This is a genomic window from uncultured Abiotrophia sp. (genome assembly GCF_963520105.1).
Lineage (GTDB): Bacteria > Bacillota > Bacilli > Lactobacillales > Aerococcaceae > Abiotrophia.
The window spans coordinates 1-56,119 of record NZ_CAUQPN010000007.1 but is presented as its reverse complement, the minus strand read 5'-3'; the positions used below and the strand labels follow the sequence as shown (position 1 = coordinate 56,119).

The 56,119-nt window shown below is 49.2% G+C and carries 51 protein-coding genes, 1 tRNA gene and 4 pseudogenes; 13 read left to right on the top strand and 43 right to left on the bottom strand.

Going from position 1 to position 56,119, the window contains the following annotated elements; genetic code table 11:
- Positions 1–15: 15 nt before the first annotated feature.
- Positions 16–216: pseudogene (locus tag RWO08_RS07450) on the top strand (XRE family transcriptional regulator); the annotation flags it as partial.
- A 180-nt stretch (positions 217–396) separates the two neighbouring features.
- On the opposite strand, the gene RWO08_RS07445 reads toward RWO08_RS07450, so the two are convergent.
- The gene (locus RWO08_RS07445; RefSeq protein WP_023391680.1) at positions 397–567 is read right to left on the bottom strand and encodes a hypothetical protein; all 171 of its coding nucleotides are present in this window, start codon (positions 565–567) and stop codon (positions 397–399) included.
- 363 nt (positions 568–930) lie between these two features.
- Between RWO08_RS07445 and RWO08_RS07440 the strand changes: the two genes are divergently transcribed.
- Positions 931–1,446 (top strand): DUF308 domain-containing protein, encoded by a 516-nt coding sequence (locus tag RWO08_RS07440; RefSeq protein ID WP_314211652.1) that lies wholly within the window; start codon positions 931–933, stop codon positions 1,444–1,446.
- 309 nt (positions 1,447–1,755) lie between these two features.
- Here the strand turns inward: RWO08_RS07440 and RWO08_RS07435 are convergent.
- Positions 1,756–1,954: pseudogene (locus RWO08_RS07435) on the bottom strand (IS3 family transposase); the annotation flags it as partial.
- A 1-nt stretch (position 1,955) separates the two neighbouring features.
- Between RWO08_RS07435 and RWO08_RS07430 the strand changes: the two are divergent.
- Positions 1,956–2,117: a hypothetical protein gene (locus tag RWO08_RS07430; RefSeq protein ID WP_180363273.1), complete on the top strand. Its 162-nt coding sequence runs from the start codon at positions 1,956–1,958 to the stop codon at positions 2,115–2,117.
- 442 nt (positions 2,118–2,559) lie between these two features.
- Here the strand turns inward: RWO08_RS07430 and RWO08_RS07425 are convergent, their stop codons facing one another.
- From RWO08_RS07425 to RWO08_RS07375, 11 genes are all read right to left on the bottom strand, one after another.
- Positions 2,560–3,435 (bottom strand): hypothetical protein, encoded by an 876-nt coding sequence (locus tag RWO08_RS07425; RefSeq protein ID WP_070755946.1) that lies wholly within the window; start codon positions 3,433–3,435, stop codon positions 2,560–2,562.
- A 21-nt stretch (positions 3,436–3,456) separates the two neighbouring features.
- A complete protein-coding gene (locus tag RWO08_RS07420; RefSeq protein WP_070755947.1) occupies positions 3,457–4,332 on the bottom strand; it encodes a hypothetical protein in 876 nt (291 codons plus the stop codon).
- A 13-nt stretch (positions 4,333–4,345) separates the two neighbouring features.
- Entirely contained in the window at positions 4,346–4,726 is a 381-nt protein-coding gene (locus tag RWO08_RS07415; protein WP_314211651.1) for a TIGR02328 family protein, read from the bottom strand.
- 135 nt (positions 4,727–4,861) lie between these two features.
- Positions 4,862–6,766 (bottom strand): heavy metal translocating P-type ATPase, encoded by a 1,905-nt coding sequence (locus tag RWO08_RS07410; RefSeq protein WP_070755951.1) that lies wholly within the window; start codon positions 6,764–6,766, stop codon positions 4,862–4,864.
- A 167-nt stretch (positions 6,767–6,933) separates the two neighbouring features.
- On the bottom strand, positions 6,934–7,362 hold the full coding sequence (locus RWO08_RS07405; protein ID WP_070755953.1) for a GNAT family N-acetyltransferase: 429 nt from the start codon (positions 7,360–7,362) through the stop codon (positions 6,934–6,936).
- Between the two features lie 14 nt (positions 7,363–7,376).
- Entirely contained in the window at positions 7,377–8,204 is an 828-nt protein-coding gene (locus RWO08_RS07400; RefSeq protein WP_314211650.1) for an exodeoxyribonuclease III, read from the bottom strand.
- Between the two features lie 71 nt (positions 8,205–8,275).
- A complete protein-coding gene (locus RWO08_RS07395) occupies positions 8,276–9,442 on the bottom strand; it encodes a nucleotide disphospho-sugar-binding domain-containing protein (RefSeq protein ID WP_314211649.1) in 1,167 nt (388 codons plus the stop codon).
- Between the two features lie 23 nt (positions 9,443–9,465).
- On the bottom strand, positions 9,466–10,506 hold the full coding sequence (locus RWO08_RS07390; RefSeq protein WP_314211648.1) for a DNA glycosylase AlkZ-like family protein: 1,041 nt from the start codon (positions 10,504–10,506) through the stop codon (positions 9,466–9,468).
- Between the two features lie 377 nt (positions 10,507–10,883).
- Positions 10,884–12,623 (bottom strand): ABC transporter ATP-binding protein, encoded by a 1,740-nt coding sequence (locus RWO08_RS07385; protein WP_314211647.1) that lies wholly within the window; start codon positions 12,621–12,623, stop codon positions 10,884–10,886.
- Positions 12,616–14,367 (bottom strand): ABC transporter transmembrane domain-containing protein, encoded by a 1,752-nt coding sequence (locus RWO08_RS07380; RefSeq protein ID WP_314211646.1) that lies wholly within the window; start codon positions 14,365–14,367, stop codon positions 12,616–12,618. Before RWO08_RS07380 ends, RWO08_RS07385 begins: the two co-directional genes overlap by 8 nt.
- Positions 14,368–14,477: 110 nt before the next feature.
- On the bottom strand, positions 14,478–14,969 hold the full coding sequence (locus RWO08_RS07375) for an N-acetyltransferase (RefSeq protein WP_314211645.1): 492 nt from the start codon (positions 14,967–14,969) through the stop codon (positions 14,478–14,480).
- A gap of 142 nt (positions 14,970–15,111) precedes the next feature.
- Between RWO08_RS07375 and pepT the strand changes: the two genes are divergently transcribed.
- A complete protein-coding gene (gene pepT / locus RWO08_RS07370) occupies positions 15,112–16,347 on the top strand; it encodes a peptidase T (RefSeq protein WP_314211644.1) in 1,236 nt (411 codons plus the stop codon).
- A gap of 51 nt (positions 16,348–16,398) precedes the next feature.
- On the opposite strand, the gene RWO08_RS07365 is transcribed toward pepT, so the two are convergent.
- The 11 genes from RWO08_RS07365 to RWO08_RS07315 are packed head-to-tail and all read right to left on the bottom strand — an operon-like array spanning position 16,399 to position 26,894.
- Positions 16,399–17,298, bottom strand: a complete 900-nt coding sequence (locus RWO08_RS07365) for a haloacid dehalogenase-like hydrolase (RefSeq protein ID WP_314050050.1) — start codon at positions 17,296–17,298, stop codon at positions 16,399–16,401.
- 1 nt (position 17,299) lies between these two features.
- Positions 17,300–18,043: a copper homeostasis protein CutC gene (locus RWO08_RS07360; RefSeq protein WP_314050052.1), complete on the bottom strand. Its 744-nt coding sequence runs from the start codon at positions 18,041–18,043 to the stop codon at positions 17,300–17,302.
- Positions 18,040–19,215 (bottom strand): M20/M25/M40 family metallo-hydrolase, encoded by a 1,176-nt coding sequence (locus RWO08_RS07355; RefSeq protein ID WP_314211643.1) that lies wholly within the window; start codon positions 19,213–19,215, stop codon positions 18,040–18,042. Before RWO08_RS07355 ends, RWO08_RS07360 begins: the two co-directional genes overlap by 4 nt.
- 2 nt (positions 19,216–19,217) lie before the next feature.
- Positions 19,218–20,180 carry a N(4)-(beta-N-acetylglucosaminyl)-L-asparaginase gene (locus RWO08_RS07350; RefSeq protein ID WP_314211642.1) on the bottom strand — a complete coding sequence of 321 codons (963 nt, stop codon included), beginning with the start codon at positions 20,178–20,180 and terminating at the stop codon, positions 19,218–19,220.
- Between the two features lie 28 nt (positions 20,181–20,208).
- Entirely contained in the window at positions 20,209–21,312 is a 1,104-nt protein-coding gene (locus RWO08_RS07345; protein ID WP_314211641.1) for a M42 family peptidase, read from the bottom strand.
- Positions 21,302–22,312: a hypothetical protein gene (locus tag RWO08_RS07340; RefSeq protein WP_314211640.1), complete on the bottom strand. Its 1,011-nt coding sequence runs from the start codon at positions 22,310–22,312 to the stop codon at positions 21,302–21,304. The genes RWO08_RS07345 and RWO08_RS07340 overlap by 11 nt, the downstream gene beginning before the upstream one ends.
- Before the next feature lie 10 nt (positions 22,313–22,322).
- The gene (locus tag RWO08_RS07335; protein ID WP_023391656.1) at positions 22,323–22,829 is read right to left on the bottom strand and encodes a GrdB-related putative oxidoreductase; all 507 of its coding nucleotides are present in this window, start codon (positions 22,827–22,829) and stop codon (positions 22,323–22,325) included.
- A 58-nt stretch (positions 22,830–22,887) separates the two neighbouring features.
- Positions 22,888–24,240: a PTS sugar transporter subunit IIC gene (locus tag RWO08_RS07330; RefSeq protein ID WP_291454292.1), complete on the bottom strand. Its 1,353-nt coding sequence runs from the start codon at positions 24,238–24,240 to the stop codon at positions 22,888–22,890.
- Positions 24,241–24,275: 35 nt separating this feature from the next.
- Positions 24,276–24,602, bottom strand: a complete 327-nt coding sequence (locus RWO08_RS07325; RefSeq protein WP_023391654.1) for a PTS sugar transporter subunit IIB — start codon at positions 24,600–24,602, stop codon at positions 24,276–24,278.
- 16 nt (positions 24,603–24,618) lie between these two features.
- Positions 24,619–24,939 carry a PTS lactose/cellobiose transporter subunit IIA gene (locus RWO08_RS07320; RefSeq protein ID WP_303765686.1) on the bottom strand — a complete coding sequence of 107 codons (321 nt, stop codon included), beginning with the start codon at positions 24,937–24,939 and terminating at the stop codon, positions 24,619–24,621.
- A 32-nt stretch (positions 24,940–24,971) separates the two neighbouring features.
- Positions 24,972–26,894, bottom strand: a complete 1,923-nt coding sequence (locus RWO08_RS07315) for a PTS sugar transporter subunit IIA (protein ID WP_314211639.1) — start codon at positions 26,892–26,894, stop codon at positions 24,972–24,974.
- A 208-nt stretch (positions 26,895–27,102) separates the two neighbouring features.
- On the opposite strand from RWO08_RS07315, the gene RWO08_RS07310 reads away from it, so the two are divergent.
- On the top strand, positions 27,103–28,008 hold the full coding sequence (locus RWO08_RS07310; RefSeq protein WP_314211638.1) for a CPBP family intramembrane glutamic endopeptidase: 906 nt from the start codon (positions 27,103–27,105) through the stop codon (positions 28,006–28,008).
- Between the two features lie 72 nt (positions 28,009–28,080).
- Here RWO08_RS07310 and RWO08_RS07305 read toward each other — a convergent pair whose 3' ends face one another.
- From RWO08_RS07305 to thrC, 5 genes are all read right to left on the bottom strand, one after another.
- Positions 28,081–28,737, bottom strand: coding sequence for a YoaK family protein (locus RWO08_RS07305; protein WP_314211637.1), 657 nt, complete (start codon positions 28,735–28,737; stop codon positions 28,081–28,083).
- A 72-nt stretch (positions 28,738–28,809) separates the two neighbouring features.
- Positions 28,810–30,327, bottom strand: coding sequence for an ATP-binding cassette domain-containing protein (locus RWO08_RS07300; RefSeq protein ID WP_314211636.1), 1,518 nt, complete (start codon positions 30,325–30,327; stop codon positions 28,810–28,812).
- Between the two features lie 364 nt (positions 30,328–30,691).
- A complete protein-coding gene (locus tag RWO08_RS07295; protein WP_291454379.1) occupies positions 30,692–30,883 on the bottom strand; it encodes a CsbD family protein in 192 nt (63 codons plus the stop codon).
- Positions 30,884–30,990: 107 nt separating this feature from the next.
- On the bottom strand, positions 30,991–31,413 hold the full coding sequence (locus RWO08_RS07290) for a GNAT family N-acetyltransferase (RefSeq protein WP_314211635.1): 423 nt from the start codon (positions 31,411–31,413) through the stop codon (positions 30,991–30,993).
- Between the two features lie 32 nt (positions 31,414–31,445).
- Positions 31,446–32,936: a threonine synthase gene (gene thrC / locus RWO08_RS07285; RefSeq protein ID WP_314211634.1), complete on the bottom strand. Its 1,491-nt coding sequence runs from the start codon at positions 32,934–32,936 to the stop codon at positions 31,446–31,448.
- A 120-nt stretch (positions 32,937–33,056) separates the two neighbouring features.
- Here thrC and RWO08_RS07280 point away from each other — a divergent pair, with 120 nt between their 5' ends.
- Complete coding sequence (locus RWO08_RS07280) at positions 33,057–33,758, top strand: AzlC family ABC transporter permease (protein WP_291431632.1); 702 nt, start codon at positions 33,057–33,059, stop codon at positions 33,756–33,758.
- Complete coding sequence (locus tag RWO08_RS07275; RefSeq protein ID WP_291431634.1) at positions 33,755–34,081, top strand: branched-chain amino acid transporter permease; 327 nt, start codon at positions 33,755–33,757, stop codon at positions 34,079–34,081. The genes RWO08_RS07280 and RWO08_RS07275 overlap by 4 nt, the downstream gene beginning before the upstream one ends.
- A gap of 47 nt (positions 34,082–34,128) precedes the next feature.
- On the opposite strand, the gene RWO08_RS07270 is transcribed toward RWO08_RS07275, so the two are convergent.
- The 6 genes from RWO08_RS07270 to RWO08_RS07245 form a co-directional block, all read right to left on the bottom strand.
- Positions 34,129–34,842, bottom strand: coding sequence for a hypothetical protein (locus RWO08_RS07270; protein ID WP_314211633.1), 714 nt, complete (start codon positions 34,840–34,842; stop codon positions 34,129–34,131).
- Positions 34,839–35,783, bottom strand: coding sequence for a polysaccharide deacetylase family protein (locus tag RWO08_RS07265; protein WP_314211632.1), 945 nt, complete (start codon positions 35,781–35,783; stop codon positions 34,839–34,841). The genes RWO08_RS07270 and RWO08_RS07265 overlap by 4 nt, the downstream gene beginning before the upstream one ends.
- 166 nt (positions 35,784–35,949) lie before the next feature.
- Complete coding sequence (locus RWO08_RS07260) at positions 35,950–38,898, bottom strand: SpaA isopeptide-forming pilin-related protein (protein WP_314211631.1); 2,949 nt, start codon at positions 38,896–38,898, stop codon at positions 35,950–35,952.
- A 294-nt stretch (positions 38,899–39,192) separates the two neighbouring features.
- Positions 39,193–39,266 (bottom strand) — tRNA-Arg (locus RWO08_RS07255).
- 111 nt (positions 39,267–39,377) lie between these two features.
- Positions 39,378–40,361 carry a phosphate acetyltransferase gene (pta, locus tag RWO08_RS07250; protein WP_314211630.1) on the bottom strand — a complete coding sequence of 328 codons (984 nt, stop codon included), beginning with the start codon at positions 40,359–40,361 and terminating at the stop codon, positions 39,378–39,380.
- A 157-nt stretch (positions 40,362–40,518) separates the two neighbouring features.
- On the bottom strand, positions 40,519–41,145 hold the full coding sequence (locus RWO08_RS07245) for a Pr6Pr family membrane protein (protein ID WP_291431642.1): 627 nt from the start codon (positions 41,143–41,145) through the stop codon (positions 40,519–40,521).
- 169 nt (positions 41,146–41,314) lie between these two features.
- Here RWO08_RS07245 and RWO08_RS07240 point away from each other — a divergent pair, with 169 nt between their 5' ends.
- Positions 41,315–42,115, top strand: a complete 801-nt coding sequence (locus tag RWO08_RS07240; protein WP_314211699.1) for a formate/nitrite transporter family protein — start codon at positions 41,315–41,317, stop codon at positions 42,113–42,115.
- Positions 42,116–42,210: 95 nt separating this feature from the next.
- Here the strand turns inward: RWO08_RS07240 and RWO08_RS07235 are convergent, their stop codons facing one another.
- The 4 genes from RWO08_RS07235 to tsaE all read right to left on the bottom strand — a co-directional run bounded on the left by RWO08_RS07235 (position 42,211) and on the right by tsaE (position 45,562).
- Positions 42,211–43,482: a nucleotide disphospho-sugar-binding domain-containing protein gene (locus RWO08_RS07235; protein WP_314211629.1), complete on the bottom strand. Its 1,272-nt coding sequence runs from the start codon at positions 43,480–43,482 to the stop codon at positions 42,211–42,213.
- A gap of 148 nt (positions 43,483–43,630) precedes the next feature.
- Entirely contained in the window at positions 43,631–44,533 is a 903-nt protein-coding gene (murB, locus tag RWO08_RS07230; protein WP_291431644.1) for a UDP-N-acetylmuramate dehydrogenase, read from the bottom strand.
- Between the two features lie 23 nt (positions 44,534–44,556).
- The gene (locus RWO08_RS07225; protein ID WP_314211628.1) at positions 44,557–45,087 is read right to left on the bottom strand and encodes a GNAT family N-acetyltransferase; all 531 of its coding nucleotides are present in this window, start codon (positions 45,085–45,087) and stop codon (positions 44,557–44,559) included.
- On the bottom strand, positions 45,077–45,562 hold the full coding sequence (tsaE, locus tag RWO08_RS07220) for a tRNA (adenosine(37)-N6)-threonylcarbamoyltransferase complex ATPase subunit type 1 TsaE (RefSeq protein ID WP_314211627.1): 486 nt from the start codon (positions 45,560–45,562) through the stop codon (positions 45,077–45,079). The genes RWO08_RS07225 and tsaE overlap by 11 nt, the downstream gene beginning before the upstream one ends.
- 167 nt (positions 45,563–45,729) lie before the next feature.
- Here tsaE and RWO08_RS07215 point away from each other — a divergent pair, with 167 nt between their 5' ends.
- Positions 45,730–46,308, top strand: a complete 579-nt coding sequence (locus RWO08_RS07215) for a DUF4430 domain-containing protein (RefSeq protein ID WP_070756025.1) — start codon at positions 45,730–45,732, stop codon at positions 46,306–46,308.
- Positions 46,309–46,632: 324 nt separating this feature from the next.
- Here the strand turns inward: RWO08_RS07215 and RWO08_RS07210 are convergent, their stop codons facing one another.
- Both RWO08_RS07210 and RWO08_RS07205 read right to left on the bottom strand, forming a co-directional pair.
- Complete coding sequence (locus RWO08_RS07210) at positions 46,633–47,964, bottom strand: RsmF rRNA methyltransferase first C-terminal domain-containing protein (protein ID WP_314211626.1); 1,332 nt, start codon at positions 47,962–47,964, stop codon at positions 46,633–46,635.
- A gap of 116 nt (positions 47,965–48,080) precedes the next feature.
- The gene (locus RWO08_RS07205) at positions 48,081–48,692 is read right to left on the bottom strand and encodes a hypothetical protein (RefSeq protein WP_314211625.1); all 612 of its coding nucleotides are present in this window, start codon (positions 48,690–48,692) and stop codon (positions 48,081–48,083) included.
- A gap of 744 nt (positions 48,693–49,436) precedes the next feature.
- Here RWO08_RS07205 and RWO08_RS07200 point away from each other — a divergent pair.
- The 3 genes and pseudogenes from RWO08_RS07200 to RWO08_RS07190 form a co-directional block, all read left to right on the top strand.
- Positions 49,437–51,209: an ABC transporter ATP-binding protein gene (locus RWO08_RS07200; RefSeq protein ID WP_314211624.1), complete on the top strand. Its 1,773-nt coding sequence runs from the start codon at positions 49,437–49,439 to the stop codon at positions 51,207–51,209.
- Positions 51,210–51,430: 221 nt separating this feature from the next.
- Positions 51,431–51,756: pseudogene (locus RWO08_RS07195) on the top strand (transposase); the annotation flags it as partial.
- A 49-nt stretch (positions 51,757–51,805) separates the two neighbouring features.
- Positions 51,806–52,051 (top strand): annotated as a pseudogene (locus RWO08_RS07190) (transposase); the annotation flags it as partial.
- Positions 52,052–52,325: 274 nt separating this feature from the next.
- Here RWO08_RS07190 and RWO08_RS07185 read toward each other — a convergent pair.
- A complete protein-coding gene (locus RWO08_RS07185; RefSeq protein ID WP_314211623.1) occupies positions 52,326–54,455 on the bottom strand; it encodes a heavy metal translocating P-type ATPase in 2,130 nt (709 codons plus the stop codon).
- Positions 54,448–54,816 (bottom strand): metalloregulator ArsR/SmtB family transcription factor, encoded by a 369-nt coding sequence (locus RWO08_RS07180; RefSeq protein WP_314211698.1) that lies wholly within the window; start codon positions 54,814–54,816, stop codon positions 54,448–54,450. Before RWO08_RS07180 ends, RWO08_RS07185 begins: the two co-directional genes overlap by 8 nt.
- A gap of 202 nt (positions 54,817–55,018) precedes the next feature.
- On the opposite strand from RWO08_RS07180, the gene RWO08_RS07175 reads away from it, so the two are divergent.
- Positions 55,019–55,318, top strand: coding sequence for a DUF5960 family protein (locus RWO08_RS07175; protein WP_314211622.1), 300 nt, complete (start codon positions 55,019–55,021; stop codon positions 55,316–55,318).
- The last annotated feature ends 801 nt before the right edge of the window (positions 55,319–56,119 follow it).

Here is a 56,119-nt window from a genome sequence, read left to right as displayed (position 1 = left end):
CATGGCGCTCCTCCAACTGATGGACAGCACTTAGAAGATTTACTCTATCTAACACGGGGCAACCAACTATACACAGAAGATGGAGAAGAGTTGTATATTGATCCAACTTCTCAGAACAGAACATTTCATACCCAATATGAACCCGATTTTATTGTAGCAAGAGAAAAATCTCCACTAGAACTCTTGATTGAAAATAAGGAATTGTTTGATAAATAGAAAAAGCGAGGATAACCTCGCTTCAGATTGGAGTTAAAATCTTTAGAAGACACTTTTATAAGGACTTTGTCCTCACTCTGAAAGCCTTTATTTAAAGGCTTTTTTACTTTTCCAAAGTAAATTTGTTGCGAGTTTATCGCATTTTTAACGAATCCTTTCTGATAATACACTATCTTCGTATCATTTCATTTCTTGCTTAATTCTCATCAACTCTTCCTTTGCCTCTTCTAAATGCACACTCGTCAAGTACGGAATAGCAGCGTCGAGCTGTTCTTCTGAAAAATCCCACCATTTAAGTTTTTCCAAAAAAGCAATCGTCTCTTCGTCAAAGCGGTACTTGATAACACGCACTGGATTTCCGACTGCGATAGCATAAGGTGGAATATTTTTTGCAACAGCTGCTTTACTACCGATTCTTGCAAATCATGATGATGAAAGAGTATGGAACAGCTGATAGTCCCCAAAAAATTGCTTTTATGAACATCACTTTGGGAAGTGTCATTTTCGGCGTACTTGTCATCCTTGGTACCTATATGATTTCAAAAGCGTGAAAAGCAAAGCGAAATATATAAAGTGTGAAAAGGAGCGAAAACACCTTTTCTTTTTGCGATCCAGACTGAAACTTCCAAGTTGTCTATTTATTTTATTGACATTTTTTATAAAAAGAGGTACAATAACTTTAATATCAAACTATACTATATCGGAGGTATTGAAATGAAATTTTCTAATCGTTTACTGCTATTCCTTGCAGGAGTTGTTTTTGCCCTTTTAGGACTTTTCCTATTTACAAACCCAGTAGCTAATCTTGTTGCTTACAGCTGGTGGATTTCATTTGGTTTACTGGTTTCTTCTATAGCAGCTATTTTAGGCTATTTCTCTGCACCAAAAGAGCTTCGCTCACCTGTTTATCTTTTCCAAGGATTTGTTAGTCTTCTCTTAGCTCTTTACCTCGTTGCTTATGGCTTTGTGACCCTGCCGGTCGTCATTCCGACCATTGTAGGAATTTGGTTAATTGTAGAAGCCATTATTGCTTTCTTTAAAGGCAATCGTCTAAGATTGATTTTCCCTATTATTGGTAGCAATATCACGTGGGTAGCCTTGCTTGAATTTTTACTAGGTCTAGTGATTCTGTTCAATCCAGTGGCTACAGGTGTCTTTGTCGTTTATGTCATTGCCTTTTCATTTTTAGTTACTGGCTTCACCTACATTATTGAGGCCTTTCGTAAATAGTCTAGTTGCTATTTCTATCGCATTCAAAAAAGCTGGGAAATCATATTCTCAGCTTTTTCGTCTCTTTAATTATCACTTTTTCGCATTCCATTCTGCGTAGAATTGCTCCAAGTATTCTTCCAAAAAGTGATGGCATAGTGCTCTAGCATTCGATAAGCTGCAATAATAACCGGTCGAGAACGGGGCATCGACTCAATCATACCGAAAATAAAAGAGCGAATGTTATCTGCAAAAAGAAAGCTTGGATTTTTTGCGATTTCAACAAAAAAAGCACTGTTTGTACTGACCCCAAAAAGTTAGACAAATAATTTAAGTGAAGGATTTAGTTCTGTATTGCACAGGACTAAGCCCTTTTTAGTTTTACCTTAATTCGTTTGTTGTTGTAGTACTCATTGTAGTCAACAATAGCTTGTTCCAATTGGTTAAGTGATTTAAATGTTTTCTCATAACCATAAAACATCTCAGACTTAAGAATACCAAAGAAGGATTCCATCATACCGTTGTCTGGTATGATGATGAAAGAGTACGGAACAGCCGATAGTCCTCAAAAAATTGCTTTTATGAACATCACTTTGGGAAGTATCATTTTCGGCGTACTCGTCATTCTTGGCACCTATATGATTGCAAAAGAAAGAAAAGCAAAGCGAAATATAACGTGTGAAAAGGAGTGAAAACTCCTTTTCTTTTTGCGAACCAGACTGAAACTTCCAAATTGTCTATTTATTTTATTGACACTACGAGCAACAGCGTAATGCGTGACATGCTTCTTCTATATCAGAATTGGACTCTTTCAGGCTGCTGTTCTAGCAAATAATCCTCTTAGCCTTAATCATAGAAATTCATTTTTGTTCATTTTTACATGACCCAGACTAGAAAATATTCAACATCTGACTGGGATTTATTTTAATGGGTTTTAACCTTTCTTGGTTAGATAAAAAAGAAGAACCATACAGTATAGAATCTGTATGGTTCTTTGCCCTACTTTTGGCCCATTTTGAAATAATTATATTTAATAACGCTCCAAGCATCTTCTAGAAATCACTTATATTTCCACATTTTTGATTATTTTCAATATGAAAAATTCTTACAGATTCATGCAGGGGGCTAGATGGCTTAAGGTCTTGGACTTTGAACCGGTTCGTTGTATTGGTCAAAGGTGATTTTACCTTGAATACGGTAGGTGCCTGCTAAATAGTTCAAGTGACGCGTTTTGCCCTCTTCAACAGTAAAGACCATGTCCACTTCAAGGCTCTGAAGTCGGAAGTCCTTATCTACTTGGTAATTAAACTTAGGCTTGCTGGCAAAGAAAGCTTCGAAAGCATCCTCGTTAAAGATGTAGCGAATGAGTTCCGTGCTAATCTCTTTGGAGTCGGTTGGGTGGTCCGATTGATAAGCCCCATAAACCGCAGCTGCACTTAATAGATTCCACGCAGCTTCGTGGTCGCGGTAAACCTTCTTACCATCTACATCCTCTCTCAGACGCAACTCGTAGCCATTCTCTAGCTCCTTAACCTCGTAAATCTCTGAATATAAGGCGATTTCTTCAGGCGTATAGAATTGATCCAAGCTACGTAAATGCTTAAGCGAGTCTTGAAATTCTTGAACTTCAGTCTTGATATCTAGACTTCTGACCTCTTCTTCATGGTTCTCCTTGCCATGAAGCTGCCCGTCTTTGACAGAGGCAATTAAGTGGTAGTCGCCCAAGAAACTGCCCAAATCAAAGGAGCCGAATCCGGACGCTTGGTCCAAATCTACATTTGCTTCAAAATGGCCGCCTATGAGGATACCTTCCTCCTGGCTTGGGAGCGTATTGCTTATCTTCCACTCACCCTTAGTATGCACCGTCTGGGTGTTGACCATCTTCTTCATGGTCCCATTCAGTAATTGGTCCAGGGACGGAGCTTGCGCACTAACGCTTGCTGGCGCCACCCCACCAGCCAAAAGGCCACCGGCCATGGCTAGCAGGCTTAATTTTTTAAACCATTTCATCTACTTTCCTCCTCAAATGCCCTAAGGCTTTTCTACTGACACAGCTTGGTCATATTGGTCCAAGTCCGCTTCCAATTTGACATGGAAGATTCCTGTTAAGCCAGAGAATAGATCCATCCCCTGGTCAATACTAAACTGAAAATCAATCGTAACATGGGTTACACGGAAATCCTTGTCCGTCTGCACCAGAATCTTTGGCTTACGGGCCATGAAAGCACCAAAGGCCTCTTCATTTAAGACATAGTCAATAAAGCTCGCAAAATCGCCATAGATGGTAGGGTTACTAATCTCCAGCAGCAATTGGTGCAAGGCCTCTTGCTTGACCTGGTCCCATAACTCCTGATAGTCACGATAGAGCTGCTTACCATCAATGGTTTCTGATAATTGCAAGAGGTAACCCTGATCTTCTTGGACACTCTGGATATACTTAGCTAGCTCCCCGCTGTCTTGAGGCGACAGCCAAGTTTCCACCTGACGCATAGACTCCAAGTCTGACTTCCAACTTGGCACTTGAGACTTGAGGTCAATTGGATCCAACTCCTTACCGTCTGCCTTACCATATAAGTAGCCATCTAGTAAAGCTAACTTGACTTTGCTTGCCCCGGGAAACTTAGCCAAGCCAAACTCAGCCTTGCCCGCCATTTTATCTAAGTCAAGGCTAGCATCTAACTCGCCATCTAGCACGGTCTGTGTATTTTTCTCTTCAAGATCACTGTGAGTCATGGAAAATTTGACCTTAGTGTGGACGCTTTTGCTTTGGAGGCTAGTCTTAATGACCCGGTTTACCAGCTCATCAGTGGTCAGGTCTTGAGCCTGCACACTCGGTGCACCGACCCCCAATAACATAGTTGCAGTCAGGCTTAAAAGCCCTAGTTTCTTCCATTCTTTAATCATCATTTAAATCTCCCTTCTAGTTTTCCGGTTCTAATTCAATGCCCTTAGCTCGCAAATTAGCTAAGCACTCAGCCAGATAAGTCGCGTCATGCTCCACATAAATAGGAGAGCCCAGTGGCTGAGCTTGGATTTGACCGGCTTCATAAGCTGGCATAACTTTGCCACGATAGCCTGGCTCCCACCACTGGTCGTCCGGCCGGTAGCCCCGGCGGACCATTTCCTCCATAATCAGGCGGTGGTAGGCATAGAGCTTGTAGGGCGAGTGTTCAAAGACATAGTTCACCACACTGTGGGGTTTGCCCCAACCCTTGCCCCGTAAGGCCGCACACTCCCGATGCTGACCTAGCAGCTGCTGTCTTGGCAACTTGTCAATCAAGGCTTGATGCCATAATCTCATGTAAGGCCCTCCTTCTTGCTTTCTCTTACTATAGCACATTCTGAGCCTAAGGAAAAGCTTACAAAAAATGACTGGCCCCACACACAGTGTGAGCCAGTCATCTGAAAAGCACCTCCAAGTGGCGCAGCCTCTTACCTATTGGGCTACTTGTGCCGCTTGGACTGACTTAAGGTCTGATGGGTTATGCCGAAAACCCAAGAGACGTAAGCCGTTGAGAATAACTAAAATCGTAGAACCTTCATGGCCCACCACACCCAGCGGTAGACTCACTACTTGGAAGACATTGGCTGCAATCAGGCAGACAATGACGGCCAAGGCGAAGATAATATTTTGCATAATAATGGTCTTCATGCGACGAGAGAGCCGAATGGCCTGAGGCACCCGAGTCAAATCGTCCATAATGACGCAGTCCGCTGTTTCCATGGCAATGTCAGTCCCTGAGCCAATGGCAAAGCTGACATCAGCCTGAGCCAAGGCAGGCGCATCATTGATGCCGTCCCCCACCATGGCCACACAATAGCCTTGGGCCTTGTAGTCAGCCACCAAACGGGCCTTGTCATCCGGCAAGCAGTTGGCTTGCACTTGGTCAATACCTAAATCATTAGCAATGGTTTGGGCCGCTGCCTGGTGGTCCCCCGTCATCATGACCACTTGGACTCCTAATTCATGTAGCAATTCCACTGTGGCCTTACTCTCTGCCTTCACTCGGTCAAAGAGCGCATACCAAGCCACTAATGCTTGGTCACGAGACACCAAGACCAAGGTCTTGCCGGCTGCTTCTTGCTTGGCTAGGACTTGTTCTAAGTCAGCAGGTACTTGCCCCACTACTTCTAAGACGAAATCAGCCTTACCAATCCGCCAGTCATGCCCTTGATAGGCACAGGTAAAACCTCGGCCGGTCACGTCCTCAAGCTGACCCAAATTCACCGCTTGATAGTCGCCCACATAGTTCAAGATGGCTTGAGCCACAGGATGGGTAGAGGTCGCTTCAGCCGTTGCCACCAAGGCATTCAAGCCAGTCGCCTCTTCCGCAAACCAGGCTTCTTCCACCTGGGGTTGGCCCTGGGTCAAGGTTCCGGTCTTATCCATGACCACTAGGTTGATGTCACCTATTTGGTCCATAATTTGACCGCCTTTGACCATGACGCCCATACGAGCAGCTCGGCTAATAGCCGCTAAAACGGCTGGAGTGGAGCTAGCCACCAAGGCGCAAGGAGAAGCCACGGTCAAGAGAATCATGCCACGGTAGAAGCTATCCAACCAGGACCAGCCCAGCAAGAAGTGGACCGCCACGATAAAGGTCGGAACCAGGAAAAGGACCGCCTTAACATAAGTATCTTCTAAGTTTTCAATCAGGCTAGACACCCGGCTCTTTTGGCCTTGGGCTTGTTTGACCAGGGCTACGATTTTAGCGAAGAGGGTATCTTCTTGGGCTACGGTGACTACCATGTCCAATTCTGCGCCCACATTGAGGGTCCCGCCTAATACTAGGTCGCCCGCTGCCTTGTCCGCTGGGATTGGCTCCCCTGTCACCATGGCTTCATCTAAACTAGCCCAGTCGCTGATTAACTTACCATCGATTGGCACTGCCTGGCCTTTTTTGACCCGCAGACGGTCGCCAATCATGAGCTCGCCGGTTTCTACTTCTTCCAACTGACCGTCGGACAGAATGCGCCAAGCCTTGTCTGGCCGTAGGGCCATGAGGGCTGTAATGGCATCCTGGCTCTTCTTCATAGCTAATTCTTCCAAAGTCCCTGACAGGGCAAAGATAAAAATCAGCAAGGCCCCTTCCAGCCAGTAACCAATAATGCCCGCACCCAAGGCAGCCAAGACCATGAGGACATCGACATTAAGGTGACGTTCCTCCACTAACTCCTTCCAGCCTTCCAGGGCTGGCTCATAGCCTCCAATCAAGAAAGCTAGAATAAAACTTGCCTGTCCCCAGACAGGTTGACTTTCTAAAAAGACTAGTCCCAATAGGATAAAGCCCAGACAGAGCACGGTCTCAATAATTCGTTTATTGTATTTTAAGCATTTCATGATCTCACCTCTTATTTATAATCAATTTACTTTACATCCTTATTATAGCTTCTCTAATTTAGATTGTCAATAATATTTATCGTCAAGATTGTATTATTTAATGATATTAATTATAGATAGAGGTGATAGCAAAAAAGGCCGGGAATCCCTTCCCGACCTCAGCTTGCTTATTTAAGTCGATAAATCATATAGTAGACTCCGACCCCTGGCATTGGGACATCTTCCAAGAAGCCATAGACCTCAAAGCCGTGTTTGAGATAGAAGTCCTTGGCCTGATAGGTCCGCGTGGTTAAGAGAATGCTGGTCACCCCGACTTGACGGGCATAATCCTTGGCATAGTCTATAAACTGGCTGCCCAAACGCTGCCCCTGATAGTCCGGGTCGATAGCTAGGTTCTCGATTTCCATGGCCTGATAACGAAGCTTGCCATTCATAGCTGCCACCAAGCGCTCCCCGTCTTTCATCTGCCAGATGAAGGACTGGTCCAAGCCTTCAGGCTTAGGCTGATTGAAGTAGGTCTCATAGCCATGAGTGAAGACTCTCTCATAGAAATCTTCCGGCATGAGCTCTGTGCTTTCCACAGGATAGTGTGTCATCGAACTGCCTCCTCTTATAAATTAATTTCTAACAGTATCGGCGTATGGTCTTGGCGCGCCCCTGAATCCAACATCTCGGACTTGGTCACCTTGTCTGCAAGTCGATCAGATACCAACCAGTAGTCAATGCGCCAACCCGTATTGTTAATCTTGCTGGTCCGGCTGCGTTGGGCCCACCAGGTATATTGATGCGGCACGTCCCCATGTAGGTGGCGGAAACTATCGGTAAAGCCCCGGCTGAGCAAATGGGTAAAGCCAGCCCGTTCTTCATCAGTAAAGCCTGCAGATTGGCGGTTAGCTCCTGGGTTGGCTAGGTCGATTTCCTGATGGGCAACGTTGAAGTCCCCAGTCGCCAAGACTGGCTTCTTAGCATCCAGACTAACCAGGTAGTCGGCGTATTTAGCATCCCAGACCTGACGTTCAGCCAGACGTTTGAGGCCATCCCCCGCATTAGGCGTGTAAACCTGGGTCACATAGCAGTCGTCAAATTCTAGGGTAATAATCCGGCCTTCTAAGTCCATGGTCGACGGCGCCCCGATTTCAGGGAAGGTCACCTTAGGCTTCAAGCTATCCCGATAGAGGAAGAGAGTCCCAGCATATCCCTTGCGGGCTGGCTCCTGAGAGGACCGCCAAGTGTGGGCATAACCCTGGAAGTATTCTGCCAAGATTTCTTCATGCTTCTTGGTTGGACCTGTTGGCGATAATTTGGTTTCTTGAATGGCAATAATGTCTGCCCCTGCTTGTGCTAGCTGGTCTAGGACGGCCTTGGAGAGTTGGGCCCGAGCCGAGTCGCTAGTTAGGGCCGCATTGAGTGAATCGATGTTCCATGAGATCAGTTTCATTCTATCTTCCTTCGTTGTGTAAATTCTTTGTACTTCTATATTATAGCAGATTGACTGGCAGAAAACAGGGTCTAGGCTTGCCGCTCAGACATCAAAGCTTCAATTTTGGCAACAATGGCTTGGTTGCCACCCGCTTGGACTGATAACTCAGCAAAGTATCTGGCTTGGTCAGCGTAGTGTGGATTGCTGAGCACTTCCTCCACCGCTTCTTGTAAATGAGACGAGTCAATAGATCGAATGGCGAGTTCCTGCCCTAGGCCACAAGCCTGCACCTGTTTGGCCACAGTAGGTTGGTCATTACCAATCGGCAGTACTATCATGGGAACTCCAAAATAAATGGCCTCATTAACGCTATTCATGCCGCCATGTGTAATGAATAAGTCAGCCTTCTGCAGGACTTCTTGTTGTGGAACCCGCTCATAGATATGAATATTATCAGGCAAAGAACCATATTGAGCGAGATTCTGCCCCTGACCAATCGATAGGATGAGGGTGACATTTTGATTGGCAAAGGTCTCGATGCAGAGTTTGAAGAAGCGTCTGCCCGCCTGGCTAGTGTTAAGCAAGGTCCCAAGTGACACATAAATTAGCTTGCCCTTAATATCAGGCAAGGTGAAATCATCCTGTTTGCTTACTTGAGGAATCGACGCGCCAACAAAGTCAAACAGTTCCGGCGCGAATTGATCGGAATAGAGCTGAAATTCCCTTGGCGTATAAACGAAATTATACTTGGGCTGATTATGACAGAGCTCGGCTACAATATCCCCTCGGCTAATCATTTGCTTCTTTTGCAATCTACGACCGATCAAACGGCAAAGCCAAGGAAACTGGAAAGCTTTGGTCATGTACCAACCACCTGAATGGGCAAAATCACTAAGTACCGCTTCATTCAAAGCAAAGGTAGAAAAGAGACGGAAGGCAGGAATCCCTAGTTGGTCAGCAGCTTGCTTACCTTGCAGAAAAAGCATTTCATAAATCAACGCATCATAGTCAACCCCCACTCTGATTAGAGTTTGATAGCCCTGATTCCAGGCTTGAACCTCAGAACCCAACCATTTTCCTTTTGTTGTCACCGGGTCATAGGGGATAAAATCTGCGCCTGTCGCTAGAATTTTATGGCGCCATTCTTCTGCATGTATATACCCAACCCCATGGCCAGCCTTGACCAATTGCCGAGCAAGCTCTAGCGTTGGATTAGTATGCCCCGAAAAAGGCAGATTAACCATTAAAAGTTTCATCACCATTCACCTCTCAATCAGTATTAGGATTCCACCACAAAGTCAATGGCCTTGACCTTCTTGCCCCACCAGCGGGCAAAGGCCTTGAAGCGGGCGCGGATGGTGGCCTGGTGAGCCTTTGCCAAAGGCTGGGGACTAGTTACTTGGAAGCTGATTTGATCGCCTTGTTGGCGCAAGTTCCACTCGCCCTTGACCTGGCCCCGAATCAGAATCAGAGCCGGAATCTGGCCGGCTTTGCGCCAGATGGTGTGATGCTGGTCCTTCTCTACCAAGATATCCTTGGATTTGTAGGAAACTAAGAGGGCATCGAATTTGCCCAGGACCAAGACAGTCGGCAACTTGGCCGCATCCTGCCAGCTTTCATAGTAGAAGGTCTGCTTGCCATAGCGACAACTTGGCCAGTCAGATAGGTCCACCTGACTGAAGAAGGCCTGGGGCACCCCGAAGAAATGGGCCGCATCCGCCAGAGTCGCCGGACCATAGAAAGAGAAATAGGTCGCCAGCAGCTGACGCTTGACTTGTTGCAGATCCTGGCCTTCTGGCGCTGCCTGCCAATGAACTTGTCGGTCGCCCTGACTCAGGGTCTGATAGAGCTGGCCCTGACGCGAAGCCGCCAAGAAGAGCCCACCCCAGCGGAAGAGTTGACGCCACTCTTCCTGACCGTAGCAATCCTTAAGGGCCTCACGCGTCAGAGGACCATCAGCCAAATAGCCGGCCAGGCGCTCTAATTGGGCCGCCACCTCTACCCCTTGCTCAGCCAAATGATGCCAAGGCCAAGAGACTGTCTCCGAAAGAAGCAGTGACAAGGCCTCCCAAGTCGGACGATCATAGAAGTGGTAGGTCCCCCGCTGGCCCCAAGCCAGAATACCTTGTTCTGTTAAGTCCGCATAGCTATCCGCCTTGGGATCAGCCAGACGGTTGAAGTAATTATAGATGCCATGGGTCACATACTGGGACTGAATCCCCAGACTCTTGGCCAAGACCTCTGTCCCAGTCAACTTAGACTCAAGCAAGGCCTGATGATAGAGCCTTTGCGCCAAAATCTCCTGTGCTGTAATGGTCATACGGTCGCCCCCTTTCGCTTACTTTCTCATTATAACAAAGCCTGTCTTGGACTTCAAAAGGGCAGGCCCTATTCTTTAATTTTAATAGGTGCTTGCTAGCTGATTATTCTGCTAGAGAGCCTCAAGCCCGTGACTAAGACGCGACACGGTCAAAATCGGGTCCGTGTGGTGCCTCAGGATGCCAAGCGTATGAGAAGCTCTGGGAGCGCCAGCGACCTAGAGCTTCCATAGCTAGGCAAGGCGGAAGACTCCCGCAGGGAGGCTGCAGCCGGTCCCACCTCACGGACCTGACTTTTGACCAAAGTGTTGCGCCTTAGTCACCCTTTTGCCACAAAAATGAGGCTAGGACACCCGTCCCAGCCTCAAGCTCGTCTTATTTAGTTCATCATACCCGCCTGGAGCTGATACATGCGGTAGTAGAGCCCACCTTGAGCTAGTAGCTCCTGGTGGTTGCCCGACTCGATAATCTGCCCTTGGTCCAGGACATAGATGCAGTCCGCATCCTGAATGGTCGACAGACGATGGGCGATGGCCAAGGTCGTCCGCCCCTTTCGCATCTTGGCTAGCGAGGCTTGAATGACTTCCTCGGTCTCCGAGTCAATATTGGCCGTGGCCTCATCCAGAATCAAAATCTTAGGCTGGGTGGCCATGGTCCGGGCGAAGGCCAGCAACTGGCGCTGGCCACTTGACAAGGTCGCCCCCCGCTCCGTCACCGGACTGTCATAGCCGGCTGGCAGACTCTCAATAAAATCAGCCGCATCGACAAAGCGCGCCGCCTCTCGCATGGCTTCATCTGTCAAGCCCTCTTGATACATGCGGATATTGGAGGCAATGGTCCCATGGAAGAGGAAAGGATCCTGCAGGACCAAGCCCACCGCTGACCGCAAGGCCTCAGCCGAATAGGACTTAATGTCCTGGCCATCAATCAGAATCTGGCCGCGATCAAATTCATAGAAGCGCAAGAAGAGATTCATAATCGAAGACTTACCAGATCCGGTCGCCCCTACAAAGGCCACCGTCTGGCCGGCTTCCACCTTGAAGCTGATATGCTTAAGGACATCCCGCTTGCCATCATAGGAGAAGCTGACATCCTTGAACTCAATGCTGCCCGCCCCGATTTCTGTGACCTGACCGCTTTGGGCTGGTTCATAGTCCTCCTGGTCAATCAAGGCAAAGACCCGGTCGGCCGCAATCATGGAAGTCTGCAGAATGGAGAAGTTCTGGGTGACTTCAATCAACGGGTTGAAGAGCTGGTTGGAGTATTGAATGAAGGCATACATAAGCCCCGCGGTCACACCAGCCACCTGCCAGGTGACGCCGAAATAGGCCAGGATAACAGCATAGGCCAAGAGCTTAAGCAAGGACATGGCCGGCCGCAGGAAGAGGCTGTTGACATTGAGGGATTTATTGGAATAGGTCACGTGGTCTGCATTAATGGCCTCAAACTCCGCCAAAAGACGGCCTTCCTGGCCAAAGGCTTGGACAATCCGCATGCCCTCAATGCTTTCTGACAGCTTAACGTTCAGGTCGCTGAGCTTAGCCCGGGTCATGGCAATCAAATCGCGCGACTTGCTGTTGTAGAGGGCAATGGAGCCAAACATAATGGGAATAAAGACTAGCATGAGCAGGGTCAGGGGCACATTGAGACTGAGCATGGTCCCAATAGTCACCGCCACAATGACCAAGGAACTGAGGAAACTAGAGAAGATGGCGCTGAACATATCGGCCACCGCCTGAGTATCATTGGTCAGGCGGGACACGATGGCCCCGGCTGGCGTCTGGTCGAAGTAACGCATGGACAGGCTTTGTAGCTTATCGAAGGACTCTTGGCGCAAGTCGCGGACCACGCTTTGGGCCACGCGGGCGAAGGTGTAGTTACCTAAGAAGGTAAAGGCCACCCGCACCAGGAAGAGACTGTAGTAGGCCAGGAGAATTAAGCCTCCTTGGGCCACCAAGCCACCTCCAATAAAGTGGTCGATATAATACCGGGCCAGAAGTGGAATGGCGGTCGTCACGGCCGATGTCAGAAAGATGAAGACCAGAGCCATCAGGGCAGTCCCCTTGTAACGCCACATATAGGCCATGAGGCGTCTAAATGTTTTAGCACGATTAGGCATCTAAGTCCCCTCCTTCCAAACTCTGAGCCAGTTGCTGACTACGGTAGGTGGTCGCATACCAGCCATTTTGCGCTAGCAATTCTTGGTGATTGCCCCGCTCCTTAATGCGGCCCTCTTCCATAACCAGAATCAGGTCGGCATGGACGACGGCTGACAGACGGTGGGCCGTAATAATGGTGGTCTTGCCTTGACGTTCCGACTTAAGATTTTCTAAAATCAAATGCTCAGTCTTGGCATCCACGGCTGATAGCGAATCGTCCAGAATCAGAATGTCTGGATCCAAAATCAGGGCCCGGCTCATGGCCAGACGTTGCTTCTGACCACCGGACAAGGAGACGCCCCGCTCCCCAATCAAAGTATCCAGCCCTTCAGGCATGGCCTGAATATCCTGGTAGACACCACAGAGTTGGGTGGCTCTGACAACCGCCGCATCATCCAGGTCAGCTTGACCGAAGCGGACATTGTCCCGAATACTCATGGCAAAGAGCAGCTGATCTTGAGGTACATAGCCCATCAAGCTCCGCAAGTCGCTGAGGCGGTAGTCTCGGATGTCGTGGCCGTCTAGCCGAATGCTGCCCACATTGACATCCTGCTCCCGCAAGAGTAGGCGCAAGAGACTGGTCTTACCAGACCCCGTGGTCCCGACAATGCCCAGGGTTTGACCGGCCTCCAAGCTAAAGTGGACATCCTCTAAGGTGGTCAAATCTTGATAGGCGAAGGACTCAATGTCATAGTTCAGGCGACCATTTTGAATGCTAGGCAGAGGATGTTCTGTCTCACGGACTGGGCTTTCCTCATGTAGCAGTTTATCAATCCGATCCAGGGAGACCGAGCCCCTTTGCATAATGTTGAAGAGCCAACCGATGGCTTGCAGTGGCCAGACCAGCATATCCAGATAGGTCATGAAGGTAACCATTTCCCCGACGGTGAACTGGCCCTGACTAATCAGATAGCCCCCGTAGAGCAGGCTAATCAGATAGGAGGCCCCCACGAAAATCAAGACCATGGGTTGGAAGAGCTCATTGTACTTGGCAGCTCGCAGGTTCTTAGCCCAGACCATCTGGTTGGTGGCATGAAACTTAGCCGTCTCCTGGGCCCCATAACCAAAGGACTTGGTCACCTTAATGCCGGAGACCGATTCCTGAACCGAGTTGTTAAGCTCAGAGAAGGCCTCCTGGGCTTGCTTAAAGCCTTCATGGTTGATGCGTCCCAGGCGACTAGTGCCCCAGGCCAGCACTGGCAGAGGCAAAATCGCCACTAGGGTCAGGCGCCAATCCAGAATCCAGAACATGGTTGCCAGGGTAACCAGGGCGGTAATCGAGGCATCCACGGCCGACATGACCCCGCCCCCTGCCGTCATGACCAGGGTTTGGACGTCGTTGGTGGCATGGGCCATCAGGTCCCCGGTCCGATAACGAGTATAGAAGGACGGCGCCATGCGGGTAAAGTGTTTAAACAAGCGAGTCCGTAGAATCCGGCCCAGGCTATTGGCTGTCCCTAAAATAAAGAGTCGCCAGACATAGCGGAGGGCATACATAATGAGGGCGGCCCCCACTAGCCAGGTCAGATTGATGGCCAGGTCGCTAGGGGTCAGATTGCCACCAGCAATGGCATCAATAACCTGCCCGATAATGCGCGGCGGAATCAGGTTGAAGACGCTGACCAAGGATAAGGCCAGAATCCCAATGATATAGCGGCGGGCTTCTAATTTGAAGAACCAGCCTAATTTGCGAATGAGTGACATGACACATTCTCCTTTCATAACCTTGCTATTATACAACAAAAAAGAAGCCGGGACCAATGAACTGTCCCGAGCAAAAAAGAGCCGGCACCCCAGTGCCAGCCCTCACACATTTATTCACTTAGATAGTCATAGGCCTGCCGGGGCGAGCCGTCTTGGAGATAGATAGTGCCTCGCTCCTGGAAACCGTAGGCCAGGATGGCCTGCTGCATGGGCAGGTTTTGAGCGTGGGTGTCAATCCGGATGTGGGGGCAGACGGACTTAGCGAAGTCGAAAGTTGCCCGCGCCACGCCCCTGGCCTTGCCATTGGCTGCCAGGCGGTGAATGGTCACATAGGGACTTTGGCTGCGCCAGTCTAGGCCGTCAATCTGGCCATAGGTCGGATCTTGGCCCCCAATCAGGGCGAAGGTGCCCACTAGCTGGCCAGTTTCATCCTCTAGGACATAGGAATGGCCTTGCGCTATATCGGCTTCTAGGAGACTTAGGGGCGGATAGCCGTCTGGCCACTGATTGGGATTGCCCTTGGCCCGCATAAAGGCCCGGGCTTGGTCGTATAAGGCCATCAAAGCCGGCAAGTCCCCATTCTCTGTCTGTCTAATCCGCATACGGCTTCCTCCTCTGCTCTACCGCCTTACTGTGCCCCCAGTCTACCACAAATCCCCGTCCTTGCCAACAAGGTCTAACTTGGGTCTGGCCCGTCATAGTGCTATACTAGACTTAACTGATTAAGAGAAAGAAGGCTCCGCCATGGAATCCATGCTCCAACGCTTTATCCGCTATGCTAAAATCAACACCCGCTCCGACCTGCACTCGGATGCCGTGCCGACTACACCCGGTCAACTGGACTTCCTCCGCATGTTGGAGGGCGAACTCAAGGACCTAGGTCTCAGCCAAGTGCGCTTCAATCCAGTGGACGCCTTTGTCACCGCCCTATTGCCAAGCAACCTACCGGCCCATCATAAGGCGCCAGCCATTGGCTTTATCGCCCATGTGGATACGGCCGACTTCAATGCTGAAAATATCCAGCCCCAGGTCCATGCAGACTATGACGGCCAGGATATTGTCTTGAACCCTGACCTGGACATTGTCATGCGGGTGTCTGAATTTCCTAACTTGAAGCACTATGTGGGACAGACCCTGATTACTACGGATGGCACCACCCTGCTGGGGGCCGACGACAAGGCAGGTCTGGTCAGCATTCTGGAGGCAGTCATCCACCTCCTAGCCCATCCTGACCTGCCTCACGGCGATATTTGGCTAGCCTTCGGACCTGACGAAGAAATCGGCAAGGGCGCCCACCGTTTCCAAGCCCAAGACTTCCCGGCAGACTTTGCCTATACACTGGATAGCGGCCAAGTGGGCAAGTTGGAATATGAGACCTTCAACGCCGCCCGGGTCATGCTGACTATCGACGGGACCAGCGTCCATCCCGGGACCGCCAAGGGGCTCATGGTCAATGCCCTGGCCGAAGCCGCTAAACTCTTCGCCCGCCTGCCCCAAGACCAGGTGCCAGAATTGACCGAGGGCCACGAGGGCTACTATATGCTGTCCAGTCAAAGCGGCGACATTGGCCAAGTTCAAGCCACCTACATTATTCGTGACCATGACAAGGAGCGTTTCCAGTCCCGCAAGGACTTCTTCCGTCAGATTGTGGCCCAACAGAATGCAGGCTACGACCGGCCCCGCATCCAATGTCAAATTTACGACGAATACTACAATATGTACGATATCCTCAAGCAAGACATGACGCCAGTTGAGGTGGCCATTGCCGCCTACAAGGCCTGTGGCATTGAGCCTATTATCCAGCCTTTCCGGGGCGGGACTGATGGCTGCATCATCACCTATAAGGGCATCCCGACGCCCAACCTCTTCACGGGCGCTGAGAACCTTCATGGTCAGTATGAATTTGTCAGCTTAGAAAGCATGGAAAAGGCCAGCCAAGTGGTCCTTACCATTATCCAATCAGTGGTCAGCCCACACTAAAACAAGCCAGGTAGCTCAACTACCTGGCTTTCTTTGTTTACTTTTGCTTCCTTAACGAATGGCGGAGCCGGCCACACGGCTCACCGTATGCCGCATTCCTCTGATAGCTACCGATAAGGCGAAGATATTTTCCACATTGGCTAGGCCACCAAAGCCTGCATCCCCAATATGTTGAATATCCACGCCAGCCACCTTATTGCGAATGGCAATGTCTTCCACCACCCGCGGGGTGCTAGATTCCTGGCTGGTCCCGATAGCGGATAGAACTAGGACATCGTGAGCGTGGGCGTACTTGACAATCGCCACCAGCTCATTATCGGTAAAGCCCGGCACTGTCCCCACGGCCGGCACCAGCAGAATATCGGTCCCGGCCTCGATGAAGTCCTTGGCCGTCTCAATGCTGGCCACTGGCTCCTTGGACCCAGCCCCATGCATCTTGCCGGCAATGACCAGACCAGAGAAATGTTGCTTGGCCACCTTGACATAGTGGGCAATCTCCTTATTAGTTACCCCCGTTCCAGGGTTACCCGTCAGGCAAATGAAGTCTAAGCCTAGGCGGTCGGCCGCTTCTAGGGTCTCAACTGAGCAGGTCCGACCTTTAGGCAGAACATTACGTGCCTCCACCATAATGGCGTCGGCATCGACTGGCTCTAGGTTGGCCCCAATAGGGCGACCTGATAGGGCTTTGAGGCGACGAATGGGATCCTCTGTCCCTTGATCCAAGCCACAAATGACAGGATTAAGGACATCTAGCCCATTCAAGAGCATGAGGTCTGCCCCGAAGGCCTTAGCGATTTCCGCATTGGTCAAGTTGCTGATATAGGCAGGCACAGGTGCCACCATTTCACAACAAACGGTCCGGCCTTCAGCGGCCCAGATGGCTTGCTTGAGTTCTTCTGCACTGTAGCCAGCGTAGTCGCTGGGCAGGCATTCTAATACACGTCTTACCATATTACTCCTTCTTTCCTAGTGCTTGGCCTAGCGCACGGGCTAGGTCCGGGTCTGCCCCTTCATAAGCTCCACGAGAATCGTAGGCAAATGAAACAGGCCCTTGCTGGGTCGTAGGGTCTTGGTGCCAGGTCTTGAAACTGCCGTGGACTTGTTGAATGCCCGTATAGGCCACCAAGTCCGCCGCATTAGCCAAATTGAGACCCGCCCCCATGACAAATTCAATGTCTGCGCCATATTGGGCTTGATAATGAGCCAGTCGGTCTCGCCCTTCCTCAATGCTCTTAGCTCCCCCACTGGTCAAAATCCGCTGGCAACCTAGCTTAATCAAGCCTTCAATGGCTTGGTCAGGCTGGGCCACCACATCAATGGCCCGGTGGAAGACCGACTGAGCGCCATAGGTTTGACAGAGCTCAATCAGGGCCTGGTTGGCATCCCAATTAAGCTGACCCGTCTCAGTTAGACAGCCAAAGGCCAGGCCACGGGCACCTGCTCTTAACAAGGCTTGGCCTTCTGCCAACATTTGCCTGATTTCCAGCTTATCATAGGCGAAGCCACCGCCACGTGGGCGGACCATGCAGATGATTGGCAGGGTCACGCCATTGGCCTTGGCTAATTCCAGACAGGCCACCGTTGGCGTCAGCCCTCCTAGGGCCAGGCCACTGTTGAGCTCAATCCGGTCCAGGCCTGCTTCTTGGGCAATCAGACAATCTCTGACACTGCCGGCACACAACTCGATGAGGGTCATGGACTTGCCTCCTCCACTTCTTGTTCTAGCTGCCACAAGGCCAATAAGGCCTGGCTATAAATTTTTAGATTGGTCTCTAAATCCTTAATGCCCAGCCACTCATGTGGCAAATGGGCGATGTCCCGTTGGCCCGGGAAGGAAGGCCCATAAGCCACGATATTAGGCACAAACTTAGCATAGGTGCCCCCAGTGGTCGTAACTGGCTCAAGGGCTTGGCCGGTCACCCGATTGTAGACTTGCTGCAAGGCCTCAATATAAGGCGACTGCTTGTCCTTGAGGACAGGCGCCCAATGGCTGAGGACTTCTAGCTGGGCCCCCTCAGGTAGATGCGTCCTGATTTGGGCCAGAATGTCTTCCTGGCTGCAGGCTGCTGGATAGGCCATGGACCAAGCCACCCAAGGCCGTCCCTGAGTCAGGCCCAGTTGATAGCCCCTCAGCATCATGCGGCCAAAGTCCTGGTCCTCATAGGCAATGCCCAGCTCCCGACCATCCTTGGTGCCGGTCAGCAGATAGGCATTGACAAAGTCAAAGAGGCTGGCCAATTGATCCGAATCCACACTAAGGGCTACCCGCAAACGCCCTCGCTCGCCATAGACGACCGGCCATTTGCAGTCTGGCGTCCAACCGAAGAGGGGCGCTGCTTCCTGAGCCAGATAATGCTGGATGCAGCCAAAACCAGTCTCCTCATTGGTCCCAAAGACCACCCGAATGGGATGGCGGAAGTGATAACCAAGGCATTTGAGGGCATAGACGGCATAGAGATTGGCCAGAATCGGCCCCTTATTATCTAGAACGCCACGCCCTTGGTAGCGACCTTGTGCTTGATTCTTAGTTAGGGTCCAGGGATCCTGCCGCCAGCCTTGACCGGCCGGCACCACATCCACATGCCCGAAAATACCATAATAGCCAGCACCTGAGGTCGCCTGGTTAGGGTCAGGCGACCACTGGGCATAGCCAACCTTATGGTCTAGATTAACCGTCTCAAAGCCCATGGCTTTGGCCCGGTCTAGCACCCAGTCCAGGGCAGCCTTAGGTCCAGGCCCATAGGGAGCGTCTGGCTCAGCTGGTCCCTGCACACTGGGAATGGCTACCAGTTGGGCTAGGTCCTGCCAGTATTGGGGTAGCAAGTCTTCCAGCAAGTCATTGAGTGCTTGGATTTGCTTGAGGGTCATGCCTACTTCACCTCCAGGGGCCGCATGCGTTGACGCACATAGTCGTCTAGCCATTCCTGACTCGCCCGCTCCAATTCCATCTGGCCAGAAGCCAGCGGATGAAGACGGTAGACGGTCAAAGGCGTGGTCTTGCTGGCCACCACGAAGGAGAAGTTATCAATATTGGTTGCGGCTCCCCACTGGCCCTTGGCGTTCATGGCCACTACCGACAAATCGCCGGCTTGGCTGCGTTGAGCTCTCAGACGTCTGTCCAGGTCATGAACAGCCTTTTCGCAGGCCTCTTGAGGATGGTAGCCCGCAGCCATCAGCTGAACGATGGCGTAGGACAGGACCCCTTTCATCAAATCTTCCCCTAGGCCAGTAGCGGTGGCTCCTCCAATCTGGGAGTCCACATAGAGACCCGAGCCAATAATTGGCGAGTCGCCTACCCTGCCGGGATGCTTCATGAAGAGGCCACTGGTCGAAGTTCCTGCCACCATGTGATTATGTCCGTCCAGGGCCACCATGCCCACCGTGTCATGGCCGTCGTAGGCAGCTAGGCCTTGTTCTTGAGCTAGCTCCACCTGGCGATTGTGATAGTGAATTTGAGCCCGGTCTGTCAGCATTTCTTTGGCTTCAAAGCCATGGTCTAGGGCATATTGGCGGGCACCTTGGGCGACCAAGACATTATTGACCGGCTCCTGGCTAAGGCGGCGCGCCACACCAATGGGATTAGCAATATCCTGAATCCCGCAAACGGCCCCAAAGTCCAGGCGACTGCCGTCCATATAGGCGGCATCTAATTCTACCTGGCCTTGGCGGTTAGGCAGACCGCCATAACCGACGGATTTATAATAAGGAAAGTCTTCGACGGCCTTGATGGCTTGCTCAATGGCGTCACCCGCAGAGCCACCGCCTGCCAAGCTAGGCAGGGTGGCCTGGACTCCTTCTAGGGCCATCCGCCAGGTCGCAATGATTCCCCACATGGCTGTCACCTTCTTTCTGTCATTGATTCTATACTTGATAATGATAATTTTGATCCAGCAGCTGCTGGTAGATAGCCGGCGTCAAGTCCCGCGCCACGGCCACCATGAGGCGGTAAGCCGCTAGGACATCAGCCCGATGCAAGATACCCCGGTGGGTATGCATATAGCGCATGGGAATGGACAGGGTCGTCGCTAAAATCCCGGTTTGGGATTTATGGATATTGCCCGCATCTGTCCCCCCGTCTAGGAAGCAGCCCAGTTGGTAAGGAATGGCCTCCCGCTGGCAGATGCCTTCCAAGTAACGCAAGAGGCCCCGGTGGGTTACAGTCATATTATCGGCCACCGTTAGGGAGACCCCTTTGCCTAGCTTAATGGGATTGTGGTCAGCTGGTGTATCGCCTGCTAGGCAGGTATCCACGGCCAGGGCAATGTGGGGCTTGACGGCTTGGGCCACGGTCCGCGCCCCCCGCAAGCCCACTTCTTCTTGAACGGTCGCCCCCAGGGTCACCTTGTTGGGACAAGAACCCTGGGCCAGGGCCTGCATGGTCCAGACTCCCAGGGCCACACTGACCCGATTATCGAAGGCCTTGGCAGCCAGATAGTCAGGGTTGGCTAGAGCCTGGAAAGTGGTCACCGGGCAAACCCAGTCCCCCACCTCAATACCCAGAGCTCGAACCTGGTCGCCATTGTCCACCCCTAGATCCAGATAGACCCGGTCCATGGGCACCACTTGCTGGCGCTGGTCAGGGCTGAGACTATGAACCTGCGGTCCAGCCAGAATCCCCGTGTAGACGCGACCGTCTTGAGTGAAGACCTGGACCTCTTGTTGCAAGAGGGTATGGGACCAAGAACGCCCCACTTCTTGAATGAAGACATAGCCGGCCTCATCAATGGCCCGCACCACCCAACCGATTTCATCCATGTGGGTGGAAAAGAGCAAAGACAAGGGTGACTGGGACTGACCTGCTAGGCTGTAGAGGCCAGAGCCCAAGGGATCGGCACCCTGCTGGCACATGGCCAGTTGCCGGTCCAAGTAGGCCCGAATGCCTACCTCATGGCCCGACACTCCGGGTAAGCAGCATAAATCTGACAGGACTTGCCAGTCTACCTTGACTTGAGCCTCAGTGGTCATAAGGGCCACCTCCCCGACTGCCAAAGCCAAAGTCTCGGACTTGGGCTGGGGTCAGTTGGCTCAAGAAGGCCACCAGGGTGTCTCGAACGGGCTCGAAACTAGCTGGATCTAGACACTGATAAAGGCCTGGCGACTGGAGGAGTGGCAGGGCAATAACCAAGGTCGGTGCCCCCACCCCTGTCTTATGGATAAAGGCCCCATCGGTCCCGGCCTCTTGAACCTGGCCCTTGACTTGGTAACCCAGCTCCTGGGCCACTTTGCGAATGGCTTCCAACAAGGCCGTGTTAGGTAAGAGGGTCTTATCAAAATAACGCAAATAGAGACACTTAGGGTCATAGTCAGAAGCAGGTACTGGGCTAGCATCTAACACCAGGGCCAAGTCTGGTTGAATAAGATTGGTGGCGGTAATGGCCCCCCGAGTCCCCACTAGAGACTGGCTAATGCCACCCACAGCCAACTCATAGGTAATCTTATCTTGAAGTTTGCGACTCATATCCAGTATCAGCTCGAGGCTGGCGCGATTGGCCAAGTTACGACCTAGCCAGGCGCCCCCAGCTATTTGCCGGCGGGAAAAGTCTAAGACAAAGCTGTCCCCTACCTGGATGCCCAAGTCAGCCACTTGCTGGGCTGAGGCCGCACCTAGCGCTAAATAGGGCTGTCCCTCTACCAGGACCCCATAGCCCAGATGAGGCACATGGTCCCGGGTCAAGAGGCGGACCACTTGGTTGACATAGTCGGTCTTCTGATAGCGGCCTAGGGCCACGAAGTCCAAGAGCCCATCCGGACGAATGGCTTGAATCAGACCGCCATTTTCATCCAGGTTAGTGGTCAGCATGACCCGAAAAGGCGCCTGCTCCCTTGGCTTGAGGCCCAAGACAGAGCCCAGTTGATCCCGATAGAGACTGAGCCCTTGGTCGGTCAGGGCTTGGGCCAGGGCTTGATGCAGGTCGAATTCATCCCCCGACAAGGCGGGTAAATCATAGAAGGCTGTCCAATCCATAAGGCACCTCCTAGTGGAAGAAGTGAGGCCAATCGGCCTCTGCTGGGCCACTGAGAATTTCAGCAATATGGTGCAGGGCATCCGTCAGCCCTACCCCGCCCTTCTTAGGCATCTGGATTATTTTAACTTGGTCCTTGTAGCGGTCGACCACGGCCTCATTTTCGGCGGAGCAGGCCACATAGGTGCGGACCGGCGTCTGGTCTTGAATATAGGCTGCGACCTCGGCCGCCATCTGGGCGTAGGTGTCGTAGTTGAAGCAAGGGCCACACAAGAGGACATCAGGTTGCGCCTTTTTCATGAGATTGGCAATCTTGTGTAGGACTTCTTCCTTATTAGCCTGAAAATAATCAGGCCCACAGTAGACGGTCGCCAGGACCTTGAGGTCGTGGGCCGCGAAAACGTCCTTAAACATGAGATAAGAGCCAATCCCGCCCTTTTCCAATCCCAGTGGCGTGTTGGGGCGTTCCTTGCCCCCATAACCGGCCTGAATTTGGTCGAATAATAGGATTACTTTCATCCTTATTCCCTCCTCAGCAAAAAGAGTTCAGCAGGATAGGGCTGAACTCTTCAGTTGTCTATAAATCATCGAAGGACAAGTCGTCCAAGGAAATATCATCTAAGTCATCTTTAAGGTCTTGAACTGGTTTCTCTTCTTCAGCCAAGAATTGACGGTCCATTACCTTGAAGAATGGATAGTAGATCAGGCAGTCGATGACAATTAAGATAATTTGCCAGAAGCCGGCAATCAGGTGCCCAGTGGCCAACCAACCAGAGAAGAAGAATGGGGTTGTCCATGGGATGCTGACCCCGGTAGTTCGTGGCAGAATACCGATGACTGTTGCGATAATGGATAAAATGGTGTTAACCAGTGGTGTTGCAAGGAATGGCACCAACATAATTGGGTTGAGTACGACTGGTAGCCCGAAGATAATCATTTCGTTAATCCCGAAAATCCCAGGTACAATGGCCAAACGACCCAAGGTCTTCATACGTTTGGACTTGGCAATCCCCACCATGAGGAAGACCAAAGCCAAGGTAGAACCCCCACCCCCGAAGTTGGTGAAGAAGTTACTGAAACCGTTGGTGAAGATGTTAGGCAATGGCAAGCCATTCTTGAAGGCTTCCAAGTTTTCAGTGGTCAGAGCCAGACCAATTGGCGCGAAGACCGTATTGGTAACGGCTGGCCCATTAATCCCGAAGAACCAGAAGAAGGTGGATAGGAACTGGGTCAGTGGTTCTAGGAAGACGCTACGTCCAATCCCCAAGAGAGGTGCTTGCAGGTTGGTATAGATAAAGGTGTGCGCATAGTGATAATCTGTTAGCGAGAAGCCCAGGTAAACCAAGAAGAAGGTTAACATGGCAAAGAGCGAAGGAATCAAAGCCGCGAAGGATTGAGAAACTGCCGGTGGTACCCCGTCAGGCATCTTGATGACCCAACCCTTACGTTCAATGGCCACGAAGATACGGACCGAGACAATGGCCGTAATCATGGCCACGAACATGCCGGCGGACCCCATATTAGTGTTAGCCAAACCATTGAAGACTTTGCCGGCTTCATTGGTGAAGGCTGGGTGGGATTTAGGTGTTAGAATCAAGAAGCAGACAACGGAAATGGCTGCCCCTGCAATAGGGTCAGATTCTAGCTGACGGGCATAGGCATACCCAATCCCGATAGCCCCTAAGAGGGCGATGACACTAAAGGTGGAATCAATCACGGCGTCCATGTGGTTTTCCCAGCCTTGGCCGAAGAATTGAGCCATAAAGTCGGTATAACCTTCAATTGGGAAGTTACCGGCCAAAATGAAGAAGGAAGCGACAATAATGAGTGGCGTGGTCACCAAGAAACCATCACGAATGGCAATTAATACCTTATTATTGCTGAGTTTCTCGGCTGTCCCGCCCATGACTTTTTCAAGATTTGCAAACATGTGACTTACCTCTTTTCTTATAATGAGATCTGTACTTAGCCTTGCTTGTTCTGCTTGAGTAATTGAATGGCGCGCTTGAGAATGCGTTCGCCATTGACGTTACCATAATCGTCTAGGTTCATAACTTCAACGGGAATGCCTTGGGGCTCGTATTTGTCCCGGGTGGCATTGAATTTGTATTTGACTTGAGGCCCTAACAAGATGACATCAGGATGATACTGTTCCACAATGATATCTAGCTTAGAATCTGAGAAGGCCTTGACTTCAATGGGCAGGTTGTGGTCGTCTGCCACGGCCTGCATACGGCTGGCAACCAGGCTGGTCGACATGCCGGCACTACAGAATAAATAAACACGTTTCATGGTATTTCCTCCTAATCTAGGTGGTGAGCTGGTCCAAACGTTGATAGAGGGCCAGAACTTCTTCGGCAGTCACCTTGAGCAGTTCAGCACTCATGAGTTGATCTTCGGCATGAACTAACAAGAGCGAGAAAGGTGGATGGTCCCCTGCTGCATCCGCCTGCAAGAGGTCGAAATGCTGATCATGACCGGCAATCCGTTGGCTCTCCCCTTGTTCAATGGCCGCCTGGGCTTGGGCGAAGTCGCCTGCCCGAGCTAGTGCCATGGCTTCCATGAAGGAAGAGCGGGCCGATCCCAAGGAAGAAATCATCTTGAAAAATACCAACTCTAAGTCATCCATACCATTACCTCCTTTCCTATAAAATAAACTTGCTAACGAGATGGATGGGGAAATTCGCCCACAATAGCGGCCAAGAAGTCGTCGCGACTGCTGGCGGCTAAGAGGGACTTGAGCTGACGCGGATGGGCTAGGCACTGGCCTAGCCATTTGAAGAAGACTTGGGTGAAGGCCCAGTCGCTGTCCTTAAGCGCCAATAGAATGACGAGTTTAACTGGGTAGCGCCCCCACTCAATGGGACTGGCGAGATTGGCAATGGCCAGGACAGACTGGTGACTGTGAGCTTGTAGGGGATGGGGAATGGCCAAGGCATAGTCAAAGTCCGTCGACGACAGGGCTTCGCGCTCCAAGACCGAAGGCAGAAAGTCCGGCGTAACATAGCCGGCTTTGGCCAAATCCTGGGCCATGAGGGTCAGGACTTGCTCGGGACTGCTAGCCTGCAAGTCTTGATAGAAGAAGCGTGACTCCAGAAAGTCCCCCAACTGTAGGGCCAGCTGGATGGCTGTCTGACGCTGTTCTACTTGGTTGAGCAGACTAACCAAGGCCAGCTCATCTTCCTCATTGAAGAAGGTAGAGACCTGCAAGGTCGGGAGGCCCAAACTCTGAGCCAGAGGCATAAAACTAATGACTAAGTCGACAGGCTGATGCAGGAGCTGGGCTTCACTGACATAATCATATTGGGCTAGAATTTCCAGCCGGTGGCCGAAGCTAGCCTTGAGCCGGTCGATTGAGGATTGCATAAGGGGATAGTGCTGGGGCGCCAACAAAATGGCTCGCGCCTTCCATGGTCGCTCTAGGCGAGAATAGGAGCTGCCAATATGGACGGCAATCAGCCCGATTTCAGCTTCGGATAAGATGACGCCTAGACGGGCACCCAACCAGGTGGTAACCGTTACCGCCAGGTCGAAGACCAGGGGATACTGGCGTTTCATATCTTGTAGGAAGAGATTGGGCAGCTCCACCTGATAATGGAGCCGTTCAATCAAGCCTTGTAGGTGGAGATGGAAGCGATCCTTAAAGTCGGCATCACTAAGAAAATCCAAGCCCACCAAGTCTTGTAGGTGCTGGCCCAAATCTTCAACCAAGCGGGTCAAATCCAGGGGCCGACCCTGATAGATGACCTGTGAGGCCAGCTCATGCATGGCCTGATAAGCTTCCAGCAGTCGGCCAATACTGTAGGCTTCAGAAGCTGGGATCCGACACTTATATTGCTTACCCACCCCCTGCAAGAACTTGCGAGCTAAGGCTTCTTCCTTAGGCACCAGAGGCGGTAGGTTCTGACGATGATAGAGAAATTGACCGGCCAGCATACGCTGAACCGCAATCCCGACGTGCAGGAGTAAGATAGGTAAACTGGCAGGCCGAAGCTGATAGTCTGCCTGCTTGAGTAGGCCTTGGAAATAGTGGGCCACCCAGACCATGTCAAACTCTTCGTATATGGCTAAGACCTTATCCAGATTCAAGAAATCACCCTGAAGTTCTGAGGTCAGGAGCTCCCGATAGAACCGGCGCTTCTGGAATTCAGGGCCCTTAAGCTGCCAGCCCTTGGCATCATGTTCTAGGTCTAAGTCCGGGTAGGCCCCCACCAACTGACCGACTTGATGCAAGTCCATGGTTAGGGTTTGGGGGCTGACATAGAGGTCTTGGCTCAGCTCCTTGAGGGTCTGAGGCTGACTGTCAGCCAATAGGAGTTTGAGTATATAGTGTAGCCTTTCTTCCTGACTCTGTGGCAGGCCCAGAGGGCTGGGCTGATTGGAGTCTTCCAGGGCTTGGGCCACTAGCCGATAACCCTTGTGGTGATGGGCCTGGATGGCGCCGGGATAGTCTTGCTTCAACTTGTTCATATCAGAGCGAATGGTCCGGTCGGAGACGCCCAACAAAGCCGCTAGGTCCCGTCCCTTGAGCCAGCCTTGTGACTGGGCCAAAATGACCATGAGCTGTTCCTGTCGTGTCTGCATAAGCGCCCTCCTCCTAGGCTGTGACATCGCTTTCTCTCAATTCTATTATAACATTTTATGTGCCATCTAATCGCTAAAGTTATTTCCTAAGCTTAGGAAATGGCCGAAAAATCAAGAAAAGTATGGAACTGATTCCGAGATTGGCTGATTTTTTACATTTGCCTTGACCTGCCAAGAGCCTTATACTAGAAGAAAAGGAGGTGGCTCAATGCCATTTATCAAAGCTAAATCAAGCCAAGCATCCGGTTGGGGCTGGATGCTTTCCATGCTGGCCTTTCCCCTCTTGTTTCACCACCTTCAGGACTGGCAGACCAAGGCCACCCTATGGGGCATCACACACCCCCGCTTCCAAATCCTCAATTGGACCCACCCCGACTTGGTGGCCCCACTCGTAAACGTCTTGGCCCTCTTTTCGACCTTGATCCCCCTCTTGGGCTTCGCCCTCTACGGTTGGACCCTGGGCCGACGGTCCTGGCAATCCATGGGCTTCAAGCGTCCCTTGATTGGCCCCTATCTACTAGGCTTTATCCTGGGTGGCCTGCAACTGCTGGCCTGCCTCATCATCCCCGCCCTGCTGGGTCACTTATCGCTAGAGCGCATTAGCCAGACGCCCGCCTTAGTTACCCTACTCTACCTAGCCGGCTTCCTGGTTCAGGGCCTGAGCGAAGAAGTTATCTGCCGGGGCTATCTCATGAATGGCCTGGCCCTACGCTTCCCAACCTGGTTAGCAGTCCTGGCCAACTCCCTGATTTTTGCCGCCATGCATTTGGGTAATCCCAATGTCTCGACCCTGGCCCTGGTCAACCTGACCCTGGCCGGCCTGACCTTTTCCCTCCTCTTCGCCTATACGGAAAATATCTGGTTTGTGGGGGCGGCCCATTCAGCTTGGAACTTCGTGCAAGGACCTGTTCTGGGTATCCAAGTATCAGGTCTCAGCCTGCCTTACCCTATCTGGCACACCCGCCTACAAGGCCCTAAGCTCTGGACAGGTGGCGACTTTGGACTAGAAGGTGGTCTCTACTGCCTGATCATCGAAGTCCTTGCCATTCTGATTCTAGTCTATCTACTTAAGGCTAAAGCACAGAAAAAAGTTCAACTAGAAGCAAAAAGCTGAGACTTAGTCTCAGCTTCTTTTTTACCAAATAAAAAATCCCCTTATAGCCTATAGGATATAAGGGGATTTTGCTTAGGATGCTTGATGACAGTGGCGGAGGATAAAGTAATAGGTCCCCGTCACCAGATAGGCCAGGGCCAAGACCAAAATCATGCTGATAGCAGAATGATTAAGCCAGATATAGGTCAGGAGCCCTCCTACTAGGAAACAGGCAATGCTTGCCATGTAGAAGATAATCTTGTGGCCATCTTCCTTATAGCCCCGCAAGTAACGTCCTAGCGCAAAGCCCGTATCAGTCAAGTAACCCGTAAAATGCGAACTGCGGACAATCATGCCGCGATAGTAGATAAACATACCATTTTGGGTCCCCATACCGAAGGCCAAGAGATAGAGCCAGCTAGCCTGCCAGTTGAGGGCATAGCTTAAGCCCAATAAGAGGCCAAAGCTAATCAACAAAATGCCGTAACGGTTGGCCAGGCGAAAGGATTTATCAGAGAATAAGAGGCCGCTTAAAATGCTCCCAGCCATAAAGGCCAGCAAGGTCAAGGCCAGACGGATGGTCGCTTCCCCATCCCCCCGTGCTAAGGCCAGTACAAGTTGGGTCAGATTGCCCGTCATATGGGTCGATGGCGTAGCCACTAGCCACAGCGTGGTCACATTGACCGCCCCCGCCAGGCTACTCAGTAAGCCAATCCAAATGGCTAGCAGGATTCCTTTAGGCTCTTTCATTGCTTTACTCCTCTCAAGTTCAGTGCCTATTCATTTTATCACAAAGACCTAGCCCTCAACAAGGCAAGCCCGCTATTGCTTCTCAGCCGGTTCCAAAGCCAGACTCCGGTCACAGACTTGATCCAGGAAGAGTTGGTCATGGGAAACCGCTAGAATGGCCCCAGGGAAGTCGCGGAAAATTTGCCTTACTTCAGCTTGAGACAAGGGCGAGAAATTGCGGCTAGGCTCATCCAGTAACAAGACATTGACCTCCATCAGATTCAACTTAAGCAGGAGCAACTTGGCCTGCTGGCCCCCAGACAGTTGGCTAATGGGATGACGCATCTCATCAGGGTCGAAGCGTAGGCTACCCAGATAGGTCATGAGCTTAGTCTTCTCCTCCTGGCTACCCGATTCCTGGAGAAAGTCCAAGGGCGTCTGATCCTGAGGCAGGACCTGGCGATAATCTTGGGGCATATAGCCCAGACGAATGCCCGGCCGGTCGGTCAGCCAGTCACGGACTTGCTTCAACAAGGTGGATTTTCCCACCCCATTGGGGCCCACCAGTCCAATTTTCTCCTGGCCTCGCCACTCCAAGGTCAGGGGTTGGGTCAGAGCGCGCCCCTCTAGGCGGACCACATAGTCCGGCTGGTTGATTAACCATTTACTGGCGGGCAAGGGATGGGGGCAAGGCAGTTTGACCAAGATGGCATCCTCTTGAATGGGAATCTCCAGCATGTCCTCAGCCTGACGCTCCAAACGACGGCCTACTGACTTAACGTTGCGCATTTTCTTAGCCAAGAGACGTCCCAGGCTAGAATCATGGGCCTGACGCAATTGATGCTGGACCTTGTCATGCATTTGCCGATGTCGGGCCTCCTGCTTGGCCTGCTCCTCCTGTTGCTTGCGGGCCAGCTGGCCCTGGCGTTGGAACTGGGCCTCCCGTTGGCTGCGATAGGTCTCATAGTCCAGATTGACCAGATGAACCCGGCTGGCCTTGTGGTTATGAATGATCTCAATATGCAGAATGCGATTGGCCACTTGAGCCAGGAAGGCCTCATCATGGGAAATAAAGAGGACCGCTGCCGGTAAACTAGCCAGGGTCCGACTGAGCCAGTCCAGTGTGGCCAAGTCCAAGTCATTGGAAGGCTCATCCAAGAGCAGACAATCCGGCTCCAAGGCCAGGGTCCGGGCCAACTGCAACTTGAGCTTCTCACCCCCTGACAGCGTCCCCATTAGCTGTTGGCTAGTGAGCCGATCGGGGTCAAAACCTAATTGGCTGACTAGCTGATATAAGTAACCATAGTCTATTTGCTCGGCTAAGACCGGATCAAAGCAATAAGCCTCGATGGTCAAACCTTCATCTTGGGCTGGGAAAGTCTGGCCAATCCAGACCGTCCGACCAAAGGAATTAGAACAGGTGCCCGTCACCTCGACATAAGGCAGGGGCGCATCCGGCTGCCAGAGCCAGTTCAAGAGCGAGGACTTGCCGCAGCCTTCTTCGCCAATCAGGGCTAGCTTGTCGCCTGGCTTCAAGTCAAAGGACAGGGAAGGAATTAAGACCTTGAGGTCTTGTTGATGGGTCATGGTAAAATTTTCAACGTGTAACATCTGCTACCTCCTATATAAAGAGGGACCGATGCCCTATCTAGCGTCGGTCCCTGTTTGGAAGCAAATGGATGAAGCCAAAGAAAGAGTCAGCGCCCTAATATAAGGGGCGCCTGCCCTAGCTGCTTGTACCTCTTCACTAAAATTGACCGCACTAAATAAAGCCATCTTGATCCTTTATTTAGTAATTGACAATTTTAGTTAACTTTCATCGGCACAAGTACCTCCTTGGTGAATTACCTTTAGTATACGCTTACTTGGTGGGGAATGCAAGAGATTTATTAAGCTGGCCTCTCTTCCTCCAAGCACAAAAAAAAGCACCCCTAGAACGAGGGGTACTGGTGATGCTAAGCTTGTTTTACTTGGATTATTTGCCCAAGGAATTTTTGATGCCTTCCACTGCACCTTTGGCAGCTTCAGCCACGTCATGAGCCACTTCTTTGGCTTTACTAACGACGCCTTCTACGACGCCTTCAGTTTCAAGGCCTTTGTCGCCAGTTGCTTTACCTGCCACTTCCTTGACTTTGCCAGCAGCTTGGTCGAGTTTATCTTCCAACATCTCAGTCCCCTCCTTTCTACTATGATAACTTTAGTCTACCACTTTAAGGTCCCCAGTACGAATTATTTGCCTAGCCATAGCAAATAAAAAGAGACTAGGACAGCGTCCTAATCTCCTTGATTGGCTAAAAATCCAGTTAGCTCCGCCTGGGCAAAGCCCACTAGGCCGCGACGGTCATACCATTCCCGGACAGACTGGTTCCAAGGTGTGGTGTCAGTCACTAGGAAGACCTGACGATAGGCCTGGCTGGCTTCCTGAATTTGATTCAGCAATTGTCGGCCTATGCCCTGCTTCTGATAGACTGGCAGAACTAAGATGTCTTGGATCAAGGCCACATAGTGGCCATCTCCCACTGTACGCACCAGCCCCACTAGTTGGTCCTGGTCCCAGGCGCTAATGACATCTTGAGAAGCCGCCAGCATCTGCCCTAGATTAGATACCTGGTCTAGATAGGCAGTCCAACCGACTGCCTGATAGAGCGTCCGCAACTGAGCATCAGAAATCTCCTTATCATGACGATAATTGATCATCTTGAGCACCCTCTTTCTTAGGAATTTGACAATTAGAGCCCCAACTTAGCCAAGATGCTGGCCTTCATGCCGGCCACATCTACCACTTCATTATGACGGATTTGGGCTGCTTTGACTTCGAGAACGGCCGCAGGTTGTGGCACGCCAGAGATAGCTTCCAATTGGTCCACCAGGGTCAGGTCATCCACCTCAGGGTCTAAGTCCTGGAAGGACTGCATGACAGAGCGTGGGAACTTGTATGGGCTGGCGGTCGAAGCGATTAAGGTTGGCGTGGTGTCGCCTGTCTCCTGACGGTAGTCGCTGTAAACCGAAGTAGCTACTGCCGTATGAGGGTCTAAGACATAGCCGGTCGCTTCATAGACGGCCTTAATGCTAGCTTCGATTTGGGCCTCATCGGCGTAACCCCCATAGAAATCAGCATAAGTTGCCTGCATTTGAGGCGTCACTTGGTAGTGACCTTGTTCCACTAATTGCTTCATATAAGTAGCCGTTTGGGCCGCATCATTACCAGTCGCATGGTAAATCAAACGCTCTAGGTTGCTAGAGATGAGGATATCCATGGATGGCGAATTAGTCACATAGAAAGGACGTTGGCGGTCGTATACGCCGGTCTTGAAAAAGTCAGTTAAGACATTGTTCTTGTTAGAGGCACAGATGAAGGTCTTGATTGGCAAGCCCATCTGACGAGCATAGTAGGCCGCCAAAATGTTACCGAAGTTACCGGTTGGCACATCCACATTGATGGCGTCGCCTAAAGCAATGACACCTTGGCTCACCAGTTGCAAGTAGGCAAAGACATAGTAAGCTACTTGGGGAATGAGACGCCCAATGTTAATAGAGTTGGCACTTGAGAATTGGTAGCCAGCCGCCGCAATCTGCTCATTGAGAGCTTGGTCCCCGAAGAGGGCCTTGACCTGGCTTTGGGCATCATCGAAGTTGCTGGTAATGCCGACTACATAGGTGTTGTCACCCTTCTGAGTCAGCATTTGCAGTTCTTGGATATGGCTGACGCCGCCCTTAGGATAGAAGACCACAATCTTAGTGCCGGGCACATCCGCAAAGCCGGCCATGGCCGCCTTACCGGTATCGCCGGATGTGGCAGTCAGGATGACGATTTCCTTGTCAGAGCCTTGTTTCTTAGCCGAAGTGGTCATGAGATAAGGCAGGATGGACAGGGCCATATCCTTAAAGGCGATGGTCTGGCCATGAAAGAGCTCCAGATAGTAGGCATCCCCTACCTTCTTAACTGGGGTCAATTCTGGCGTGTCAAACTTGTCGCTGTTATAGGCCCCATCGATGCAGGCCTGTAATTCTTCCTGGCTGAAGTCATCAAAATAAGCCTTCATGACGGTAAAGGCAACCTCCTGATAGGACTTGCCCACTAGGTCAGCCAGAGGGACTGGCAACTTAGGATGGGCCACAGGCACATAGAGGCCCCCATCTTCCGCAATCCCCTTAAGGATGGCTTGAGAGGCGGTGACACGGTTTTCTGGGTTACGAGTACTTTGGTAATATAAGGTCATGGTGACTTCCCTCTTTTCACGTTAAATCTTCACTTGGACATTATACCATAAGTCAGGTGGACTTGACAGGGCCAAGGAAGGCAATTAGAATGGGACTATTAACGATGCCGAGGTGAATCAATGAAACGTGCACTCTCCTATGTCTTCCCTAAGACCATTCCTATTATGACGGGCTTTCTCTTCCTAGGCTTCTCCCTGGGCATGTTAGCCGTCAGCAAGGGCTTCCCTCCCTACTTGCCAGTCTTAATGTCCCTCTTTATATTCGCTGGTTCCATGGAGTTTGTGACCTTGCAGCTCTTGCTGGCTGCCTTCAACCCACTCCAGGCCCTGCTCTTGACCCTCATGGTCAATGCCCGCCATCTCTTCTATGGCCTGGCCATGTTGGACAAGTACCACCATTTGGGCTGGCAGCAACCCTATCTGATCTTTGGCATGTGTGATGAGTCCTTCTCCATTAATGTGACGCTTGACTTACCTCAAGACCTTGACCGAGGCTGGGCCTACTTCCATGTGACCTGGCTTAACCAGTTCTATTGGGTCTGCGCAACGGCCATGGGGGCTTTTATTGGTCCCTACCTGCCCATTAATGTCAAGGGCATGGATTTCGTCCTCAATGCTCTCTTCATTGTCTTGCTGATTGAACAATGGCGTTCACACCGTCAACACTCCGCTGCCTTTATTGGCTTAGGCGCATCGGTTCTCTGTTTGGTTCTCTTTGGACCGGAAAACTTTATGATTCCGGCCATGATTCTCATGTTAGTCCTCTTTGGCTACCGCTACTGGCAGCAGAAGAAGCAGCCAGACCAGGAGGTGAGCGCATGACCCCTTGGCAGCAAGCGATTACCATCGCTCTCGTCGTCTTAGGAACGGTGCTGACACGTTTTCTAGCCTTCTGGATCTTCCCAGCTCACAAGCGGCCACCAGCCTTCGTTAGCTACTTAGGCCAAATGCTACCCACTGCCGTCATGGGACTCCTAGTCGCCTATGCCTTCCGTCATCTCAGCCCCAGTCTGCCCCAAGACAGTCTGCTTTTGATTGGCGCAGCCCTTACCACGGCTGTCTGCCACCTGTGGAAGCGCAACTTTCTCCTTAGCATCGCGCTGGGCACTGCCGTCTATATGATGGGCTTACATTTATTAGGATAAGAAAAACGAGCTAGGAAGCATCCTAGCTCGTTATTTTTTATATTCAATTAAACTAGCACATTCAAGAGACCCATAAGTCCCATGCCTAGGAAGACGGCATAGGGAATGATCGGGCGCTTAGCCTGGCGGACCACCTCTTGATAGAGGTCTACAAAGGCCACATAGAAGAGATAGCCAGCCATGAGTTGATTGAAGACGGCTAGGCTTATTAAAGAGCCCATGCCCTCGATTAGGACAAAACCTAGGCCAAGCCCGGCTAAATTACCAAGTACCAACCAGAGCCAGGTGCCAGCCTTAGCTGGACGGCTTAATTCCCGAATGGTCATAGCTTCCACTAAGGCGTGCGGCGCCGTTAGGAAGAGATAGGCGGTTCCCAACCAAGGATTAACCCGGCAGAGACTATAAATCAGGACCCCTTCCAGCATATTTTGGAGGGTGAAGGTCCCTAGGCGCAGGCGCCCGCTCGGTGCCCAGCCAACAAAGGAATGCAGGCCTGACATGAGGATGACCGGGGTAAAGAAGAGAATAAGGCTAAACAGAGTGGCCATGCGGAAACCCAAAATCCCCATAAGGGTGGGCTGGGTAGAAGGCAATAAATCGAAGAAGACTAATTCTAGCCAGATACCGCAGGTCAACAAGAGTAGTTGGCTGCGAACCCAAGGCCGTTGCTGTAACTTAGGGCCTAAGTGCCAGCCCCAAAAGGTGGCTAAGGCATAGGCAGCCATGCCCAAGCCTAGGCCTAACCAAGCAAGTGGACTCATGTTAACACCCCAAATTCATAACCTTGAGACTTGAAGTAATCAATAATGTGCGGCAGGGCCTCAATGGTCAATTGCTTATCCGAAGCATCGTGCATGAGGATGACCCGCACCTTGGCATCTGGCGCTACATAGAAGGATTTTTCCATATAGGCTAACATGTCACTCGGCGTGGTTGGTCGGGCAGACGGTGTTTCCGCGTCGCCAGACATACCATTCCAGTCCATCCAGTCAACATCTAGTTTCTTAAGGGAGACATCCAGTTCTTCGGTCCCCTTCCAAGACATATGGCCACCTGGGTAACGCCAGACAGCCGTGTGGAAATCCCGACCTAGCACTTCCTGCATAGAAGCTTGGGTTTCCTTGACTTCCTTGACTACTTGTTTGACATCGACTACCCCGCCCGGAAAGAGACGGTTGTAATCATGACTGTAGGAGTGAATACCGATGGCGTGTCCCTCGCGAATTTGCCGTTCTAACAAGGGCCGGGTCTTGTCTCCCACCGTCTTGCCTATCACGAAGAAGGTGGCTGGCACCTTCTTAGCCTTGAGAACATCTAAAATCTTAGGTGTCACTTCAAAGTTAACCCCGTCATCGAAGGTTAAAAATACTATTTTTTTATCTGAGGCCTTAGAATCGTAGAGTAGCTTACGCACATCCTGGGCCTTATAGGCATAGGCACTGGCCGCCTGGTTATGGTTAGAACCCTTAACCAGTTCTTGGGGCTTGCTTTCTGCTTCCTTCTTACTGGACTCTTGACTAGCTGAAGACTGAGATTGACCCGTTAAGGCTAACTGACTTGAGCTAGTCTGCTGGGAAGAGTCCTGCCCTTCAAGGGTCTGTAAGAAGAGCATGACGGATAAGACGCAGACAATACAGACCAGGCACAAAATAAGTGCCAATAAGCTATTATAAAGTAGATTCTTCTTGTCCTTTGACCGCATGCTATCGCCCTCGCTATATTTATATCCTTGACTACAATCCTATTATACTCCACTAAGCCAGAAAATGCGACACTTTCTTATGATTTATGCCAATCATTTTCTTACTTTACGCAAAAATCACCTCGCCTAGAATTAAATCTAAAGCGAGGTGACTAGCTATTCTTTATTAAGCTTCATGATCCTCGTTTTGACTGTCATCCGCAGACGCTTGGGTCTTGCGGCGACGGAAGAAGAGAATAGCGCCGGCTAAGGCTATTAGAGCTAAAGCCAGTGGCGTTAACCAAGCCATAACTTGTTCACCCGTTGATGGCAACTTCCCGTCCTTACGTTCCACATTAGAAGTCTTAGTGGCCGTCACCTTGTCAGATGAGGAGCTAGAACTGGATGATGCCGCAACTTTTTCAGCTAATTGAATGGTCCGCTTAGCTGTCTGGCCGTTGGCTAGCGTTAATTTAATCTTAGTTTGATCCAGTTGGTAAGGCTCAGGTACTGCTACCACATAGTAGTCGTAGTCCCCTGCCTTGAGATCAGTAAAGGTCACTTTACCTTGAGCATCGGTCTTCAATTGTTGACTACCAACTGCTAAGGTCACATCCGCTACTGCCTGGCCTGAAACATTGACTACATTGAGTTCTAAGCTAGCTGCTTGAGACTTACGGCGCACCTTGAGTTCTGGATGTAAATCCGCCCCTGGCGCTACATCTAAGGTTTGAGCACCTGTTTCAGCTTGATAGCTGTCTGGCACTTCCTTAATGCCATAAGTATACTTGCCTGCTTCTAAGGCTTCGAAGAGAATATTCCCTTGGTCATCCGTTTGGCCTTCCAACTCACCTAAGTAAACTGTGACACCTGGGACAACCTGGTTGTTTTCGTCTACGACTTTAACTGTTACATTGGCTACTGCCTGTTGACGTTGAACGGTCAAAGTGATGGAGTGGTCAGTGTCAGAAGGTAATTCAGCGTCGCCTGATTGGGCACCTGTGTAATTTTCTGGCAAGTTGACAATCTCATAGTGGAAGGTCCCTGGGGTCAAGCCTTTGAAGACAGCTTGGCCGTATTCATTGGTGACTTGTACTTGGTCGCCAATCTTGACGCTAACGCCTGGTACTTCCTTGCCAGCATTGTCCAAGATTTTAACAGTCAGGTCGCGCTTGTCAGTTTGAGAAGAAGATGAGCTTGAAGAGGAAGCTTGGTCCTTACGAGTTACTTGTAAGGTAATGGAGTGATCCGTATCCGTTGGCAATTCAGCTTCGCCGCTTGGCGTGCCTTCATAGCCGTCTGGCAACTTGGTCACTGCGTAGCGAACCATCCCTGGAGTCAGCCCCTTGAAGTGAGCATCCCCATTCTCGTCCGTTACAGCTGTCTGATCTTCAACCGTTACAGTGACACCCGCTACAATCTTCTGGTCTTGGTCTAAAATTTTGACCGTCAAATCACGTTTAGCTGCTGGAACTGCTGGTTTTTCAGCTTTCTTAGTCACTTGTAAGGTAATGGAATGATCGGTGTCACTTGGCAATTCGGCGTCACCACTTGGTGTGCCTTCGTAGCCGTCTGGTAAATCAGTTACGGCATAGTGAACCGTCCCTGGCGTCAAGCCTTTGAAGTGGGCATCCCCATTCTCGTCGGTGACCGCCGTTTGCTCTTCCACCTTGACAGTTACACCTGGCACAAGTTTTTGTTCTTGGTCTAAGATTTTAACCGTCAAGTCACGCTTAGCAGCTTGAGATTCAGCCTTCTTAGCTACCTGCAAGGTAATGGAATGATCGGTGTCAGCTGGCAGTTCGGCATCCCCATTTGGTGTACCTTCATAGCCTTCTGGCAATTGGGTGACGGCATAGTGAACCTTACCAGGCGTTAGGCCTTTGAAGTGGGCATCCCCGTTTTCATCTGTCACGGCTGTTTGACCTTCAACGGTTACCGTCACACCTGGCACAAGTTTTTGTTCTTGGTCTAAGACCTTAATAGTTAAATCCCGCTTAGCGGCAGGTGCTTGGCTGGAAGATTCGGCCTTCTTAGCTACTTGTAAAGTAATGGAATGATCGGTGTCACTTGGCAGTTGGGCTTCACCGCTTGGTGTCCCTTCATAGCCTTCTGGCAAGTTAGTCACAGCATAGTGAACCGTCCCTGGTGTCAAGCCCTTGAAGTGGGCATCCCCATTTTCATCAGTGACAGCTGTTTGGTCTTCTACTGTTACCGTTACGCCGGCCACAGGCTTCTGCTCTTGATCTAAAACCTTCAGGGTTAAGTCGCGCTTAGTCACTTGAGACTCAGCTTTCTTAGCCACTTGTAAGGTAATGGAATGATCGGTGTCACTCGGCAGTTCAGCTTCACCACTTGGGTTGCCTTCATAACCTGCTGGCAATTGGGTCACCGCATAGTGAACTGTTCCAGGAGTGAGATCCTTGAAGTGGGCATCCCCGTTTTCATCCGTCACGGCTGTTTGACCTTCCACGGTGACCGTGGCACCCGGCACAATTTCTTGCGCTTGGTCTAAGACCTTGACCGTCAAGTTGCGCTTCACCTCTGGCGCCTGGCTAGAGGATTGGGCTGGCGCTTGTGGCGCACTGGCTGCCCCTTCTTGGTCAGATAGGGTAACGGCTAATTTAGAGACCATTTTCTGATGGTCAGCACTTTCTAAGTCAGGGCCTGCCTTGACTTCGAAGGCTACTTCATAGTAGGCCTGACCTTGGTCGTCTGTCTTGAGACTGCCCTTGTCAGACTGTTCCTGTAATTGCTTGTTGGCGGCGATATCTTGTTCTGACCGCTTAGGAATAGAGGTTTCAACTTTTTGTGCTTTAAGAACCTTGTCCGCACGTTTGAAACCTTGGCCATCATACAAGCGTAAACGATACTTACCTGCGGTTAACTTAGGTGCTTGGCTAGCTTGGGCGTCAGATTCATGACGATAAACGACATTGCCTGCCTCGTCCAGGATTTCGTAGGTTGCATTTTCCTGACGTTTTGGCGGATTGGCATCAACTTGCAACAAAATATCCACCGATACTTCAATCGGTGAGTTAGGATTCACTTGCGCTAGGACCAGTCCAGAAGGTACATAGGTCGCTAACATTCCGGCAACTGCAAGGGCAGCGCCAATTTTTCTTAAGCGATTCATACTCTCGCCTCCTTTACCCATATATTACCACATTCAATCGACCCTGTGGGCCATGTCAATAAGAAGTCTAGATTAAATCAATAATCTTCATCATAAATTCATAAATAGGAAAAAATTGGCACTTGATAAAACCGCACCTAGGCCTATTGTATAGGCAACTAAAGCCCTATCACAAAAGGAGTTAAGTTAGTCAGTCCTCTAACACTATCTTGCTAGCAGACCTAGCTAATTATGCCCACAAAAATAAGTCTGATCACCTGCCTGTACAGGTGGTCAGACTCTCTTACTTAGTGACGTCCCCGGCAGGAATTGAACCTGCGGCAGTCCGCTTAGGAGGCGAATCCTCTATCCTACTGAGGTACGGGGACTAGGTGTTCTTAGCACATGGTTTATTATAGCACATGAAGGCCTATCCGACGAGCCTTGCAGGCTCATAGCTAAGAAAAAAGAGACTGGTTGCCCAGCCTCTTATTCATGGCTTAGTTTGCTAAAGCTTGGTTAGCGGTGATAATGGCTACCTTGTAGACATCTTCTTCCACGCAACCACGAGATAAGTCAGAGATTGGCGCGTTCAAACCTTGTAAGATTGGACCTACGGCTTCATAGCGACCCAAACGTTGCGCAATCTTGTAGCCGATGTTACCTGATTGGAGGTCTGGGAAGATGTAGACCGTTGCATGACCCGCTACTTCAGAACCTGGTGCCTTTTGGTCAGCCACGATTTCTGAGTAAGAAGCGTCAAATTGGAGTTCCCCGTCGATGAGAACTTCTGGCGCTAATTCTTGCGCCAACTTAGTTGCTTCTAAGACCTTGTCTACTTCAGGCGCCTTAGCTGAGCCCTTGGTTGAGAAGCTGAGCATGGCCACGCGTGGCTCGATGTCGAAGATTTTAGCAGTGTGCGCAGATTCTACTGCGATTTCAGCTAATTCTTGTGGTGAAGGGTTAATGTTGATAGCGCAGTCGGCGAAGACTAATTTTTGACCGTCGCTCTCAGCTGGTACCATGATGAAGGCCCCAGATGTACGGGTAATGCCTGGCTTGGTCTTGATAATTTGTAAGGCTGGACGAACGGTGTCACCAGTTGAGTGAACGGCCCCGCTGACTAAACCATCTGCTAAGCCCATGTAGACTAACATAGTCCCGAAGTAGGACACGTCTTTGAGCAAGTCGCGTGCTTGTTCTTCAGTTGCTTTGCCCTTACGGCGCTCTACGAAAGCTGCTACCATCGCGTCATATTCTGCATAAGTTTCTGGATCGATAATGGTAAAGGCGTCGATATTCCAGCTGTTTTGCGCTGCCAAAGCCTTGACTTCTTCTACATTCCCTAAGAGGATTGGCTCAACTAAGTCATCTACACGTAGACGAACAGCTGCCCCTAATACACGTTTGTCGTTAGCTTCTGGGAAAACAATCTTGAGATGTTTACCCTTGATGTTGTTAGCTAAGCGTTTGAACATTACCATAAAATTTGGCCACTTCCTTTTTTCTAGTGATAAAACTCTAACTCCTAGTTTACACCCTTTAGGCCTAAAAAAAAAGTGTTCAGTCTAAAAAAAACAAAAAAGGCGCAAATCTTTTAGATTCCGCCTTTAGTCTGTTTTATATGAGAATTAATCTGTACTAGTGTTTTTCATGAAAACGCACTACTTTTGGTGCCCGTTTCAGGGCTAGCATGCCATAGGCCAACAAGAGGAAGACCGCCAAAATGGCCACAAAATATTTGCTGAAGCCCCACCAGCCAATGCGGTCAATGTTGAGGAAGAAGTAAGGATAAGGCGAGGCCTTCTCGTTAGGGATGGGCAGGTGGAAGACAGCGCCCCGTATCAAGGCAAAGGTCATATAAATAAGGGGCAACACTGTCCAGGTCAAGGGCTCAAACCAACGATAGTGGCCCTTGGCATCATAGAGGAGCCAATCTAGAATGACCAGAATAGGCGCAATAAAATGAAGGGCAAAGTTCTGGACCCGCCAGAACTGCTCTGGCGTCGCAGTCGGCATCAACAAGACTAGGTAGACGAAGAAGGTCAGGAGAATGGCCGTTGTCACTGCCCCCTTGATGCGGGTTAGGCTAGCGGATGGTGCCGGGCGCCCTAGCACTAGCCAAGCGAAGAAGACCAAGACCAAGATATTGGATAACAAGGTATAGTAGGTTAACTGGTGCCATTTATTTGGATAGAGATTGAAGGTGAGGCCTACGAGTTCTGTTAGGACGATGAGGCTGGGTAGGATGAGACGGCGTTGGCGCAAGATAAGAGACTCCTTTGCTTAATTTATTTACTGGCCTATTCTAGCACAAGCTCAGCCAAATGAAAAGGCTGTCGAAAATTTGTCATTTTATTGCCTCAGCTACTTATCAAGCCCCCCAAAATGCGCTATAATGAAACTATCTTTTATTGGAGGGAAAACCATGTCAGATATGTCATTATCACCATTCGTAGATTTTATTAAAAAAGCCTGCACCAAGAAAGCAGCACTTCTGGAAGAGAGCCTAGGTCGCTATGCAGCGCGCTCTATCTATGCCGGCGCCTTCTTGACCTTGTCAACCGCAGCTGGGGCTGTTGCTGCTGATCAAATCAACACCCTGCACCCAAGCTTAGGCCGCTTCTTGTTCGCCTTCATCTTCGCCTTCGGTTTGGCTTACGCTGTCTTCCTCAACGGGGAACTGGCTACTTCCAACATGATGTTCCTCACAGCAGGTGCCTACAGCAAGGCCATTGATTGGAAAAAAGCACTCAAAGTTCTCTTAATCTGTTCCATCTTCAACTTAGTTGGGACCTTATTCGCTGGCTATCTCTTAGGCAACACCGCAGCCTTCGCTAACCTCAATGAAAACTCAGCCATGGTCGGCATTATCCAAACGAAACTCGCGCGTGGCAACGCCCAAGTCTTCCTTGAAGGGATTGTGGCTAACGTCTTAGTTAACATTGCCATTCTCTGCTTCGTCTTAGTTAAGGATCAAGCAGCACGCCTCACCTTAGTGCTCTCTGCTATCTTCATGTTTGTCTACATGACCAACGAGCACGTGGTAGCTAACTTCGCTTCTATGTCTATCTTGCTCTTCTCACCTTTCAAAGGAGCTAAAGGTTTTGAATTAGTCAATGTCCTACGCCACTGGGGTGTTTCTTACCTTGGTAACCTGGTAGGTGGTGGCCTCTTAATCGGGGTTGTCTACACTTGGCTTAACCAAACCAAGACCAACTACCAAGAGCAAGTTTAATCAGCCAAATCAAGTCTGGGCTTTGCCCAGGCTTTTTTTGTGGGCAAAATCAAAAAGGTTGAAGCTAAGAACTGCTTCAACCTTTTGAGTCTAGTTTATTTGAGGACGCTGGCAATGGCCGCTTCTAAGCGCTCCTGGGTCGGATAGGCCAGGAGTTGGTCTTGCAAGGTCTTCATAGCAGTCCAGTCCGTCCGGCTTAACAGCTGCTTAAAGCCAGCTTCAATGGAGTCTGGCCGCTTGAGGCTAGCTACCAAGGCGGCGTCGGCCCATTCTAGTCGCGCTGCATAGTCAAACTGGTCATAATCATGGGGAATGACCAAGGCCGGCTTGCCATGACGGATGCTGGCATAGAGGATGCCGGCTCCACCGTGGTGGATGACGTAATCGACATGAGGTAGAACCGCCTCGTAATCAATGTACTGATAGCGGTAGACATTGTCCATAATGGCTTCTACCGGTTGGTCTTGACGGGCTTCACTGCCGGCCGTCACCAAAAAGCAAATATCCGGATGAGCCTGAGCCAGACGCTTGACGATGGTCAGCAGGGATTCCTTGCCCCAAGGTAGCAGGGTCCCATTGGTCACCAAGACCATTGGCAGGTCGGTTGGTAAGTGGAAGTCGGCTACTGGCTTCTTAGGATAGGTCGGGCCTAACCAGGTCAGATGAGCTGGAAAGTCCTTGCGGAACTCCAATTCTTCCATACCCAGAGCCAGAATGCCATAAGGCGAATAGAAGCCCTCTTCGCCATTTTGACGATAGAGCTTAAACTGCTGGTAGATAACGGGGTCAAATCGCTTAAGGGCCTTCTTAACAAAGAGTCGATAGACTAGGCGCTTGAAGCCATGGACGGCGCCCCGCCCTAGACGGTTGCGCAAGGCTTGGCGCCAGTTAAGAGGCGGCTTAAGCCCTCCTAGGAAGGCAGGCGCGTCGGTCTTGCTTTCGATTGAAAAAGGTGTCGGGTTGGTCGTCAACCATGGCAGGCCTAGCTTATCGCAGACCATGCCGAGGGGGGCGAAGACAAAGTCCACGGTGGCCACATCAGGTTGAGTCTCTCTCAGAATGGCTTCTACCTGGGTCATGAGGTCCTGACACATGGTGATGGCAGCCTGAATCTGCCCGTAGAGAGTGGAGGCATTGAGTTTGGTATCGGTCGAAGCAATGTTGTCGAAGACATCTGGTTGATCAGGCAGGAGGGCCTGGCACTTAAAGCCCAAAGCCTGGGCTACCGGCACCTTGGTCACACCTGTATAGACGGTAATATCATAGTTAGGGTTATCTAATAAGGGTTGCATCAAGCCCAGAACGGGATAGAGATGCCCACTTAATGGGGGGGCAAACACGGCCAGTTTGATGACTCGGCATGTCATAGTCTCCCACTCCTTTGTTCATAAATTCATCTCACTGCTCTAGTGTGAACCATCTCCGCTCAATAGTCAACGATATTTACGAATTTTTTAGATTAAGTTTGCATAACGCCAAGCAAAAAGGACAGGTCTACTAACCTGTCCCAAATTCTTAATCTTCGCCGATAATTCGTACTTCTGGCTCCATGAAGACCCCTGTCCGGGCCCAGACCACCAGACGAATGTGTTCAATGACTTCCAAGTAGTCGGTAGCCGTCGCATGGTCTACATTGACAATGAAGCCCGCGTGCTTGGTTGAGACTTGCGCCCCACCTACTTGGTAGCCCTGCAGGCCAGCATCTTGAATGAGCTTGCCGGCAAAGTAACCCTCAGGCCGCTTGAAGACTGAGCCACAAGACGGATACTCTAGCGGTTGTTTGCTTTGACGAAGGTGGGTCAACTCGGCCACCTTGCTATCAATGGTGCTCTGATCTCCTGGCGCTAAATCGAAGGTGACGCCTAAAATCACCTCGTCCCCTTCTTGGAAACGACTGTAGCGATAGCTGAAGTCGCAATCTGCTCCCGCGTAGGTCTTGAGCTGGCCGTCACGCGTCACCACCTCGACCTGGCTAATGACATCCTTGACCTCGCCCCCATAGGCGCCGGCATTCATATAGATGGCCCCACCAATGGAACCCGGAATGCCACAGGCAAATTCCAAGCCAGTCAGCCCGGCAGCAGCTGCCTGACGGCTAGCTTCAATCAAGGCCGCCCCACTGGCTGCCTTCAACTGGTCGCCTTCTAGGACCAGCTCCTGCATGTCTGTCAGAATCATGACCAGGCCCCGGATACCACTGTCTTTGACGATGAGGTTGCTGGCATTGCCCAGAACGGTTAGAGGCAAGTTTTCTTGCTTGACCGCTGCTAGGACCCTTTGGACTTGCTCCACCGAACGTGGGAAGACTAAGAAATCAGCAGGCCCCCCGGTCTTGGTGTAGGTATAATTGGATAAGGGTTCATTGGCTTTGATCGTCAAAGTCCCTAAGATATCTTGTAATTTGGCTAAATCCACCATAAATTAACCTCTTTTCACATAATTTACTGGCCTGAATCCTTGAGAACATGTTCCATCAGGATGGTATCGTAGTAGCGGCCGCCACGCGCCACGCGTTGCGTCAGTCGACCTCGCTCCTGGAAGTCGAACTTCTTATAGAGGCCGATAGCTGGCAGGTTGTCCGCAATGACTTCCAGATGCAGGACACGCAGTCCCACCCCCTGGGCAAAGTCCAGCATGGTCTCCATCAAGAGGGAGCCAATGCCATAGCCCCAATACTCGGCAATTAGGCAGACGCCGATTTCAGCTACATGGGCGAGCGCCGGCAGCCCTTGAGGCTGAACCGTCGCAAAGCCCACCAGCTGGCCATCCACTTCACTGACTAGCATGAGGGCGTGAGGATGCTGGTCATATTGCTCGATGATGGTGACTTGTGCCTCCACATCATCGGAATTGTCGGCTAGGACCACATAGGGTGACTCCTGGCGAATCTGGCTCAACATACCCAAAATAGCACGAGCATCGCCGGCTTCTGCCTGGCGAATAATGACCTCTACATCCTGCTTATCTGGCATGGTCGTTTACCTCCTTGCTCCATTGGCTCAACCATTCTGGCTCCTGGCCACCCACCCATTGGATGGTCAAGACCCGGTCGTCGACCTCTTGACCGTATGAGAGTGCCAGGTCAAGATAGGCCGTCGGGAGTTCCGTTTCGATAAATTGAGCCCACTCCACTAGGACCAAGTCGCCCTGCTGGCGATAGGAAGCCAAGTCCACCGTATCGGCGCCCCCTTCTTCCAGGCGGTAGGCGTCAATATGAATGAGACGAAGTGCCGTCTGGCCTTCCAAGTCATATTCTTTCACAATGGTATAGGTGGGACTCTTAATTGCCCGCGCAATCCCTAAGGCCTTGCCCAGTCCTTGGGTAAAGGTGGTCTTGCCCGCCCCCAGATCCCCTTCCAAGCGAATCCAGGTTCCTGCAGGTAAGACGGGAGCCAGGCTGGCTGCCAAGGCTTGGGTGTCTTGGGCTGAATGGGTCTCTACTCTCATGACGGCACTCCTTTTGACATGATATATTTCCTTCATTATATTATAACCAAAAGCCCGTCAAGACGGAAATAATATGCTAGCTAATCCGGTTACAATTGCGAAAGATTTGACTTTCCGCCTGATTCTTGGTAACGTATAGGTAACTACACTTAATCAGGAGGGATCGTATGAAAAACAAACGATTAGCACTTGTACTTGCGGCGATTGTCTTCTTAATTGCGATTATTATTGCCTTGTGGGCTATTTTATCAGGGGTATTGAAGGGCAACCAACCAAGTCCTCAAGTATCCGGCTCTAACATTGCCCAAGTTGTCTCATCTTCAGAATCTAGCTCTTCTGTTGCTTCTAGCTCTTCCGCTAGCACTTCTAGCGAAAGCCAAAGTAGCGAATCCAAAGCTTCTGGCGAAGAAAAATCTACCACCGTTACCTTCAAGTTCTATGTACACGGCGAAATCATCGGTAGCTTTGATGTACCAAATGCCGCTGGTAAGACCGTCTTCGAAGCAATGAAATCAAACAAGGAAATCCGCTTCAACTACAATGAAGAAGAACAAGTCATCGACAACTTCTTCGACAACGTTAACGACGGCGAAAACACCTGGGTTTACCTCTTAAACGGCCAAGTGGCTGATCACGGGGCTAAAACTCAAGTCCTCAAAGCCGGCGACTCCATCGACTGGTACTTCGGCACCATCGACGAAATCCCAACCTCTATTATTCCAGCCTCAGACGCTGAAGCTGAATAATCTCATAGTAGACAAAGTAAAAGCGAGCCAGCCCAGTGCTGCCTCGCTTTTTTGTGTGTTTTCTTTTTGGCTTATGAGCTTTCGACTTAGCTTGAGCCCTTTTCAAGGCTCCTCTCTGAGCTAGTGGTCCACTGGCTCACGACTTTTGACCTAGTTTGAGACTTTCTTCAGGCTTTCTCGCCGAGCTAGTGGTCCACTCGACGGAGTGGTCCACTGGCTATCAGCTTTTGACTCTGTTTGCCCCTTTTTCCGGGCTTCCGTCCCGAGCTAGTGGTCCACTCGACAGAGTGGACCACTGGCTCCTAGCCTTTCTCCTGTTTCCACTCAGTTGCGGCGCAGGCGCAGGCCTTTTGGATAGTAGTTCTTAAGCACTCGGCCGGTGACCTTGGCGAAGCCTAGGCCGTTGCCGCCCGCTAGGACTTGGTACCAGCCATTTGGTTTGTCCTCTGCCAAATCGACCGTCTCGCCGGCTAGGTAGCGGGTGACTTGCTCTTCGGGCAGGGCCACCTGACTAACTGTCTCGTCCGGACGCAGCGCCAGGCCCAGAGCGAAGCTAGGCTCGAAGCGTTTCTTCTTGAACTCGCCCAAATGCAGACCCTTGTGGGCAATCCGTAATTTGCCTAAATCTGGCAGACCCTCTGGCAAGAGATAGAGATGGTCGCCAAAAGTCTGGAGGACGCCCGGCAAGGTCACAGTCAAATGACTAGCTACAAAGTCCTGCCAGAGCTTGAGCTGGTCAGCCGTCACTTTGGCTTTGAGTGGCTTGAATTTACCAGGCTTACCCTCGGCTGCCTGCCCCTCATAGCAGAACTTGGCCACAAACTGCCCCTCGCCTCGAAAATGCTGCGGATACATGCGGGCCGTCTCAGCATAAGACAGGCCCGGCACCATGCCATTGAGCTTAGGCACCTCAAGCAAGGTCAGCGGATAGTGTTCCAACAACCAAGTCACAATGTCCTCATTTTCCTCAGGTGCCCAAGTGCAGGTCGAATAAACCAAGGTCCCACCCGGCTTAAGCATGAGTAGCGCCTGCTCCAGAATTTCTCGCTGCAGCGCCGCACACTGGCTAGGATATTCCGGCGTCCAGTAGTCCATAGCCTCAGCCTGCTTACGGAACATGCCTTCCCCCGAGCAAGGCGCATCCAGCACAATCAGGTCAAAGTAAGCTGGAAAGATCTGGGCCAAGCGCTCTGGCGACTCATTGGTTGCCACCACATTGCGAGCCCCGAATCGCTCCAGGTTCTCAGCCAGAATCTTGCTGCGCTTGGGATGTATTTCATTGGCTACTAAGAGACCCTGGTTATCCAGATATGACAGCAAATGGGTCGACTTGCCCCCAGGAGCTGCTGCCAAGTCCAGGACCTTGAGCCCTGGCTGGGGTGCGGCTGCCTGGCCCACCATTTGAGCGGCTGGCTCCTGGGAGTAGACCAATCCCGTCACATGGGCGGTCGAGCTGCCTGCCACCTTGCCATAGTAGCCCCAAGGGGTGCCCGGCATAGGCTGGGCTGATTCAGGCAAAGCTGACTGACTAGCCTTTAGAGGGTTGACCCGGAAGCCGGACTCCGCCTCTAACTTAAAGGAATCTAGGAAGGCCTGCCCCTCCTCTTGGCCTAATAGGGCTAAATATTTTGCTTGAAATCCTGCTGGAAATGTCATGACCGGCCTCCTTATGTCTTCTCATTTTATTTTAGCGGGATAAAGTAGCAACTGCAAGCCCAAAAGACCCTCCCAAAAACAAAAACACCCTGCCCTCAGGCAAGGTGCTTAAGAGATTATTCCTTAACAAAGGAAACCTGATCCAACTTAAAGCCCTGATCTGAGACCTCGGTCAAGGTCAGGACTTCTTCACCCAGTAAGCGAACCCGAATAGTGCCTTCTGACTTGCTCAGTTCTGGTTTGGTTAGCCGCAGATAGATGGTCCCTGTCTCTCTGACATGGGCATAAAGACCGGACACTTGATTCTCTAGGACTTCTACCATCTTATCTGGATCTACTTCTTGGCCTAAGGCCTTCTGATAGGCGGCCACATCCAGCCCTAATTCTTGGCGAGCTTTCTCGATTTCCTGGCTAGTCATACCGGGCTTGATCTTCTTAGCTAGCGCCCGCTGGTTGACGGTCACTAAAGTTTGGAAGGCTTGACCCTGCTTGGCAAGTTGCTCGGCATCAATCTCAAGCTCCATAACGGTTTCCGTGACGGTTACCTTCTTAATGAGGTGGGCAGATTGCGCTAGATAAGTTCCTGACAAGGCGTCAGACTGAGCCAGGGCTAGACTAGGCGTGAGAAGGGATAGGACTAACATGAAAGTTGCTAGAAGTGAATAAAATAAGGTCCGCTTGCTTGCGTACTGACGATTGGCTGCTAGGGTATAGTGCGTATGGTTCATAGTGTTTCCTCCTAACTCGCTAGATACCATAAATTAAGAACAATAATAGCCAGTGCTATTGAGGGAATTGACGTTAAGGGACCTAGTTTCTTTCATTAAATTCACCTCTTGATTTAATATTTTTTTCATTATACACCAGTGTCAAGTAATTTGGAAGCCCTTTTTCTAAAAAAATCTTGTTCTTGCCTCCTAACTCCCCTTTTGTCTATGACTCAGTTAATTAACATCGTTTCAAGTCCTACTCAAGCAATCCCTTTGTAGTAACAGCTCCTTTTCTAATGAAGGTCACACATTATTATATCAACATTATAAACCTCCTTGACTCTCTAATTTTTTTCTGTATAATACTAGTCAACCTATGTATTTGACTCCCTAGTCTTACTTGAAAGAAGTGATACCCATGACTCAATTTAACTAGGTCACTTCCTTGAAACAAAGGATGTGCCTTAAACTTATTTACAATGCTAGTCGTCATCGATTAACACTTATAATAGTCATCACGATGAACGGAGGTTTATGCATGTCGAATTTTGCTTTCTATGGATTCCTTAATCATGACTCAAAGTATCCTTTTGCTAACATGATTTGGGGTAAAGATTCAGTGACTCAAACAAACAATGGAAAAGTAGCATTTCATACTAGTAAGGATGTGGCTAGTCTATCTGAAAGCTACTCTTTCCCCAATCACTCCTACGATTCAGGGAATCTGACTCAAGCGCTATAAGCTGCTTGAGCCAATAATTTATGAGCCTATTTTCTACTTTCACATCCTATATGTCGCTCTACTACCGCAGTCTTCGTTTTGTCTGGCAGGCAGCGGGTGGCTTAGCTCTGGGGCTTTTGATTACTATTCCCCTACAAGCCTTACTGCCTTCCCTGACGCTCTATCTGATTAACCAGCTCATGAATGAACTGGCAAGTGGTAGCCAAGAAGGAGTCTGGCTCCTATTAGCTTGGGGGCTAGCTTTTATACTGGGCAATGCCATGACCCCTCTCAACCTTTATTTACAGGGGCGCTTGACTGACCAATTAACCTTTGCCCTTAATGATCAGATAATGAAAAAGGCGGAATCTATTCAGACCTTGGCTTGGTATGAAGACCATGACTTCTACAATAAAATTGATTTAATCAGTTCAGAAGCCAGTTGGCGTCCAGTCAATCTGCTAGTTTTCGGGACCAGTCTCATCAGCAATGCCCTCTTGGTGATTTCCATGTTCACCCTCCTCAGCCAATTTCATTGGGTAATTGCGGTGATTTTAATCATGGTGCTGATTCCTCAAGGTCTGATGGCTTATCGGATTCAGCAACAGGCCTTTGAAACCCTAGTTTCCAACAGTGAGGATTCGCGCAAACTAAGCTACTACGCGAGCGTTGTACTGACAGCAGACTATATCAAGGAAGTCCGTCTCTATCATTTGCATGGCTACTTCCAAAATAAGTATCGGCAAATTTTCAGCCAAATACGCTCCGCAGTTCAAGGCAACCGACGGCGTCAGCTCTGGCTCTCAACTGCCTTTTTGGTAGTGACTGGCCTTGTCAGCGTCCTGAGCTTTGCCTATCTTGTTCAAGGGGTCAAGTCCGGACTCTTCGCCGTGGGCGCTATTATGATTTTTGCGACTGCCATCACCTACACCATTCAAGGTGTCAGCCGCTTGGTAGAGGATTCGAGCTTGCTCTATGATACGCTCCTCTATATGTCTAATTTCTTTGACTTCTTGGAACTTGAGGAAGAAACCAGTTTTGGAAATCAAGAAGTTCCGAGTGAATTTGACTCACTCGAATTTCAAAATGTCAGCTTCACTTATCCAGGCGCAGATAAAGCCACCCTGTCCCAGGTCAGCTTTGACATAGCACGTGGTCAAAAAATCGCCCTGGTCGGTGAAAATGGGGCCGGCAAGTCTACCTTAATCAAACTCTTGTTAGGCTTCTATTTGGCGGATCAAGGTCAGGTACAATTTGATGGCCATAACATTTTGGACTTAGATATCGTCCACTACCGGCAACAGTTCAGCGCCGTCTTCCAGGATTTCGCTAAGTTTGACCTGACGGTCCGAGAGAATGTGGCCTTATCACGAATTGACCAAGCCGATGACCCCCTTGCCTTGCAAGCCAGCCTGCAACGTGGCGGAATTGAAGAAGGCGACTTGCTAACCTTGGACCAAACCCTAGGCAAACGTTTTGAAGATTCCCGCGAGCTTTCGGGCGGCCAATGGCAAAAACTTGCCTTGGCACGTGCCTTCTATTCTCAAGCACCCATTCTCATCCTCGATGAGCCAACTGCTGCCTTAGATGCACGCGCAGAGAATCAACTTGTCACCAAGTTTCTTGAACTAGCGGAAGACAAGACTGTTCTCTTTGTCACACACCGCTTGGCCATGGTCAAAAAAGCCGATAAGGTATTAGTCCTAAAAGACGGCCAAGTCGTCGGCTTTGATCACCACGACCAGTTACTTGAGCATAACGCCTACTATGCTGATTTATATGCTCTACAGGCAGATTTGTATCGGGAAGAATAAGGCTAGAAATTAAGGCCTGTAAAGTATAAAGGAGCCTCAAAAGCTGGATCCTAGGTCCAACTTTTGAGGCTCTTATTTGTTTGAAGCCAGCCCAATCGGCCTTCTTCATAAAAAGGGTGGGCATGCTCACGGCACTAACCCCCGTAAATGAGAATTAAATAAAAACACCTCCAAGTTGGATTAGGTACAATATAATCAAATGCACATGGAGGTGTCTTTTTATGGTTAAAAAACGTGTGGCCTATTCTGTCGATACAAAGAATAAAGCCGTAGAAATGAAATTACAGGGATATACTACAAAGCAAGTAATGCAGGAGTTAAACATAAAAAATGAAACTCAAGTAGAAACATGGTTTAGATGGTATAAAAATGGAGAAACTCATCGTTTCCACCAACAGGTGGGAAAACAATATTCTTATGAGAAAGGAATGGCTAAACTTTCTGAAATCGATCAATTAAAATTAGAATTACAAAGAAAAGAAGTTGAATTAGAAATATTAAAAAAATACAAGGAATTGGAAAGGAAGTGTCGCCTCAAGTAGTTGTATAGTTAGTGGAAGAATTGAAAGATAAATATGCGGTACATTTAATTTGTTCTTGCCAGTAAAGGCATACGTCCATCCATGTCTCGCAAGGGAACCAGCATAGATAATGGCATGATGGAGTCCTTCTTTGGTATCTTGAAAACAGAAATGTTTTACGGATTTGAGAAAAATTTCAAGTCTCTGGATCAACTGGAGCAAGCTATTACCGAGTATATTTTTTACTACAACAATAAACGCATTAAAGCAAAACTAAAAGGACTTAGTCCTGTTCAGTATAGAACTAAATCCTTTCAATAATATTTTTTGTCTAACTTTTTGGGGTCAGTACAATGACTCATAAATATTTTTTTGCAAGTTCAAATACTCCATGAGATTAATAACTTTATTATTTTCGCCAACTTTACTAATCGTATAAACATTCTCCAAATTTCTCAACATCAATTGAGAAATTTGGCTTTTTCCGTTGCTCAGTTAAAGCGTCCTTTAGTTGTATATTTCCTGTTAATATCCCTTTTGAAGCATAACATTGTTTTCAATGATCGCACCCGATTGTTGACACCCATTTTAGAACCTATTCTTTGATTTTCAATAAGCGTAAACTGTTTAATGTTACAAGTAAAGTTGCTCCCATATCAGCAAATATCGCTATCCAAAGTGTTAACCAACCGGGCATGACCAAAAGTAATGCCACTAATTTAATCGCCAAAGAGAAGGTAATGTTTTGCTTGATGATTGCTAAAGCCTTACGACTTAATTTTATTGTATATGGCAATTTACTCAAATCATCAGACATTAAGGCGATGTCAGCCGTTTCTAAAGCTGTATCAGTTCCAGCACCACCCATTGCTACACCAACGGTAGATGCCGCAAGGGCTGGAGCATCATTCACGCCATCTCCGACCATCCCCACACTTTGATGTTTTTCTCGAAGTTCTTTAATAAAATTAAGCTTATCTTCTGGAAGTAAGTCAGCTTTAATATCCGAAACACCAACTTGTTTTCCGATGGCTGTTGCCGTTCTTTGGTTATCGCCTGTTAGCATCACTGTTTCGATTCCCATATTGTTCAACTTGCCGATAACTTCTTTAGACGATTCCCTCATTTCATCGGCTACGGCAATAAACGAAAGAATTTCTTTTTCTGTTCCTAACACCATCACCGTTTTTCCTTGAGTTTGCATATCGGCAATTTTTTCTTTTTTATCGCTTGAAATGCTTCCGTGTAATTCCTCAAAAAGATTTTGACTTCCCACATAATACATTTCATTATTTATTTTGGCTTTAACGCCTTTACCTGTAATGGATTGAAAATCCTCTACTGTTACTTCATTGAATTTTAATCCATTTTCTTCTGCTTTTCGCATAATCGCTGAAGCAAGAGGGTGCTGCGATCCTTTTTCAATGGCTGATGTTATGGTTATTAATTCATTTTCATTTCTACCATATGTCACAATGTCTGTTACAGCTGGAATCCCTTTGGTTAATGTTCCTGTTTTATCAAAGGCTATCGCTTTTAAGTGTCCTGCTGCTTCTAAATGGATACCACCTTTAATTAATACACCATTTTTCGCTGCATTTCCTATTGCTGTAACCACAGCAACTGGAGTTGAGACTACTAAGGCACAAGGACAACCAACCACTAATACAGCTAATCCTTGATAAATCCATTGGCTCCAGTCTCCGCCAAATAATGGTGGAACTACTGCAATTAAAAGAGCTAGTATGACAATAGCTGGTGTATAGTATTTTGCAAATTTATCGACAAACGCTTGAGAGGGGGCCCGTTCTGCTTGGGCTTCTTCTACCAAGTGAATGATTTTTGAAAGAGTGGTATCTTCAACTCGTTTTGTTACTTTAACCTCAAGTAACCCTTCTTCATTCAAGGTTCCTGCAAATACTTCATCATTTGTGATTTTCGTTACTGGAACACTTTCACCTGTAATCGCAGCCTGATTTAATGTCGATGTACCTTTAACCACTATTCCATCCATTGCTAACTTTTGACCGGGCTTAACTATCATGATGTCTCCAACTTGAATCTCATCAACATGAATCATCATTTCTTCATTGCCTCGTCGAATTAACGCTTCTTTTGGGGCAATATCCATTAAAGATTCAATAGATTGACGTGCTTTATCCATTGAATAACGCTCTAATGCTTCACTAACCGCAAATAGGATAACAACGGTTGCCCCTTCACCCCATTCACCAATAATTGCAGCTCCTATAATGGCAATAGTCATAAGCGTATTCATATCGAAATTTAATCTGCTTAAATTTTTGAGACCTTTAATAAATAACGAATATCCACCGATTAAAATGGACGCTGCATAACCAATTGTCGGTAGAACATGCTCTTCACCATACTGCTCTCCTAAGAACCAGCTAACTACAAGTAAAAGAGCTGATATATATACCTTAATGTTTTCTTTCTGCTTCCAAAAAGGTTCTCCTTCTACCCTTTGTTCTTTTTCATCTCGAATTTTTAAATTTTCAAATGCTCCTGCTTTTTCTAATTCTTCAATGGTTGTCGTCCCTTTAACATAAACTTTAGATGCTCCGAAATTTACTTTCGCATCCTGAACACCGGGAAGTTCTTTAACATTATTTTCAAAAATGGCTGCACAGTTAGTACAAGTAAATCCTTGAACACGATAGGCTTTCATTTCTTCTTCGAACAGTTTTGCTTTCCCACTAGACATTGATCTTCACCTCTTTCTTAAGTGCCAATGCAATCATCATAATTTGTCTGATATGCTCATCATCTAATGAATAAAATGCAAGTTTTCCCTCTTTTCGAAACTTAACAATCCCTTGCTTATGGAGCGTTCGCAGGTGATGAGAGGCATTTGCAAACGTAACACCTATAATATTTGCAATATCACACACACACAGTTCGTCATCTTGACACAATGCATAGGTAATTTTTGCTCTATTTTTATCTGCAATAGCTTTTAACATTTGGGCAACACTAGAAATATCTACTGTCTGTAAATTACCTTGTATTCGATTGACCTTTTCTTCGTCATAATAATAAATTTCACAAGTATCTTTTTTAATTATATTCTCACCCCAATATCATTCAAGTATTTGCTTGAACATAGTATAACCCTTTTCATTAATTAATTCAAGTGTTTTTTTGAGTGAATAAAAAAATTCATAAAAAAAGACTTGGAGTACCCAATTCTAATAACAAAATAACCAATCTGCATAAGACTTTAAGTACATAACATTATTAGTATTGAACTTGTTGAGGAGGTGCTCTATGAATCAGCTTGAATTTCAGCGTAATCACCTACAAATGGACTATTACAGCGAGAGCTACCAAGATTTTGAACGTGACTTCTACCGCTACTCCAACATGAATATTCCATTGACCTTTCTGACTGATGATATCCTCAAAACAATGGCAACTTCTCGTAAGAATTACTTTGTCCTCAATAAGGAAAAGGCTAGAGATAACCGTGATCACTTCTTCATTTTCGACATAAGCACCTTAGAAGAGAATCCACTAATCTACCGCTATTCGTACAAGAAAACTACAACATATTTAGTACAAAAATAGGAGTGATGCGAAAGACCACTCCTATTTTCTATCGTCTCATTATATAATTAAAATCACCATTTTATTGAAGCAACTAGATTCTTAGGAATTATTTTTTCTATAATATCTAATTGCGCCGAATGTACTGGTACTTCTTCCTTTTAAATGAAATGTTTAGGTTTTATTGGCTTATCAAAATAGATGGGTTTGCAAGAATATCTCTACTATCATCTACCCTTTTTGGGAGACGAGAATTTTAAACATCTCGTCCTGATAATATGTGCCAATTTTTGGTCCCAGATATTGTTATTTTGTTTCATCATTTCAGCCATGATTTTCAGCTCAAACTCTGCGCAATTATTCCTGGGTTTGAACTAGCTTTGCCAACAGGCGTTGCATTATTAAACGTTGAATTACCGGAGACCGTAATCAAGGCTAAATTACCAAAGCAATTCAGATCTTCATTTTCCAAAGGGAGCAACTCTGTTGGATTTTGCGGATAGATATGAAGAAAATTTATAACTTGTGCATTTAAGCCCTTCAAAGTCTTCAACTTTAAACATTAGCGGCTTGTAACTTTCAAATCGCTGATTGATGTTGTCATTGTATATCATTGTTGAAAAAGCCCACAAAGCACCTACGATTAGTACGACTACAGTGAGCACAATCATTCGTACTCTTGATTTTTTTGAGTTTCTCATTAAAAATCGTGTTGGTAGAAAAATCGACTACTTCTACCAACACGATTTTACAAAGAGCCTGTACTCACATCTCTTTTTCTCCTGTAAAACTATTGTATCTTGATACTTTAAGGAGTTTCAA

What these genes read in the sequence shown, in the direction of transcription:
- RWO08_RS07235 (WP_314211629.1), bottom strand. Translation starts at nt 43,482, where the DNA reads ATGACATGCCGAGTCATCAAACTGGCCGTGTTTGCCCCCCCATTAAGT.
- RWO08_RS07330 (WP_291454292.1), bottom strand. Translation starts at nt 24,240, where the DNA reads ATGTTTGCAAATCTTGAAAAAGTCATGGGCGGGACAGCCGAGAAACTC.
- RWO08_RS07325 (WP_023391654.1), bottom strand. Translation starts at nt 24,602, where the DNA reads ATGAAACGTGTTTATTTATTCTGTAGTGCCGGCATGTCGACCAGCCTG.
- RWO08_RS07300 (WP_314211636.1), bottom strand. Translation starts at nt 30,327, where the DNA reads ATGTTACACGTTGAAAATTTTACCATGACCCATCAACAAGACCTCAAG.
- RWO08_RS07340 (WP_314211640.1), bottom strand. Translation starts at nt 22,312, where the DNA reads ATGGATTGGACAGCCTTCTATGATTTACCCGCCTTGTCGGGGGATGAA.
- RWO08_RS07265 (WP_314211632.1), bottom strand. Translation starts at nt 35,783, where the DNA reads ATGCGGTCAAAGGACAAGAAGAATCTACTTTATAATAGCTTATTGGCA.
- RWO08_RS07425 (WP_070755946.1), bottom strand. Translation starts at nt 3,435, where the DNA reads ATGAAATGGTTTAAAAAATTAAGCCTGCTAGCCATGGCCGGTGGCCTT.
- RWO08_RS07240 (WP_314211699.1), top strand. Translation starts at nt 41,315, where the DNA reads ATGTCATTATCACCATTCGTAGATTTTATTAAAAAAGCCTGCACCAAG.
- RWO08_RS07205 (WP_314211625.1), bottom strand. Translation starts at nt 48,692, where the DNA reads ATGAACCATACGCACTATACCCTAGCAGCCAATCGTCAGTACGCAAGC.
- RWO08_RS07360 (WP_314050052.1), bottom strand. Translation starts at nt 18,043, where the DNA reads ATGACCCTCATCGAGTTGTGTGCCGGCAGTGTCAGAGATTGTCTGATT.
- RWO08_RS07260 (WP_314211631.1), bottom strand. Translation starts at nt 38,898, where the DNA reads ATGAATCGCTTAAGAAAAATTGGCGCTGCCCTTGCAGTTGCCGGAATG.
- RWO08_RS07350 (WP_314211642.1), bottom strand. Translation starts at nt 20,180, where the DNA reads ATGTGGGGAATCATTGCGACCTGGCGGATGGCCCTAGAAGGAGTCCAG.
- RWO08_RS07310 (WP_314211638.1), top strand. Translation starts at nt 27,103, where the DNA reads ATGCCATTTATCAAAGCTAAATCAAGCCAAGCATCCGGTTGGGGCTGG.
- RWO08_RS07200 (WP_314211624.1), top strand. Translation starts at nt 49,437, where the DNA reads ATGAGCCTATTTTCTACTTTCACATCCTATATGTCGCTCTACTACCGC.
- RWO08_RS07280 (WP_291431632.1), top strand. Translation starts at nt 33,057, where the DNA reads ATGAAACGTGCACTCTCCTATGTCTTCCCTAAGACCATTCCTATTATG.
- RWO08_RS07415 (WP_314211651.1), bottom strand. Translation starts at nt 4,726, where the DNA reads ATGAGATTATGGCATCAAGCCTTGATTGACAAGTTGCCAAGACAGCAG.
- RWO08_RS07275 (WP_291431634.1), top strand. Translation starts at nt 33,755, where the DNA reads ATGACCCCTTGGCAGCAAGCGATTACCATCGCTCTCGTCGTCTTAGGA.
- RWO08_RS07375 (WP_314211645.1), bottom strand. Translation starts at nt 14,969, where the DNA reads ATGCGGATTAGACAGACAGAGAATGGGGACTTGCCGGCTTTGATGGCC.
- RWO08_RS07345 (WP_314211641.1), bottom strand. Translation starts at nt 21,312, where the DNA reads ATGACCACTGAGGCTCAAGTCAAGGTAGACTGGCAAGTCCTGTCAGAT.
- murB (WP_291431644.1), bottom strand. Translation starts at nt 44,533, where the DNA reads ATGGTGGATTTAGCCAAATTACAAGATATCTTAGGGACTTTGACGATC.
- RWO08_RS07305 (WP_314211637.1), bottom strand. Translation starts at nt 28,737, where the DNA reads ATGAAAGAGCCTAAAGGAATCCTGCTAGCCATTTGGATTGGCTTACTG.
- RWO08_RS07315 (WP_314211639.1), bottom strand. Translation starts at nt 26,894, where the DNA reads ATGCAGACACGACAGGAACAGCTCATGGTCATTTTGGCCCAGTCACAA.
- RWO08_RS07440 (WP_314211652.1), top strand. Translation starts at nt 931, where the DNA reads ATGAAATTTTCTAATCGTTTACTGCTATTCCTTGCAGGAGTTGTTTTT.
- RWO08_RS07225 (WP_314211628.1), bottom strand. Translation starts at nt 45,087, where the DNA reads ATGCCAGATAAGCAGGATGTAGAGGTCATTATTCGCCAGGCAGAAGCC.
- RWO08_RS07385 (WP_314211647.1), bottom strand. Translation starts at nt 12,623, where the DNA reads ATGCCTAATCGTGCTAAAACATTTAGACGCCTCATGGCCTATATGTGG.
- RWO08_RS07430 (WP_180363273.1), top strand. Translation starts at nt 1,956, where the DNA reads ATGATGATGAAAGAGTACGGAACAGCCGATAGTCCTCAAAAAATTGCT.
- RWO08_RS07320 (WP_303765686.1), bottom strand. Translation starts at nt 24,939, where the DNA reads ATGGATGACTTAGAGTTGGTATTTTTCAAGATGATTTCTTCCTTGGGA.
- RWO08_RS07355 (WP_314211643.1), bottom strand. Translation starts at nt 19,215, where the DNA reads ATGACCCTCAAGCAAATCCAAGCACTCAATGACTTGCTGGAAGACTTG.
- RWO08_RS07405 (WP_070755953.1), bottom strand. Translation starts at nt 7,362, where the DNA reads ATGACACACTATCCTGTGGAAAGCACAGAGCTCATGCCGGAAGATTTC.
- RWO08_RS07215 (WP_070756025.1), top strand. Translation starts at nt 45,730, where the DNA reads ATGAAAAACAAACGATTAGCACTTGTACTTGCGGCGATTGTCTTCTTA.
- RWO08_RS07380 (WP_314211646.1), bottom strand. Translation starts at nt 14,367, where the DNA reads ATGTCACTCATTCGCAAATTAGGCTGGTTCTTCAAATTAGAAGCCCGC.
- RWO08_RS07420 (WP_070755947.1), bottom strand. Translation starts at nt 4,332, where the DNA reads ATGATGATTAAAGAATGGAAGAAACTAGGGCTTTTAAGCCTGACTGCA.
- RWO08_RS07290 (WP_314211635.1), bottom strand. Translation starts at nt 31,413, where the DNA reads ATGATCAATTATCGTCATGATAAGGAGATTTCTGATGCTCAGTTGCGG.
- thrC (WP_314211634.1), bottom strand. Translation starts at nt 32,936, where the DNA reads ATGACCTTATATTACCAAAGTACTCGTAACCCAGAAAACCGTGTCACC.
- RWO08_RS07270 (WP_314211633.1), bottom strand. Translation starts at nt 34,842, where the DNA reads ATGAGTCCACTTGCTTGGTTAGGCCTAGGCTTGGGCATGGCTGCCTAT.
- pta (WP_314211630.1), bottom strand. Translation starts at nt 40,361, where the DNA reads ATGGTAATGTTCAAACGCTTAGCTAACAACATCAAGGGTAAACATCTC.
- RWO08_RS07210 (WP_314211626.1), bottom strand. Translation starts at nt 47,964, where the DNA reads ATGACATTTCCAGCAGGATTTCAAGCAAAATATTTAGCCCTATTAGGC.
- RWO08_RS07400 (WP_314211650.1), bottom strand. Translation starts at nt 8,204, where the DNA reads ATGAAACTGATCTCATGGAACATCGATTCACTCAATGCGGCCCTAACT.
- RWO08_RS07185 (WP_314211623.1), bottom strand. Translation starts at nt 54,455, where the DNA reads ATGTCTAGTGGGAAAGCAAAACTGTTCGAAGAAGAAATGAAAGCCTAT.
- RWO08_RS07365 (WP_314050050.1), bottom strand. Translation starts at nt 17,298, where the DNA reads ATGGTAAGACGTGTATTAGAATGCCTGCCCAGCGACTACGCTGGCTAC.
- RWO08_RS07335 (WP_023391656.1), bottom strand. Translation starts at nt 22,829, where the DNA reads ATGAAAGTAATCCTATTATTCGACCAAATTCAGGCCGGTTATGGGGGC.
- pepT (WP_314211644.1), top strand. Translation starts at nt 15,112, where the DNA reads ATGGAATCCATGCTCCAACGCTTTATCCGCTATGCTAAAATCAACACC.
- RWO08_RS07295 (WP_291454379.1), bottom strand. Translation starts at nt 30,883, where the DNA reads ATGTTGGAAGATAAACTCGACCAAGCTGCTGGCAAAGTCAAGGAAGTG.
- RWO08_RS07395 (WP_314211649.1), bottom strand. Translation starts at nt 9,442, where the DNA reads ATGAAACTTTTAATGGTTAATCTGCCTTTTTCGGGGCATACTAATCCA.
- RWO08_RS07175 (WP_314211622.1), top strand. Translation starts at nt 55,019, where the DNA reads ATGAATCAGCTTGAATTTCAGCGTAATCACCTACAAATGGACTATTAC.
- RWO08_RS07410 (WP_070755951.1), bottom strand. Translation starts at nt 6,766, where the DNA reads ATGAAATGCTTAAAATACAATAAACGAATTATTGAGACCGTGCTCTGT.
- RWO08_RS07390 (WP_314211648.1), bottom strand. Translation starts at nt 10,506, where the DNA reads ATGACCATTACAGCACAGGAGATTTTGGCGCAAAGGCTCTATCATCAG.
- tsaE (WP_314211627.1), bottom strand. Translation starts at nt 45,562, where the DNA reads ATGAGAGTAGAGACCCATTCAGCCCAAGACACCCAAGCCTTGGCAGCC.